The sequence below is a fragment of the Stieleria sp. JC731 genome, from assembly GCF_020966635.1.
Classification (GTDB): domain Bacteria; phylum Planctomycetota; class Planctomycetia; order Pirellulales; family Pirellulaceae; genus Stieleria.
Genome location: NZ_JAJKFQ010000005.1, coordinates 522481 through 580151 on the forward strand (window position 1 = coordinate 522481; position 57671 = coordinate 580151).

Here is a 57671-nt window from a genome sequence, read left to right on the forward strand (position 1 = left end):
TTATCACAGCTGTTCATTCAATCAAGAGTGGCTGCGATTGACGATTGTTTTTGGTCAGTTGTCGGTACGTTCGTGGGGGGCGCAATGACTCGATCTAAATCACCTGGTGGCGAAGCGACGCCCTCGGGTGGCGTAGGTATGGCGACTCGTTTTGGCCTTTTAAGTGTTTGCTGCGTGGTCTACTTGGCCGCATCGCTGGCTCCATTCGATTTGGTTAATAGCAAAGCCGAGTTGTTTGGGCGGTATCACGCCGCGCGTGAAAGAATGCAAGCCGGGACTCTATCTGGCAATGACTACGCGATGTTCACGAATGCCTTCAGGACTTTCTTCTTCACAGCTCCCGTAGGCGCTTTATTCGTCTACGTAAGCAATACATTTCGGCCAGTTCTCGTCGTCACTCTGATATCGTTGATTGCGCTGACGGTATTTACCGCCATCGGGGAGGGAATTCAAATCATCTCGAAATCACACTCTGTGGATGCGGTTGGTTTCCTAGCTAGACTTTCGGGAGGATGGTTCGGGGCAATCTGCTATTTGCGGTGGGCGAATGTCCATTGCAAGGTGTAGCGGGGAGCAAGATCGACGTGTAAGCTGGTCCCAGGAAGGGTCTTGTATGCCCCCGGCGTTTTGTCTATAATCCAGAATATGTTCTATCGCCTAGTTCTACTGATTCTCACCAGCTATCTCACCACCGGAATTGTTTCTGCTGGAGTGATGCATAGTGGTCATGTGGATGGGTGTGATTTGGAATCCGTCGCTGTTCTTCTCAGTGCAAGTGGCGACGATAGCGTGCCGGCAGTGCAAAACGTCCGTGACTGCGAGATGGCGCAGCACGATTTGCTCTCTGGTAGCTCGCTAAGTTTAGCCGCGACCATCGCATGCCGAATGGCCGGTCTGATCTCTCCTGAGATGTCTGGAACGCGCGGCCTTTTTAGCAGCGGTGCCGCGAGAGATCCTTGGTTAGTCACGGTCTTAAAGCCTTCATAGGCGGTAACTCAGCTTTCCGTTTTGAGTTACACATGTCTATGTTTTAAGGTTTTAAGAGTAATATGCTAAAGAAATTTATGTGCCTTGCTGTGTTGGCGCTGTCTGCTTCCACAGCTTCTGCGGGTGTTATGGGACACTCGATTCTCTCGCTCAGCAACATTCGTGTTATCGATACGAGTGACAATTCGGTGTTGACCGCGAGTTTTAATGGCGATTTGTCTGCGGACATCCAAGCGACGACCTCAACGACGTCTGCCACGAACCGCGCTTCGCTTTCAACCGCTGCCCCGTCGACCGTTACTACGAACGGAACAGCATTCGTCACTGGTGGCGGAATCATCATTCCTCCAATCCAGGCAGCAGATGCTGTGGCTGGAAGTTTGGCTGGCGACTATCTACGCTCGCAATCGCTCTACGGCGGATCGTTCGTTGATATCATCGATCCTGGTCCATACGCATTGATTCCAACCCCTGCTGGCGCGACCACGCAGGCTGATTTCAACGTCGATAACCTCGGTGCAATCGGTGGTGCGTCTTCGAACGTGACGAATACATCTTCGTTCAATTTCATCGCAACTTCGGACATCACTGCCCGCTTGGAGTTCGACGCTCTAGTCGACATGTTGCTCCAAGACTCGTTCGCTCCATTGAACTTCTATTCAAGTGCTCGGACCAGTTTTTCTGTGACACTGAGTGAATCTGGCGCGGCTGTTCCTGGTTTCGGTGGGGCTTCAGCAGAAGCGGATCTGAACCAATTCATTTCAATTCCGCCGTCGGGAAGCCCAGCAACGGTATTTATCTCGGGTAGCTACCAGTCGCTCGACTTCGATCTGACTGCTGGTTCTTTCTACACCTTGACAATCAACCAAACGGCCAGCGTTAGCGTTGGTACTGTTCCCGAGCCTTCGAGCTTTGCTGCTTTCGGCGTACTCGGTCTCATCACGACGGTTGTTCGTCGACGCAAACGCTAAAGAAGCTTGACTCGTCCATCGAGTCTGACTGAAAAATCGACGACGAGCCGCCTATTTTGTGGGTGGCTCGTTTTTTTGTCGATGGTTGTGTGTGTTTCTCGATCGTATTTGTGGTTGTCAGTCAGGAGCTAATCGCACAAAGTGCGGAACGGGTCTATGGATCACCGTTTGGCAACGATTGATGCTCGGTAACTTGGGTAGCCTTTCTCGCCGATAGCTTGCTTAAGCTGCATGTGGCAGTCGGTTGCGTTCGCTGCTTGACTTTTGCTTCGTTTGTCGAAGGAGATGTTGGTGATGCAGACGGCGGCGCGGGGGACTACGGGGGAGATTGTGATGGGAAGGTCGAAACCGTATTGGTTGGCGATCGGTTCCATTGTCTTTACTAGTGTTAGAGCGTCGTCGCCTCGGCAAGGGATTACTGGTGCGGTCCAGATCAGTCCCGCGTCGGTGACTTCCCCAGATTCGGGACGGTTCCGGTAGAACGCGCCTTCTAGGTGATTGGAATTGGGGACACCGCACAGCAAATCGTTCACATCGCTGATCGTGTGCACGAAGTTCTTGAAACGGTTCGCGATTCTCCAGTCAGGGGCTTTCTCGGCCGCTGTCTTTAATAGGTTGACCTGCCATTGCTTAAAGAAGCGTACCTTGCAGTACTTCCCAAGCGTTCGTTTGATCTCGTCACGCTTGGCGTCGACCAGATACCGTGGACCGTACAGGCCACCAAGCCCATTCCAGCGTTCGATCTTCAACTCCTTGCGAATATGCTGACGCTGCTCGGCAGTTAATGGTCCATCGCCGGATTGGATCGATTGCATGATCGGCTGCGATGATGCAACCCGTAGATCATTGGCAAGGTGAACAACACTGTCGATCACACCGGCTTGTCGCAGGCGACCGATGCAATCCACGATCTGGCTGAACGTTGCATCGTCATCGGTTTTGAATCCGAAGCCGTCGATCGCTTCCGGTCGAGGCATCAACCAGATCGTCATCCGCGTGACGATCCCGTTTTTGCTCTGAGGCATCATCCCCTGAACATTCGGCCCCAGCCCGTACGGATAGACGTGTCCGACAGGACTGGCGTCGATGTCGCCAAACCCGGTGTGCGTTACATCGCCATTGGGTAGCACGACCTGGTAATTGCACGATTGTGAGAAGCGATCACCATAAGGCGTGTGACCAAACCCTCGCTGTAGGATGTTGCCAACGATACTGGCGTCTGGGCCTGCGCCTGTCACATCGAGCATCAAGCGCGAGCCTCGCTTCAGGAGCTCGCCAGCTAGTTCCCCTTGCGAAACGCCGGGTTCGATCACCGCGTAGGCAAGTTCTTCGTTGATCTCAACAATGCGATTCATTCGCCCTAGGTCGATCAACACCTGTCCATCTGTGGCGGCACAACGGTCGCCGTAGCCCCAGTTTTTCCCGCGGCTGAAACAGTGCCACTGGACTCCAAACTCGCCCAGTTTCCGTACGATCTGTTGGACTTGCTCGGCAGACTTGGGGCGGACAATGGCTGCAGAGTAGGTTGACTTGGGAAGCGTCGACTTGCTGTACTCGTTGCGAGTTCCTGAATCGTCTAGAAAGTTCTCGTCGCCGACGATCGATTGCAGTGCCGATCGCAGCATCGGGCGAAGTCGATCAGAGGTGGGTGCAGGGGCGGACATGTAGACTCCTAGGTCAGGCTGCCCCGCTGTCGGATTTAACGATTCGGAAATGCTTGTCATCGCTTCAAGGTCGGTGGTGAAGGCATCTGCCATTACCAAAATGACGGCCGGGGGCACAACGCTGACATCGTCCCAATTGGGGCGTGGTGGCGTTTCGGCACCGCGGGGCGGTAGTGATGCAAAAGTTGCAAGCGTCGCGCCCAACTGCAGCCACTACTAGGTTTTAGGTCAAAAACAAGCGAGGAGAGGCTGTTTCAAGCTCGTTCGCGAATCAGTTCAAGTGCGACTTCTCACAATCGGTGGAATTGGCACCAGCTTGGATGGGAACCGTCAACGCCTTCAGGAAATGCAGGATTGGCGCGATTTGTATTGCCGAATGGCCTTTCGGAACGATTTGAAGCAATGGGTGAAGTGTGTCCGAATACAATCACTCCCGATCGGATTGGTTTTTGATAGGTCGGGACGCTATTTCAGCAGATTTGGTAGCTACGATGCTTGGTGATGGCAGTTGGAGTCGAATGTGAATTCTCAGATGGTGCCGTTGGTTCTTCATACCCGCGTGATCAGCGGTCAGGGAGGTGGTCCGGAGAAGACGATCTTGAATTCCCCTCGGTTTCTTGAGCCGTTGGGGTACCACGGGGTTTGTGTTTACTTGCGCGATCCAGGGGATCAAAAGTTTGACATCATCCGGAAGCGGGCCGTAGAGAAACGGGCGAAGCTTGTTGAGGTCGATGACTTTGGGATCAAGGACATTGGCGTTGTCAAACGCATGCGAGTGGCTGTTGAGCAGATCGTTCAGCAAGGTTCTTTTCAATCGTCGCCCTTGATCTGGCATGGGCATGACTACAAGTCAAATCTATTGGGACTTCTGCTGAAGAAGCACTTCCCCGGTATGCGGCTCGTCACCACGGTGCACGGTTGGGTTCAGAAGACGTGGAAAACGCCGCTGTATTATGCCATCGATAAGTGGTGTCTGGCTCGCTACGAACAGGTCATCTGCGTTTCGAGGGACTTGTTTGAGGACTGCCAAAAGCTTGGCGTCGAGAGTTCGCGACTGACGCTAATCGATAATGCGATCGCTTTGGATGACTATGAGTTTGAAATGGCGCAGTCGGAAGCGAAGACGCGATTGGGTTTTGCACCCGAGACAAAACTGGTGATCGCAGTCGGCCGCCTCTCTGATGAGAAAGGCTTTGACCTTTTGATCGATGCGGTCGCTCAATTGATCAAGGATGGCGAAAATGTTGCCTTGGCGATTGCCGGCGATGGTGCCTTTCGAAATGCGCTCCAAAACCAAATCGATGAGTTAGGCTTGTCCGAAGTGATTAAGTTGCTTGGGTTCGTCGCTGACCCGCGTGTGGTTTACCGCGCAGGCGATGTCTATGTTCTCAGCAGCTATCGCGAAGGATTGCCGAATGTGGTTTTGGAAGCGATGGCGATGAAAGTCCCGGTCATTTCGACTCGCATTGCCGGGATGCCGGATCTGATCAGTGATGGCAACAACGGTATGCTGATCGAAACCGGTAGTGCCGATGCGATTGGTCAAGCGTTGCGGCAGTTGGCGCAGTCACCGAATCAGCGTGATTCGCTTGCCAATGCAAGCCGGCGCACCGTCGAAGAGCGTTTCAGTTTCCAAAGCCGAATGGAATCCATTGCTAAAATCTACCGGCAGCTCTAGAGATCTGTCGATTCTCGGGCATGGTCGTTCGCGAAGTCGTCTTACGTTCTGCTGGTTCTCGGTGAAGGGCGCGAATTCTGTGCAGCCAAAAAGGTTTAGCAATCTTTCGATTTGGGGTTAGCTCTTTTGGGGAGTTTGGTAGCCTCCGTGTGTTTAAGGGTTGTTTCCTATCTGCCTTTCACGGAGTGTTCGAATGATTCGATGCTTTTTGTTCAGTCTTGCTGTGTTTGTTTCGGTGTCAGCCGTTTCGGCTCAGGCTACCTATTCAAGGTTGGTCGTCTTCGGGGACAGCTTGTGTGATACGGGCAACAGCTACGCAGCGACCGGGATTCCTCCGGGAGGAGCGGCTGGTTTTCCGTATTTTCAGGGCCGGTTTTGCAATGGGCCCAACTGGATTGACTACCTTCAAGTTGATCTAAGTTTGGCTGATCCACAGGTCCTGAATTTCGCAGTGGGAGGTTCGAGCACAGGTTTTGGATATCAGGCACCGCCGGATGGAATTTTTCAGGGGCCTCCAGGATTGTTGGTGCCAACGGTTGGCGTTCAGATTCAGACGTATCAGTTGTTGGCTATTCCTGATCCGGATCAGTTGACGGTGTTGTGGGCCGGCTCGAATGATCTGCTAACGATGAAGTCTCCTTCATCTGCGGTCAGCAATATTGAGCAACACATCCGTGATCTAGCGGCCATGGGGGCCGACGAGTTCTTGGTCCCATCGATGTCCGCTCTCGGCGAAGCGCCGGCGGTCGAAGGTTGGCTGGAGCGGTTGGTGATGAATTACCTTTCACTCCGGTTCAATTATCTATTGAACAAGCGACTTGATTCGCTTGAGTCAGAGTTGTCGATCGAAGTTCATCGCTTGAACACGTTTAACCTGACCATGTTAGGGCTCGCGATTCCGCAGTTGTTCGGTTTCACGAACACGACTGATGCGGCTCTCGATGATATTGCAGCTGGCGAGATAAGTCCCGCTGAAGGTGCGAGTTATTTTTACTGGGATGTGATTCACCCCACGACACTGGTGCATTCGGTGTTGGCGCAAGCGGCAAGCGATGAGCTTGATTGAGAGTTGTTGTCGTTGTTGTCATCAGCCGCGTCGCGCGAGCGTGCGGTTCGGTGGGGGGAACGGTTTGTGGTAGGAACCGTGAGCTAACGCTCAGCGGCTGATGTTGGGCATTGCGATGTGAGGGGATCGCTGGCTCTGCCAACCGTCGTTAGCGCGAACCGGCTCAGTGGTGAGGTAAATTGGGATGATTGCTCGCGCTGACACGACAACGCGTTTACGAAAAAAGCCGGCTGTGGATTCACAGCCGGCTTTATTGTTGGTCTTGTTGTGTTTGCCGCTTTAGGCGTAGTGGTCGGCGTCTACGACCACGGCAGCGGTTGGGCGAGCGGTCATGGTTCGCCAGTAGTCCGGCGCCCAGCGACGGTACTCGATAAACATCGCGATCACGGCGATCAGCAAAAACAGCATGCTCATGACAAGCATGACGGTATAGACGCTTGGCGGTTGCTTTGCGTTATCAGTCGATGGAAGTGTCGACACGGTCACCCTCCAGAATAAAACCTTCGCTGTAGTCTCTCATGATTTCGGCAACGGCCCGATCGGGTTCCGTTTTTACAACTCGCAGTCGTCCGATGTAGCGGTCGTTTCGCGTCACGTCCAACTGGTGGCCGGCGCGGATGCCGTCATCTTGTCCGATCGAAACTTCAACCAAGCCTTTGTTGCGAGTGACAACCAACACGTTTCCGTTGCGATCCGGTGGGGCTCCGTCCAGTGGAGCTTTGGGGTCGATTCCCATGTGGTCGGCAACTTCACGAAAGCGGGTCAACTCCGCAGCCAAGTTCTTGTTGCGTTGGTCAAGCTGGAGTCGCACGCCTTGCGATTCGCTCAACTTGTCTTGCAGTACCAAGGTTTGAGCGAACAAGTCATCGCGGTTCTTTTGCTCTTCGGTGACTTGCTCACGCAGGCGTTTGTTGGCGTCGGTCAGCTCCTGCAGCTGTTCCGCTTGGATCTTGTCAGTCTGGGTCAGCTTGTCGAGGTTTTCTTCGAGGTTCTGGACTCGAGCGATTCGCTGAGCCAGGTCATCGTTGAGCTGATCGAGTTGAGTTTGAAGTGCAGCAAGTGAAGTTCGCCGAGCAACCTGTTCGCGTGACAGGGCGGCTTGAGCTCGCTGCTGAGCATCTTGCAGTTGTTCGTTCTGCTGTGCGTAGGCTTCGATTTGTGCCTTGTAACCAGAGGGTCCGAGGACAACATCGCGCCAGTTTCTGTGGGATGCATTGACCGCCAGCGCCAACCCCATAAACGTTATGCTGAGTAGGAGAATAACGACGGTAAACGCTTTACCAAGTAACGTCATCTTAGAAGCTTTCCTGTTGCAGATGCATTCCGGGCCAATCTTTGGTCGGGCAAATGGTCGAACGGATAGTGAACGAATCTGGCGGCAGCGCGCCGGATTTTGAGTGGGACGAAAAGCCTTTGGTGCCCACGCCAAACTGTTGCAAAACGGGCGCCCGGAATCGGAACCCACGGTTTCGCACTGCCGGAAGTATAGTTACCGCAATTTTCAACTGTCAACGAAATCGGAACTAAAACCCCTAAAGCCACAGTTTCCCTAATTGGGTCAGGCGAAAATACCGGATTGCAATGAACTTGAGACGAGTTTACCGATCGTAGGGATATCCGACGGGTACTCCCCCAGGGTGGATCATGTTGGCTCGACCACGCCAGTTAAGGTAAGCAAGTTTGTTGGCTTCGCATCGATTCAAGTTAGCACGCCGTTTATCCGTTCCAGTTGAAGCTGGTCGCAAGCGAGATGCCTAATAGTCCTGTTGTCGCCGAATGAGCAGCACAGTATGTGGTGCGGTCGATGATGAACGTTTGCGGGTGGTGTGATGTCAACCACCAATGGTTTCGTCAGGTTTGCATGGCGTGCTTCGTCTCGTAAGTCCGCGATGTTGTTTCGCTAGCGGATCTGAGCTGCTGCGATGACGCCATGCAGCCGAAGCGTTCGGTCTGGGATGGATCTGTCGAGTCAATCGATAGCGACGGTTATGATGCGCTAGTGCGATCGTGAGTCCTGCGAACGCGATTCGCTTGGTGCAACTGCGTCTGCGTAAACCGGTCGGATTCGGATTCGTTTATTTCATCGTGACCGAATCACGATTCCAGATGTTATCCTGTGAGGCAGAAGCGACAACAATCGCCTTCGCACCTCATCCTCTTTTTTAGTCACCCCACGAACAAAGCATCTCGATATGGGCCAAGCTATCCAAGACTTTACCGATCTGCTGCTCCGAAACGGCGTCATCAGCTTGGACCAGCTCTCCGAAGCCGAGCAGGTTGCCAAGGACACATCTTCGGATGTCGGGGCCATTCTTGTTCAGATGGAATACGCGACGCCTGAAGAAGTGGCACAGGCGATGGCAAAGTTCCACAAGATTCCTTACGTCGATTTGCGTGAAACGCGAGTGGCCGACGAAGTGATCGAATTGGTTCCCGAGTCGGTAGCGCGGGAAAACATGGTACTGCCCTACGCCGAGGAAGACGGTGCCCTGCGAATCTTGATCGCAGATCCTTTCGACTTGGAAACGATCGAAAAGCTCCGTTTCATTCTGAACCGAAAGATCGAAACCGCTCTGGCTCCAAAAGAGTCGATCCAGGGGGCGATCAACCAGTATTACGGGCAGGTCGAAGGTGAATCGGCTGACTCGATGTTGCAGGAATTCACCGATACGGCGATCGACTTTACCGAGACCGATACGGGGGAAGTCAGTGAAACCAGCGACGATGGCGACGAGAGTAGCGCTCCGGTTATTCGCCTAGTTAACCTGATGATTCAAGAAGCCGTCCAGCTTCGGGCCAGCGATATCCACGTTGAACCCTTCGAGGAGCGGGTCCGAATCCGTTATCGAATTGACGGCGTTTGCGTTGAGCGAGAATCGGCCCCACGGCGGATGCTGTCGGCGCTAATCGCCCGGATCAAGATTCTGTCGAAGATCGATATTTCGGAAAAGCGACGACCAACGGACGGCCGGATCAAGATCACGGTGGGTGACAAGCAGCTCGATTTGCGGGTCAGTATCATCCCGACCAACCACGGTCAGTCATGCGTGATGCGACTGCTCGACAAAGACAACATCAAGGTTGGTGTACGTCAGTTGGGTCTGAGTCAACGTGACTACCGAACGTTCAACTCGCTCATTCGGCGCCCCAATGGAATCATCCTGGTCACGGGGCCAACGGGCTCTGGAAAGACCACGACGCTGTACGCGGCAATGAACGCGCTCAATCGTCCTGACCGCAAGATCATCACTGCCGAAGACCCTGTTGAGTACTACCTTCCGGGGATCAACCAAGTCGAGGTCCGGCACAGCATCGGGCTCGATTTCGCTCGCATCATTCGCTCGATGTTGCGACAGGCACCTAATATCATTCTCGTCGGTGAGATGCGGGATCACGAAACAGCATCCATGGGTATTCAGGCCTCATTAACTGGACACCTGGTTTTCAGTACCCTGCATACGAACGATGCGCCCAGTGCTATTAGTCGAATGGTGGACATCGGTGTTCCATCCTACATGGTGGCAAGTTCGGTCATCGCCGTCATGGCTCAGCGTCTGGTGCGGACACTGTGCCCGCGATGTAAGGTGCGTTATCAACCGACCGAGTCAGTCATCGCGGATAGCATGTTGCCACCAGAAATGATTGCTCAGGCTGAGTTCGCTCGAGGCAAGGGATGTCCGTACTGCGGTCGCAGTGGATATCGAGGCCGGATTGGTATCTATGAGTTGATGGTGATCAACGGAAAGTTGCGTGAAATGATGTTCAAAGGTGCAGACACCAAAAGCATCCGGATCGAAGCCATAAAGAATGGTATGTCAACACTTTACGCCGATGGGATGCTGAAGGTGACTCGCGGGATCACGACCTTCGAAGAGGTTTACCGGGTTGCTAAGCAGACCGAGCAGGAGCACTTGGCGCTCCACCACTTGGTGGAAGATCTCGACTCGCTATAGGTCGATTTTGGCGGTTATGCCGCCGCTGCTGAAGCGTCCGGCCGCAGTGTCTTGCGCCCCCATATACGGTTCGGTTTGGCCGCTTTCAGGCAGCCGTTTGCTAGCGGCGTGCTAGGCTGCCGATAGCGCTAATTCTTATTGACGCTCGTCAGGCCGAGTGCGGCGGCGAGGTGATCGCGTGATGACGCTCTGTTGGGGGGAGCCCCACAAAGTTTCGATGTTTCACGCCATCAATTTTTGAAGTTTCAGGGTATTGCGAACATAATACCGCCAGTTCGGGCAAAAGCTGTTCTACTCCTCGCCATCCAACACACCGCCTGAACGCTCGCCAAATCGGCGTCATCCAACGGACCGTTTGTCCACTGGTGGCACCTCAGGCTGAGACGAGCACCTGATCGATCACGCTCACGAAGGATCCAATCGATGGCAACCGTACTTATTGACAAGCTTCTCCAGGCCGCCGTGAAACAGGGCGTCAGCGACATTCACATTGTCGTTGGTCAGCCTCCTGTTTTTCGTTTGCATGGCCGGATGCGAAAGCTGGAGACAAAAACGCTGGAGGCGGAAGATTCGGTTGCGTTGATGAAGTCGATCACGCCGGAACGCTGCCAGCGAGAGTTGCAGGAAACCGGAAGTACTGACTTTGGTTTTGCGTTTGGCGAACTGGCGCGATTCCGGGTGTCGGTGTTTAAGCAGCGCGGGTTTATCTCGATGGTGCTGCGTCAGATTCCTAATGACAAGCTGACGCCCGAGCAATTGGGATTGCCAGAAGCTGTTGTCAAAATGGTGCACCGTCCCCGCGGTTTGTTCTTGGTGACGGGGCCAACCGGGTCTGGTAAGTCGACGACTTTGGCGAGCTTGATCAACTTGCTGAACGAAACCGTTGACCACCACATCATCACGATCGAAGACCCGATCGAGTTTTATCACGACCACAAAATGAGCACGATCAACCAGCGTGAAGTTGGTGTCGACGTGCCGAGCTTCTCCGAAGCGATTCGCCGAGCGTTGCGGCAAGACCCCGACGTGATTCTGGTCGGCGAGCTTCGTGACTTAGAAACCATCGAAGCGGCGATCAGTGCGGCGGAAACCGGGCACGTCGTCTTTGGCACCCTGCACACCAACAGTGCACAGGGCACGGTCAACCGAATCATCGACGCGTTTCCGGGTAACCTGCAGGATCAGATTCGAACGCAGTTGGCCAGTACCTTGATCGGCGTCGTCGCGCAGACCCTACTGCCCAAGATCGGCGGTGGACGCTGTGCTGCGTATGAGGTCCTGGTTGTCACCCCAGGTGTGTCAAACCTGATTCGCGAGAACAAAACGTTCCGGATCAGCAGTTCGATGCAAACCGGTGCGAAGTTCGGGATGCAATTGATGGACGATGCGTTGTTCCAGCACTGGAAGGCCGAACGAGTCAGCGTCGAAGACGTCCTGTCGAAAGCACACCGGCCGGATGACTTGGCAAAGCGGATCGTGCAAGCCCGTCGCGGATTGGACGATTCCCCGGTGCCGATCTCGGACGACGAGAGCGGAAAGGGTTGATGAAGCAGTGATCGCTTCTCACGCCCGTGACAGATTGAATGAGCATTTAGTAGCCCCTTAGTTATCAAAGCAAGAACGCTTCCATGGCCCCACGTCGAATCGGACAGATCCTCGTCGACCTTGGTTTCTTGACCGACGAGCAGCGAGATATCGTGCTCGAGGAACAGGAACAGCAGCCCGGTGCGCTGTTTGGAAAGGTTGCCGAAGACATGCAGCTGATCACCGAAGAGCAGCTGATCCAGGCGCTGGCCGAGCAGATGTCGATGCAGACCGTGTCGCTGGAAGAGATTCAGCTGGCGCCGGAACTGGTCGAGAAGCTAACCGAAACGATGGCGCAGCTCTATCGTGTCGTGCCGATTCGCTTCGAAGGCAATCGCCTTACCGTGGCGACTTGCGACCCGCAAAACTTGAGCGTCCAAGACGAACTTCGGACGTTCCTTGGCTATGACATCGACGTCGTCGTCGCGACCGAACGAGATATCAATACAACCATCGGGCGCTACTATGACAGCGAATCCGAAAGTGTTGAAAAGCTGGTCGCGGAACTGGCCGAAGACGAAGAGCTGAAAGCAGCCGTTTCGGCTTTGGATAGCGAGAAGTTCAACATCACCGATGCGGAAGCTTTGGCCGATTCGGCGCCGGTGCGAAAACTATTGAACATGGTTTTGCTGTTGGCGATTAAAGACCACGCCAGCGACATTCACCTAGAACCATTCGAAGACGAATTCCGAATCCGAATCAAGGCGGAAGGCGTCCTGTACGAAATGGTTCCCCCGCCACGTCACTTGGCGTTTGCGATTACGACGCGAATCAAGGTAATGGCGAACCTGGATATTGCCGAGCGTCGTATGCCGCAAGACGGTCGAATCGAATTGATGGTCGGTGGTCACCCGGTTGACCTTCGCGTCAGCGTTCTGCCAACGATCTTCGGTGAAAGCGTCGTCATGCGGGTGCTTGACCGTTCGGTTGTGAACCTGTCGCTGGAAAACGTCGGTATGGATGAAAAGACCATGGCGACATTCCGTGAAGCGATCGATCGGCCCAACGGCATTGTGTTGGTGACCGGTCCGACCGGGTCCGGAAAGACGACGACCTTGTATTCGTCGTTGTCGGAAATGAACGATATCAAAGACAAGCTGATCACGACCGAGGATCCGGTCGAGTACGACATCGATGGCATTATCCAAATTCCGATTGATCATGATGTCGGTGTGACATTCGCAAGCTGCCTGCGTGCGATCTTGCGGCAGGATCCGGATATCATTTTGGTCGGCGAGATCCGTGACTTGGAAACGGCCGAAATCGCCATCCAGGCGGCATTAACCGGTCACCTTGTATTTAGCACGCTCCACACCAACAGCGCGCCGGCGACGGTCACGCGTCTAAAGGACATGGGCATCCCAGCCTTTATGACTTGTGCGACGGTGGAGGCAATTCTGGCGCAGCGTTTGGTACGTCGGATCTGCACCAAGTGCCGCGAAGAAACCAAAGTCAACAAAGAATTGCTGTTCGAACTCGGGATGAAGCCTGAGGACGTTGCTGGCCGCAAGTTCTTTAAAGGAATCGGTTGCGATCAGTGCAACAACACTGGTTACAAAGGCCGGATCGCATTGTTCGAACTGATGGTAATGAACGACAAAATTCGTGAAATGGTCATGGCGAATGCCTCGACCGATGAGCTTCGTGACGAGGCCGAGCGAAACGGGATGACGACCTTGCGTGAAGCCGGATTGTCGATGGCGTTTGATGGCGTCACGACGCTGGACGAAGTCGTCCGAGAAACCGTGGCTGAATAATTCGGCCGAATAACATCAGCAGTGTGTTTGGTTCAATATCGTGTTTGGTGGGCAAACGCGACCGACTTGGGAAGAACCATGTCGGACGCGTTCGCTGAGTGTCAGATGCGAATTAACCAGCAACCTTATCAGCACATTTAACAAATCACTTTTTGAAGAAACCTACGCAGGTCGGATCGGCTGTTAATCGAGTCCAGCTGATCGTGTCGCGTGGGGTACCGCCGAGGGCTTAGCAAAATGCCTACCTTTCAGTTCGAAGCGATGGACGCGGCCGGTCAGGAGATCCGTGACGAGATCGACGCCGCCAGCGAAGAAGAGGCGCAAACCACTATTCGGCAGATGGGGTACTTCGTTACGAAGATCTCCGTCAAGAAACAGGCTGCCGCCAAAGCTGGTTCCAAGAAAGGCAAGCGTGGCTTTGCGATCGGCGGTGCAAAGACCAAACACATTTGTGCCTTCACTCGCCAGCTTTCGATTCTTCAAGACGCCGGTCTGCCGATTTTGCGATCGCTGAAGATTCTCGAAAACAACCAAAAGCCAGGCAAGCTGAAGTTTGCCCTGATGGATGTATGCGAGGAGATCGAGAGTGGTTCGACGTTGAGCGAGGCGATGAGTAAGTCGCCAAAGATCTTTAGCCGCCTTTACGTCAACATGATCAAGGCGGGTGAAGCGGGCGGTGCGTTGGAAACCATTCTGCAGCGTTTGGCGGAGTTCCTCGAGCGTGCCGAATCGTTGAAGCGAAAGGTTAAAGGTGCGTTGATCTATCCGATCGTCGTCGCGATGGTCGCGATCCTGATCGTGACCGGGATCATGATCTTTATCGTTCCGACCTTCGAGCAGATGTTCGACGAGTTTGAACTGAAGCTGCCCGCGCCAACCTTGTTGTTGATCGCGATGAGTAACTACCTGAAAAGCTATTGGTGGTTGTTGATCGTGATGCCGATCATGTTTTTGCTGTTCGTCAAATTGATGCGCAAATTCCGGCATGGGCGAATCGGATTTGACATGTTCATCATCAAGGTGCCTGTATTCGGCGGCTTGCTTGAAAAGAACATTTTAGCCCGGACAACGCGAACCTTGGGAACCTTGGTTAGCAGCGGTGTGCCGATTTTGGAATCGCTAAACATCACGCGTGAGACGGCCGGGAACGCGGTATTCGAAAAGCTGTTTATCAAAGTCAGCGAAGCGGTACGCGAAGGTGAGGTGATTAGTAAACCTCTGAAAGATCACAGTCAGTTGGGCTTTCACCCGATGGCGGTGTTCTTCTTCGCCATCTTCGGCGCGTTCCCCGGATTGGTCCTGTTGTCGATCGCGATTACCAGCCGCGGTACCAAGTTGGATGAAGACGGCATGGTCGAGACGCTGCTATTCATTGCGGCGTATGGGATCGGTCTTGGTGCTGTCGGTGCCGGGCTTTGGTATGCCATGAAGATCAAAGGCCGAGTTGTCAATGACTTGGTCGTCAACATGGTCGACGTCGGTGAAGAGACTGGTGAGTTAGACACCATGCTTTACAAGGTTGCCGACACCTACGACGAAGAAGTACGGACGATGACCGACGGTCTGACCGCTCTGATCGAGCCGATCATGATCGTGTTCCTTGGGGTGACGGTCGGATTTATCGTGATCAGTTTGTTTATGCCACTGATTGAGTTGATTACGAGTCTGTCGTCCTAAAAAACGTTCGGTGCAAAGCCATCGCTGACGCGTCCTTTCCTGTGGAGGAATCGTCCGGTGGCTGCTTGGATCGAAAAGTCGCGAATCGTTAATGCGATGATTGCGGCGGTGAAAGAATCAGATTGGAACTGGATGGGAAGGCCCTCGCATTTGTGTGAAGCCTTCGTGGGTAAGAAACTATTCGACAAGCGGAACGGAATGATGAGAGTGACAAAGACGAGCTTAACGACAACGCGTGGTCGACGCGCAATCGTTGCCGGCAGCGGCAATGATCGAAGCGGCTTTACGCTGGTGGAGTTGCTAGTTGTGATCGCCATCATCGGGGCCATCGCCGCGATCGCGATCCCTGCGATCGGCCGTGTCATCCGGGCTGCGGGAAAAGCTGCACAACAATCTGAATTGGCAAGCTTGGAATCGGGGATCGAGTCCTACTACACCAAGTACGGTGATTACCCACCAGACTTTTCGAACTGGGGAATCGTCAAGCGACATTACTTGAAGATCTTTCCGGACATCGCGCAAAGCGAACTGAATTTATTGTTCCGCCTCTGTGACCAGACCGCGGACAATGATGCTAGCCAGATGTCGGTCGCGATCATTGACGCCAACTTCGATCCTACCGCACTGGACCGTGCCGAAGCGGTTGTTTGGTCGTTGGGAGGTTTCAGTAGCGATCCTCAGTTTCCGTTTACCGGTGATGGCGGACCGCTAAAGATTTTGAATGCGAGTGGATCACGTCAGGATCCCGCCAACGTCGAATACAACACAAGCCGTACCGCTGCCGAGATCTCTTTGGAGCCAGGGAATCTGTCGGTTAAGACACCCACCGGCACCGGGTCGCGAACCTACACCGATCGTTTCGCAAGTGCGGATGACGATTCGGCACTTAACCCGAACGACGTCTTCCCGGTCTATCGTTTGAAGCCCGGTGCCAGCCCCGTGGTCTACTTCGATTCGCGGACCTACGCGATCGATGTCGTTGCCGGTTCCGGAAACCCGAGTGTTTACAACGGGTACGCACGAGCGTCGACGGACAGTGCGACCGGTTATGACGGCATCCGTCCCGTCTACAGCAATAACCCTGGTGCGACGCCGACCGGCGGCGCTACCTACGCCGCATCTGGAATCAACCCGTTGGCCGGTTGGCAGTTCGTCAATCCGAACACCTACCAGTTGATGGGCCCTGGCCTGGATGGTTTGTACGGCGAAGTCTTTGACACGACCCCGAACGATCCGCCAACCGCTGGCGATCCGCCGATCTACTTCAAGTTGGATGGTACCGCAGTTTGGCCCGTCGGCACGGCAACCGCGCCATCGGGATTGATCCGTCCAGACATCCAACGTTTTGACGTCACCGGATTGGTCTCGCGCTCACTGAACCCATTCCGGGACAACATGGGCAATGTGGTTGATGGGACTTTTGAAGACATCCTCGACTGATTTGTATCCATTTCAAAGCAACGTTGCACATTCACGCAGAACCCATGGTCTTAGCTAAAAAGACAAACCGAACTCATGACGCGATGAACCATCGTGGTTTCACATTGGTGGAACTGTTGGTTGTCATCTCCGTCATGGTCGTGCTCGGCGGAATGTTGACGTACGCGTTGGCTTCGGCGACGACGCAGGCTCGTGTCAAGCGAACGCAAGCCGATGTGCTTAGTCTTGGCCAGTTGCTTCAATCACGTGTCAACGAGGTTTCGTTAGCCCCGGTGAACTTGGTTTATGGGCGAAGCGGATTGCAGCAATTGCAACTCGGTCAGACTTCGCTTAATACGATTAGTGGCCCTGGAACGGGCGGCATGTCAACGAACGCTCAGCGTATCTCGTTCATGGCACAGGAACGGGCACGGCTAACACTTTTGGCTCGCCGCGACATGATTCGGATGGTACTTCCGGAGTGCCAAGCGGACTTGATCTATCCGCCGACGAGTTTGCAGTTCCGTACTTACCACGTTACGGGCGTGGGTGCCGGTTGGTTGCCCAACGTCGCACAGATTAAACCTCCCGAACAATGGAGCCGGATGCGAACGTTGGCCAACTTGTTGTCCGCTGCGGACATCGATGCGATCTACACAGCCAACGGTGGCAGCAGCGCGGCGACAGACCCAGAGGTCGATGCCATTACGGAGTCGTCCAACGCGCTTTACGAAGCGATTCTCAAACATGACGCGAGAGTGTTGCCATTTGATTCGTCGACACCAACGCCGATCGGTTGGACTCGCCAACACGAGTCCGCTGAGTGTCTGTATCTGATTTTGGCAACGACCGAACTGTTCGGCCAAACGGCAATCGACAAGATTCCCGACACGCAGATCGCTGACACCGATGGCGATGGCATTCCCGAAATCCTTGATGCCTGGGGACAGCCTTACGAGTTCATCCGCAACCCGATCGGTTTTCGCTCGCCCACGATTAAGAACTTTGATCCCACCGGCAGTACAGCGGCGGACCAATACCCCTTTGATCCTGATTCGTTTGACTTCCTTGCGGCGGATATGCGATTCAACGAGTCAGCGCACCCCTCGCCGACCACGCTTCCGGCGACCGCATTCTTTCCTGTCTTCTTGCCACCGATGGTTGTCAGCGCGGGATTGGATGGTGAATTCGGAATGCGTTTGTCTTACGTCAATACGGACACCAGCACGGTCGAGCCGGAAATTGGTGTGAATCAAGGTTACAGCGCATCGTCGGTTCGATACCCGGCGGGGACGTATGGCCCGACCTATCCCTCGATGGGAATCGTGCGATACCCAGATCCGTTTAATGATGTTTCCGCGGTCACGGCAAACGCACCTGCGGATTACTTCTTCACGATTTCGGCGACCGGTTCCATCGTGACGGCAAAGCAGGGTGGCGGATTGGGCGCGATCTTGGATAGCGAAGTCGCCGCCGACAATATCACTTCACTTGATGCGGGAATCTAATGGCCAACACAGTCAAATCAAATCGATTGACTGCTCGGCAGTCCGAATCGGAAAAGCGAAATGCATTCGGTTTTACATTGGTGGAACTGTTGGTGGCGATCACAATCGCATCGGTACTGACAGCGATCGCTTTGCCGACGCTGAAAGAAAGCATGCGGCAGAACTCGCTTGGCCGAGCAGCGTCGTTGGTCAAGGGCGCCTTTATCAATGCACGTGCACAGGCCATTCGTACCGGTCGACCATTTGGGATCGTGATCGAGCGTCGACGCCATGCGATCGGCGACGGGACCGCCGATACCTTGAACTTCTTTAATGCGAACTACTCCACTCGCATGTATTACGTTCAGTCACCGCTGGAATACCGCGGCGACTATCCCGATGCGGTGGCGTATCCGATCTTCGAAGCGGTCGGTGGTAGCTCGCTAGCACCTCGATTTTTCATTCCGCGTGAAGCTGCCGGGTTGTTGTATGCGGCCGCGACGCCCTACACCTTCGGTAACGCTACGGCCGCAACGAATTTGGTCGGGACACGGACAAAGTTCGAAGTCGGCAATACCGACTATGTCTTTGAAATCACGTCGCTAGAAAAAGTGACGCTTGACCGATCGAATCCGACAACGACTATCGGAACTGGTCGAGTTGCCGTTCATCCACAGGTTGAACAAGTTGTTCCCGCAACACCTGCGAACCGGTACATCGACGGGATTCTAATCAGTTTCAACTACATCGACTTCTCACCACGCAACGCACAGGTTGCCGGGCGGTACCAGACCATTGGCGCGCCGGGAGCAGTCGTAGCCGCATCTGCATCGGTTTTTCCAGCGGGGCTCGCATCGTTTCAGCCGATGCCGTTCAAGTTCCGCAGCAATCCGATCAAAGCGCCTTTGGCACCAGTCACGATGATCGGCAAAACGGTCATCGACCTGTCGATCTCCGGTTCGGTTCTGGCGCCTGCAGCGTTCAATTCACAAGTCGTCGTTGATCCCGCACCTGCTGCAGCGATCCCATCACTGGCCGCCGATCAGCGTTTGAATGATGTGATTGTCATGTTTGCCGCCGACGGTCAATTGGATGGGATTTACTACGACCAACGTGTTGTCGCCGGAACGCCGTCTCAAATTGTCGGATTCCAATATCAACGGTTCGATCCGGCGACCACCATTTCGTTCAACGTCGGGTTTGTCGACGGCGTGGTCAACAATGTCGATGACGTTGCACGCTTTCCCGATTCAGTTCCTGGGACGGACTATCAAATCAACGCCAACGATCCACCGTTGGATAACCCTGGGCCGACAGCGCCTTTGGAGATGAAGAAGAAGCCGAACTTTGCAAACACCGATTGTGCTTGGATTCATATCCAGCCGCTCAGTGGCAACATCTCGCTTCAAACGGTCGCCTCGCAACCGATTCTTTCAGATCTGTCGGCTTACTACGGCTACAACCCGGCTCCCGGCAGCCAATTTGCTCGAGCGGTTGCTTCGGACCGCATTCGGCAATCTCGTCGGTTGGCAACTGGAGGTGCTGTGCAATGATTCAGATGAACAGCTTTTGCATAAACGTTCGACAAGCGTCACGTCGCGGCCTTTCCATCATGGAAGTGTTGTTCGCGATTGGTGTTCTGACGATCGGTTTGCTTGGTGTCGCATCGATCCTGCCGGTCGCGACCAACAACGCGTCGATGGCATTGAAAACGGACCGAGCTGTCGAAGAAATCAATAACCGCGTCGCGACCGAAATTGCGGAGATCGCCGGTAAGTTTGACGAAGTCGTCATCGCGAATAATTCCGCATCATCGCTAGCCGCAACAGGCTTACGATTCAACGAAGTTTCCACGGACAGCTTTGGCGCGACGATCTCGGTCTATGACAAGTACACCGGGGCTTCGACAGTCACGCAGCCCAATCTTCCCGATGCCTTTGTAATCGATCCTTGGTTTTTAACTGCCGCCGGAACACCGCGTGCGGACAGTACAACGCCGGGGACCATTCGAAACGGCTACGACCGCACCATGTATCCGTGTTATGACCCGCGGATGCACCCATACAACGTTTCGCCAACGGATCCGATCGGATCATCGTTGGGAGCCGGACCGACCTATCCCAAGCTGGTTGATTTGCCACGCTTCGTTCGTGTCGGACTTTCGTTCAACGGAACATCGTTGTTGTCGGCGATGAACGCCGAAGTCAACGCTCGACGTAGCGACGACTTTTCAATTTTGGTTCCCGATGATCGGACAAAGCCGCCAGGGTTGTTCGTCCAGCGTTCTGCCAACTCGTCCGCTTCGCTAAAGAAGAACACCGTCAGTTCACGGTTTTCGTCGATCGTCGCGATGTCCCGTAGCGACATCGGCAGCAACGTTTTCAATGCGGCCGTGATCACGATGCAAGATCGCAAGGTTGTCACCGTTCCCGGTGGATACTTTGACGGATCGATTGTCCGTCCGGCATCGGGGAATTTGCCTGCACACGATTTACGTCCTTACACCGCATGGCTTCCCGACGATCCAGCGGCGCCCGCGTCGTTCGCTCGCGAAGAAAGCATGATCTTTCCGGGCGAGATGGTTGGTTATGTCTCCGCAGCACAACGACCAATCAGTGGTGGGGGCGGAGCCGAATTCATTTTCCGTACCAGTCGATACGTCAAGCCGCCGGTCCGAAATGGCAGCTGGGTGATGCTGATGCGTCGCGAGTATGTTCGTGACCCCTCGGTCTTCCCAGGTATTTCGATTGTTCCCGGACCATTGAAATTTGCTTGGTACCGGGTGAGCGACGTCGTCAAAGAACCCGCGGTAGTTACACGTGGTGGCGTCGACATGTACGAAACCCAGATCACCGTTGATGGTGCTGACTGGGTCTTTCATCCGATTCAAACGGCCTTATTCGCCACGTCTACTCCGCCTTATTACGCGCAGCCTTATTTTCCAGTTTCATCGAGTGATCCTCGCCCTTCATGGGGAACGCCACCTGCGTTTGTGCTCGATGATATGCCTGCCAATGGAACCGATCCCCCTGGATACAATCACTTCGATTATGGAACCACGATCGTGATTGCACCCGACGTCGTCAGCGTTAGGCAATTCCAGGTTCGTCTATAAAAGTTTCGGTCCTATGGCCGGATAGCGGGGACGCAGGTAACGCGGACCTCAAACCACAGCATCGATGCTGAACAGTGTGATTCTTGTTTAAGTCTCGCGCCTACCCAACTCATCTACCATGCGAAGATTTACAACTAACTCCCCAAGTCAGAACCGTCGCAACACTGCGTCGCGATTCTCGATGGTTGGCCATCAGCAACCTTGCCGACGTTGTCGCGGTGTCGTGTTGCTGATCGTTTTGGGAATGCTTTCGCTGTTCACGGTACTGGTGGTCAGTTTCGTGGTCTTCAGTAGTCAAGTCGCGGAGTCTTCGGCTGCGAGCCAGGAACGCCGCTTGACGGAGATTTTGCCCGACCCGCCGATTGAAAACGCAGTCAATCAGCTAATCCTTGGCACGAATGATTCCAAGAGTGCGGCGTTCGGCGCCAGCCTGATGGAAGATTTCTACGGTAGCGACGGACGCTTGATGCGTGTTGCCCACCGTCGTGCTAATGGCAGCGGTATTCCCGCGCCTTATGGAGCTAAAGTGATGCCCCGCGAGGCTGCCGGGCAATACAAGGTTGCTCGCGGTCAATTGTTGTTGCCGCTCGATGCGGCTTCTGAACCACAAACGACACTGTTCAAGTTCCCAACGAACTTGGCTTACTGGCACTACGATGGGGCAACCCCGCCAACGAATTTGCCAGCACCCTGGACGGGAACAGCTTTCCAAGAACACGCAAACTTATTTCCACACCTCGATGATTCGCTTTCCGGGCGTGTTCTGACCTTTGACGAAGGACCGCTAAAGAATCGCTCCTTCCGCGTCATTCGTTCGTTTGGTCGTGAAAATGGTTCCAACGATAGTGGAAGCTCCTACGCCAACGTGACGAACTCGGCTGAGTTTTCGCTCGCCGGAAACGTGGTGATCGATCTGGCCGAGTTTGGTGGTGAAGAGGTCGATGTCTACGGAGTCACCGAACGGCTTTATGATGTCGCTGCAACTCGCCCGAACACCTTGCTGTATTCACCCGGTGATGATGACGAACCCGGTGTTGCCGGTGTCGACGATGATGGTGTCAACGGTGTCGATGACGACGGTGAACTTGGATATCCATTTTCAGATGATGTTGGGTATCCCTTCGTTTTAAACGGCGGGGTGTTCAATGGGCGTGGATTGAATCCTGAAGGCGTGACCGGTGTGCAGCGCAACGGTGCACCTCTGGATGCGAATGCCGAAATCGAATTCACGCTCAACAGTCGATTGACCGGTTTTTCATACCAAGCGGGAACCAATGCTCCCGAGATGGACGAGGCCTGGGACGCACCTGACTGGGAGAACTTGTTTTTGGCATGGCAGCCTAGCGATCACCGACGCCCGATTCGCAATGCCGGAAACAATATCTACAGCAGCCTTGATGGTGATCGCCTGAATCGCCAGCTGGGACAACATATCATTCCATCGTTTCACCGTCCGGCGGTCATCAATTATCTGATGAATGCGCCGATTCGCTTGCCAAGCGACACGCGTGATCCGATGGATGCGGCTTACGTCAACGTACGGTTTGCAGATATCAAAGACCGTGCGATTTCAGGGACGTTGCAGCCTTCGGATGCGGTGCGTCTGGTTTATCTAATCAACCGGATTCGTCGGGCAACCATTCGCCCGTTGAATTTCTCCCACGAGTACGCGGGTAGCTCTCTCGGTCCTGTCCAAGGCGTTGACTTGAACGGTGACGGAGTGCCATTTGATGGTACTCCAGGATTCAGCGGATCGAGCTCCGTTCCGATCTTGAACCAAACGATCGATGTCAGCCAAGTCTCATCGAACACGTTGCAAGTTGTCAATGATGTCGAAGCGCTGGCTACATGGTTGGTCAACGGCCCGTGGGACATTGACAACGACGGTGACGGTTTGCCAGACAGTGTTTGGGTTGACTTTAATTTACCTGCGATCACAGGTCCCGATGGTCGACTTCTGAAACCTATGACTGCGATGCTGGTGGAAGACCTCGACGGAAAGATCAACGTTAACTACGCGGGCAGTTACAACCAACTTTACCAAGATCGCTTCTACACTCCATCGACTGCGACCTACGGGATCTACGCCGATGCGACGGAGTATGGCGACGTCAAACTTGCCCTCGACGAATTTGGCCACGGTGGTGGCGTTGGACCAGCGGAAATCGACTTTACCCACCTATTCGCCAATGATGCCGAACAGAACACGTTATTTTTAGGGCCGCTAGCGACAACGCAAACAACTAACATTGTTTACCCATCGAGCGGACCGTCAGCGACGCTGACCTTGGACAACCTTTTATTCACGCGTTACGGAAACCTGCTTAACACCCGTTATGGCGGATCGATTTTCGACTACGCACGGTCGTACCCGTATCCAGGGGTGTTGTATCCGTTGCCATCGGGCAGTCCCGCTGGTTACCCACAATCGATTTACCCCTACACGATCATCAGCGAATCGGATCGTCGCTATTCGCCGACGCCCGCCCAACCGGCGCGAGCCGAACAAGCTCGATTCTTGAAGTACCCCGGTGCTGGCAATCGGTACTATCCGTCTGAGGAAGCGGACAAGCTTGCGAGGATCCCTTTCCCATCGCGGCTTTACGATCATGCCGCGACTGCAGTCGCTGGACGACCGGTTGACCTTTCGGGAACCGAGATCGTTTACAAAGAACCCAACGGATCGCACCGATTCAATCGGCCTTATAGCGGCGCTGATGTCGCGAACCATCCCTATGAGTTTGGTGCGACCGAGGTTCGTGGTGATGACGTGCCGTTCTCGCCGGCAGAGTATGTGGACTTTTTGAAAGGCGGTCCCTTGGGAGGACGCCTATCGCAGCTGTTGTCGGATGCTGCCGAACGCAACGAGGCACTTCCTCGCTTGTTGACGACCGAAAGTCGCAGTGTCGATTCGCCGGAAGTTCCCGGGATGCCTAGCTTGTTGCACTTGATCGCCGAAAGGTTCGAGCGACATTCAACAGCGACCGGCGGAACCGAGCCTGATGATCGTGTGCAGTCTGTGTTGCTGAACCGCATGTTGGCGGTCGAGCTTCGCAAAGGAAGCAAGCTGAATCTGAATCGACAACTCGGCAACAACCGGACCGATACGGTCACAACGAACCATGTCCCGAATATTGTTGTCGCGGGCTTGTACGACGAGTCTGCGGAAACGGCCTCGCAGTTGCAAACGAATGGTGCCGGTGGCTGGGAAAACAAGACGGCCAACAACCGCAATGCACCAGAAGCGGCATTTCCCCAGCTTGGCGTCGACTCCAACTTGAACCTAACTGGATCGACTATTTCGGTTGGTAGCCAAGGCAACCTTGGAACGCAGGCATCGGTTTCGGCTCACTACGGCCCAACGAATCTGAATCCGGTTACGAACAACACGAACGCCGCCGTTCCGCTTTTAAACCAGGCTCCCTACACCAACACGGGCCTACGAACTTACGACAACATCGCGGACTTCGACGGCGTCGATTTGAACGGCGATGGTTTCATGACACCATGGAACCCCAGAAACTCACCTTGGGATCCGACGGCGGCTCCGACCGGCAACCCTGCGCCCGATCCAGGACTTTCGCCAAATACCGCCGAAGGCACCGATGTTAATGGTGACGGTGAAGCCGACGCGATCGCCAACGGATCCGAGCTACTTGCCCGTCACTTGTACTGTTTGATGTACGCCTTGTTGGCCGCCGACATTCAGGCTAGTGGTGAATTGGTTCCCAACTATCCCTACCCAGGGCAATTGTCGGGAGCTCCGGTCGACGTCAAGAACCGATATGTTGCTCGTCAGCTAGCACAGTGGGCGGTTAATGCGGTTGACTATCGCGACATCGACACCAAGTTCACCCGCCTTCGCTATGACTGGAATCCTTTCGATCAAAATGGGTTCAACTTGGCGATCGCCGCGAACAACGAAGTTTGGGGTGTCGAGCGTCCCGAAGCTCACTTGTCCGAAGCATTCGCGATGCACGACAAACGGCTGAAGCGAAACCTTCCTGAGTTGCTTGACACGACTACCGCGCCGCCGACCAGCGAAGACGGCGACGGCAATCCGGCGAACAACGAATTGCCAAGTGACGATGAATCGACCGACAGTTCGCAGTACGCAGCCGACAAGGACATGGACCAATTCCGCATGCCTCAAGGTAGTGCGTTTGTCGAAATCCAAGCCTTGGCACCTCCCGTCTCAGGAACCGGCGGAGCTCAGCCCAGTTTGCCCGGTGAACTTTATTCCAGCAATCGACTTGATCTTGGTCGTGTCGTCGGAACCGGTGTCAACCAAAGTCCCGTTTGGCGGATCGCGGTTGGTGAAAACCACGGCGGCGAACGATTCAAAAGCTCGCGTTGGATGTTTGATGCCGATCGTTTGGAAGCTTTGCAAACCTCAGGTGAAGGTAATGCGGCATACCTGGGTACTGGGCTGGACTGGAACAATGGAGCCGATGTCACCGCCGCGCGTGATGAATGGCAAGGTTCCGTCTGGGGGACTCCTCCGACCGTGCCAACCTGGTATTCAGCCGACGTTCGCAATAGCCGACGAGTCACCTCGGACTCGTTGCGAACGGAATACGTGACGCTCGGCGATACGGATTTCAATCCGACAAATGACGGTACGAATCCGACGCGACTGCAGCTGACACGATTCGTTTGGTTTGCTCCGCTATCTCCCGGATCAAACCCGAACCTGCGACTTCTGAATGATGCTCGCAGCGGTATGCGTCACAACAACGTCTTTTTCCAGCGTCGCCAACCGATTCACAACCCGGTCGGAAGTGCGACCGGTGATCCGGAAAATTCAGGTTTGTTACTGGCCCCTGGCCAATATGCCTTAGTCGCGCCACGTGCCAGAACTTACTTTGGCCAACGGAAGAAGCCTGCGAACAACGACGCCGACCCGCAGCCTGCTTCGACAGACTTTGCTTATGATCCGTCGTACCAAAAAATCGAATTGGGACAGGTCGGCGCTTCGGCCAACTTTGGTGTCGAATACTACAACAGTACCGATAACACGACTTTGCTAACGCCGACCTACTCCGACGGGTCGAATACCTTTGACGTTGGCAATGTCTTGCCGATCATCTGTGAATCGTTGTATCCCGACGAGCTTCCAGCCAGTTACTTCACCGCGGCAACAACACCGGTGCGTACCGGCTGGACTGACTACCAAACGAACATCCGCAGCACCGATCCCGACCTGCGGGTCGATATGGGATTCAATATTAGTGCTCCCTTGCCGGGTGGGAATTTCTACCGTGCACCGACGCATCAGGTCAGTACCGACGCGGCACCCAGCGGTGAAGTTTATCCATACGACTCCTACAGCGACGCCTATCACAATCCTCCACCGGCTCCGCCAGCGAGCTTCTTCCCCGACACTCCCTTTGACCACGTCACCGGTCGTCCTCTGGAAGACAATTCGTACACATTGGATTTGCCAACTGGTGAAGTCAACGTCCAGTGGAACGCGATCGGAACTCACCAAGAAGCGGCAACGATCTTCTTGCAGCGCTTGGCTGATCCGACGACTCCTTGGCACCCGGTCAACAACCCGTACATCACCGTCGACTTCATGCCGATGGATTTGACCACCTTCAATGGTGAGCAAGATGTCCGTGAAAATGTCGATCGCAAGATTGGTCTCGATGGAATGGGTAACCCAGATACCCGCATTGAGTTGATCGACAATCGCTCGGTTTGGGACCGTACCACTTACATCGGAAGTCCCAATAAGAGCAACGGTTTTGTGCCGGAGCTTCAGTTGGATACACGCCGCAAGATTCCAAACTTGGAAATGGATCGCGGCATGTCACAGATCGTCAATGTTGACACCGTTGGAAACACCACGAACAGTCGCGAAGTCATCGCGCATCGCACGAAGCTGTCGATGACGACGAGCGATTTGCGTCCGACCACTCCGACCCGGAACATTCCTCCGGCTGGGACTGCGGAAGACTACATGGCGTTTAACTTGGGTTCGATGTGGACGACTGGCAGCGAGAATGCGGGCCTGCCAGATACGAGGTATCGCGATCGCACGGCAACGCCGCTTGCATTTGACACCGACGCGCTGACGTTCAGCCAGTCGCTCGGGTTTATCAATCGCGAATACGGATCTCCCGTTCAATCGGATTACAACCGTGCGGGTGTCTTCGAAGCCGACTTTGTGTACTTCAACACCATTCCTTGGATGAATCGCGAGTACCGCTCGTCGATGGACTTGTTGAACGTGCCGGCGGTTTCACACAGTCGGCTGATGGCGACGTTCAATCCAATGACGGTGCTGCAAGACAGTGCTAAACGAGAATTGACCATTGATTCGGTTGAAGCGATCGAAGCGATCAGCGGATCGCCAACAATTCGTACTTCGCACCTGTTGGGTTTCGCCACAGGAAATGCCTCGATTCGTACGGACGATGGCCAAACGACAGCTTTCGGTGCGGCACAAGCCCGTCCCGAAGTTGGTCTAGCCATTGACGACGATGCGGACTTCAGCGATCTGACCGGTGGCCGTGCAGGCTTCGAACAGATCTTTGATTATGTCGATGTCGGGCCGGTTTGGTTCGACAGCCAGCGTTGGTTGGATCCAGCTTCGGTGTCGTTCCGAGCGGACCGAAACATGGCGGCAGCGTCGACGGTGCAGGGGCAATTCGAGCGGATGTTCAACCGCACTGTGGAAACGTTGCAACCGCCGAACAACTTCATCGGTCTGCATCGCACGCCAGGCAAGATCAACCTCAATACGATGCCAGACTATGTCCGCAAAGGACCTAACTTTGCGACAGCAGCACCCGCAGCGGTGCGGTCAGGGCAATTCCTGGATGGTGTGGATGATCCGGCTGACATGACTGCTAATCCACAGCAAATACTTGAAGACCCGACCAATCCTCAGGTATTGGCCAGTCAACAGCAAGACATGAACTGGAACCCTGCCAACAATGCGGTTCGGGGTGATGGACTGTCATCGCAGTACGTCGGTTCCGATCTGTACGGGAACGGTTCGGTTTATCGTTCCTTGGCGTGGGGACATTCGACGTTTTATGAGTTGGACGGTACTCGCGGGTCCCCATCGGTATTGGGGCAAAACAATCGTTATTTCGAAGGTGCAGACACATCATTCGGCCGCGGTTTTAAAGGCTTCGTCGAATCACGTCGGGGCTATAGCACCACGCGAGCTTACCCAGCGGGTGTGCCGAGACCGACGATGGCGATTCCAAACCCGGAATTGGACTATGCCTATCCAACTCGATTTGCTGGGCTGTTTGCACCTGCCCAAGCAAGTGTGACTCCCTCGGTTCAACGTTTCATGCGACAGATGAGTCATGATACGACCAACACCGCTGGCTTCCCACGTCGGACACATGACATGGGACTGCTGCGTCCACACCCTGACTTTGACTTGCGGACACTGACCGCCGATCAGCTTACCGATCTGCAGACCGTGACGGATACTCGCTTCTCTCTGTTGGTAGAACAAGACTCGACAGTGAATACGCTAAACAGTTCCGCTGGGAATAGCTTGTTGCCGGTCATCACCAATGGGACCGAAACTGAAACTCGACCGGCGGGTGTATCCAACTATCCGCCGGAACTTGATCCGGTGGTGCGATTGCGAATGCCATTGGTGAACACCGGGCTGTTCGAGCGTCCGCAGGCGGAACTTCACATGAACCGCCGTGCAAAAGATCGTGACGTTTACTTCCGCTATCAACAGGCGGCTCGGATGGCGGGCATGACGACGCATCATAGTAACGTCTTCCTGGTGCGGATGACTGTTGGTTACTTCGTCGTCGATCCTCAAACCGGATCGGTCACACAAGAGTATGTAACCGACACCGGCGAACCCAAACGTTCCAAAGCAACGTTCGTCATCGACCGGACCGTTCCGATCGGCTTCTTGCGTGGCAAGAACATGAACGTTGAAAAGACGATCCTCTACTCGGAAATCGAAGAGTAGGAGTGACCATGAACCAGAATCGATTAAATATGAATTCGTTTCCCAGTCACCGTCGGATAGCCAAGGACGGTTTTACGATCTTGGAAGTCTTGATCGCTTTGACCGCATCACTATTGCTGATGTTGGGACTGGCGCGTGCATACAAGCTGCTTGGTGATAAGATCACCGAACGGCAATCCGAAATGGATCTTAGCGTTCGGCTGCGTGACGTTTCGATCCGACTGCGTGACGAACTTCGACGTGCGACTTGCGAGATGACTCCTCCGGCCAAGGTTTCGGCCGGTGAAGGGTACTTGGTTTATCACGAAGGGCCGTTTACCGATTCGACGACGATCCTGGGAAGTGTGCCTCATCCGACACCGGCGAATACGACGTACTTTCCGGACAGCCGTGTCGGCGATATGGACGATTTCCTGGCGTTCACCTCTCGCGCCAAAGAAGGCGCACCGTTCATGGGCTTCATCCCGCAAGGTGTGTTAGATGCCGTTCGGTTCATCAAAGGTCAGATGACAGCCGCCGAGCAAAGTGCCTATACCAACGTGTCGGGAACCCAGCTGACACCGTTTTATTCCGAAGTCGCCGAGATCGCCTATTGGGTATCTCCCGAATGGGTTCGTAACGCAGACGGATCGCTGTATTACGAAAACCAAGTTGCCGATACCAACGGTGATTACACCTATCACCCGGTTTACCTAGACCGTAACGGGGACCTGCTACCGGATCGGTTGAATCTGCACCGCCGAGTCCTCTTGGTGCGGCCCGATCTGAACTTCACGCCTGCGGAAATGAGTATCGTCAACGGAACCGGTGTTCCGGCAACCATCCCCGCCACCTGGAGCGTACCGACAATTCCATTCTTGGTTCGAACCGCTTCCGGGTTGCGAGTCTTGCCAATTTCCGATGTGAGTGCGACCAATCAAGCGATCTTTCCGAACGCGGTGTCGATCAACGCGCCTGGGCTTTGGCAGAACACCGGAACGCCTGCGGCACAGTTGTTGGCCTCGCCACATTGGTTGACTGGCTTGGCACGCATTCAACAGGTGATGGATTTGTCGATCAGTCGCGTCACTGACTACTGGAGCACCCCAGCGACGGCCGCTGGAACCTACGCGACCTACGGAATGCCTACCGCAATCCTGAAGGCAAACTCGCTTGCAGAATTGACACGTCCGGAAAACCGTTTCGCCCACGTGCGGATTCCTCATCAGGTGATCAGTGCTTCCCCAGGTTCGTCGATGCCGCAATTGGCACTTTGTCCTCCGCATCCGTACTTGGTTGCCAGGGAATTTTCGCCAGCTGATTTGCTCGATACGACCGATCCTTTGACAACGGTTAACGGTGCACCAACGACGTTTCCCCATCAAGCTGATGCCACGGTTGGAACCGCACCCGGAAACGCCAAGTACTTGGATCGCTATGGTCGATTCACACTAAAAACATTCCTACGCCCCGAGTTCAACTTGGCTGATCAAGTCAGCGACGTTGGCGCTGGTGGAACCTCGCTGGCTCGTGTTCGTCGAGGTGGCAGCGATATCATTGCCACGGACGTCGTAGGCTTTAACATCCAGATCTATGATCCCTCCGCACCGCGATTCGTTTGGATGGGACCTGATGGGCAGCCCGGTGTCGCCGGCGTCGACGATGACGTTGACGGCAGCGTTACTGACGAGGCTGACGAACTCGGCTGGCCCGGCAGCGATGACGAGGTCGTTACCGTTAACGATCCTCGCATTGATGAAGTCTTTGTTGGTAACGGAAACCGAACTCCGACGAACTGGAACGCGACGCCCAACCGGTTGTTTAGCCGAGTCGACGGTGGAGACTTCGTCGATTTGGGTTACATGCGTCTCGCTGGTGGCCCGATGCGTGGGTTGTTCCAGTTTGATCAGACCGGCAGTGATATTTCGCCGGTGATTTTGCCGACAACACCTGCGGCTTCTACAACGAATCACGTTGAAGAATTTGTCAGCCCATTCAGCGGGTTCAGTGCGGATCGAATCACGATTGATGCGCCCACTCCTTTCGGATCACAACAATCCACGTTTCCAGTTTCTTGGGAAAACAGTGGCCGAATGGTCGTCCGGACAGCTGCCGCGACAACACACGTCTCGTCCTTTTATCAGCCAGTCTACGACACATGGACGGACTCCTATGCGTCTGACCCTTTCGATCAAGAAGGTGTTGCGATTGGAACAACCGTGACGGGGTTCAACTATGCCGTCGAAGTCGGCGGGTTCAACGCAACCGCTTATACCGAGCGCAGAAGAACACAGGCTAATCCGTCCAATGGATCTCCAGCTGACAACGTTACACCTCGCTATGTTGTCCAGCGTCGTTGGTCTTCGTTGGACGGAGCCTACGCCAACCCAGGTCAGTTCTTCGCGCAAGACGCCGGAAAGAATCAGACGATCAACCAGCGTTCGGCGGATCCGATCGGAATCACTGCACCGGTTCCGCAACCTCTGCGTGCTTTGAAGGTTTCGATTCGGTTGAACGATCTGTCGGCCGAAACGATTCGGCAGCAGACGGTGATTCAGGAATTCTAGGGTTAGGTTTTTGTAGGACTGAAGGTCGATGAAACTGGGATGGAGCCTCGCTGTCGGATTGTTACTGGTGTCGATTGCCGCCGGTTCATTCGTCCGTGCCCGCCAGATTCAAAATTCCGTCGCGTCTTTTACTCCGCGACGATTCGCACCTGATCCCATCGAAGATGTGTTCGCGTCGAAGCAAGCGAGGCCGTATTGTTTCGATTCGAAAGCAGCGGTGTTGTTGACATCAGGTGAAGATGGGTTTCCCGGACGCGCGTTTGAGGATGATGACCTGGACGGTGAGATCGACGACCGATCGGAGATGGGAGCCGTCCCGAGTGATGATCGGTGTTTATCGCCAGCGGATGTTGGTTACGCCGAAGCGTCGCAGCGCCCCGAAACCATGGTCGTTTCACGAGGTGCATATGTCGAATGTGATGCCGAGCAAGATGGGGAAGCCGACCGGGTTTTAAGGCCCGATGGTTGGTATGTCGGCGGTAAGTCGCAGTAGTCGTGATCGACAGTATAGGTGCGTGACGTCGAGAAACCGTTGGTAACGGGATGCGGTTAACGCGTGATGTTTACGTTTTCATCAGCCGCCACGCGCGAGCGTGCGGTTCTGTGTTCGGGATTGGTCTGGGGCAGGAACCGCGGGCTGGCGCCCTGCGGCTGATGGGCGATTTGTATCAGCCGCTACGCGCGAGCGTGCGGTTCTGTGTGCTGTGCACGGTTCGGTGATTCATCTAACCGTCGCTAGCGCGATTCGGCTCATGGGTATTTTCAACCGTCGCTAGCGCGATTCGGCTCAGGGTTGGTGTTCTTGCATTCCTTCACCCAAAAAGAAACTTGTGTGGGGAGGCTTGTTGTAAACAACGTTTTGCCATGCGATTGCAAGCCGATACTGATGATCTTGCATCAGGGTGACGATTCGATGGTCACTTGGAATCGTTGTTGTGAAAACTCGCAAACTCTTTCGATCCGGCGATGTCATGATCAACTCTTCACGCCAGTCGCCGAGGATGTCTCCGACTAAGTTTGGGCCTCGGGGGGCACCACGGCTTTGGGTATTGAACAGCGTCTCTTCGCGTTCATTTTCCCAGTTCCATTTCTGGACGCGTGAGTACCCGACCAACTCGCGAAGCAAATCGCCATCCCACCAAATCGCCCAACTGCTGGTTCGTGGTGCGCGACCGACCACTTGGCCTTTTGCTGTGCGCAATCCGCCGGGACCTCCCCAAGCCTCGCAGCCCGGATGTCGCGGGTCGATGTCTGCGGCAAGTCCGCTGCCGATATCCACACCCGGACTATGACTCCAGAGAATCTCACCGGTGCGGGCATCACGCATGGCTGCACCGGGAGTTCCGAATCGACGCGTGGCTTCTTCGTTTTCTTGGACCGAAAAGATCTCTAAGCCCGGACGTTCGGGATCCAGGTCACTTAGGTGCATCGCGTCTCCGTGACGTAAACCTGATGAGTACAACCCCGTGCCGTCATCGTCGACCACCATGGCTTGATAAACGATTTCGTCTTTCCCATCCTCGTCAACATCGGCAACGGATAACGAATGGCCGCCCATGCCGGAAAACGCGGAGGCGTCTCGGTAGGGGCGACGACCGATACCGGAATCAAAACTCCAACGCTGCGTCAGTTCCCCCTCGCGCCAGTCCCATGCGGCCATTGCGATGCGTCCATACACGCCACGGCACATGACAACGCTGGGCCGTTTTCCATCAAGGTACGCGATGCAGGCAAGGAAACGATCACAGCGATTTCCGTAGTCATCGTTTCCACCATTGCCGCCGATTCCTCCCCAGCCATTGATGGGGTCACGTCCTGGAATGTAGTCAACCGTGCAGAGGGCTTTACCGTCGGTGCCTGAAAAGACGGTGAAGAATTCCGGTCCCGATAAGACTCGTCCGAAAGACTTCGAACGTTCTTCCAGAACTCGCCAATCGGCTGTCGCATCTCCGATCACATTGCCTTTTCCGTCTGTGGTTCCGTCTGCCGTTTTGCAAGCGACTTCGGCGCATCCGTCACCGTCGAGGTCGTAAACCATGAACTGTGTGTAGTGTTCTCCTTCGCGAATGTTTTTGCCTAGGTTGATTCGCCACAACAGCGTCCCGTCGAACTCATAGGCATCTAAAATGGGTTCACCGGTGATTCCAGAATGTGAATTGTCACGTGCTTTGGAAATCTGATGGAGCACGATTTCGTAGTCGCCGTCACCATCCAGATCTGCGATGGAGGTGTCGCCAGGACGGTAGCCATCGATCGATTGGATAGGGATTTCGTGGTACCCGTTCTTCCACAGTTTCACCGTTTTCGAATTGCCGCCTTCGATACCGTCGATCACTGGTCGAATAAAAAATTCGGCATCATTATTTGCAAGCGAATCGGCGACAAAGTTTGTCCCTCCGGAAAGAGGGCTATCGTTCAGGCGTTTGCCCTGGGATTCCGGAGAGGTCTCGTACACATTGAACTGAACATTCGGCGGATCATCGCTGAGCAATCGCCAACTTAAGAACACACGCTCGCCATCGGCGACGGCGACCAGCCCACGATCGATTTTTTCTCTCTGACGCTGATCGTGTGGAGGCTGGCCCCGTGATTGAATACAGGACAGCGCCACGCTTCCGATCGCAATGGTGAAGTGAAGAAGGTTCATTTGTCGCATGGAGGTGGGCATCGCGAATCGAATTGAGGAGGGATGGGAAAGCAGTATAGTTGTATGTGGAAGGGAGTCTTTTGCCTTGGCCAAGTCCGTCAAACCCTTTCTCTTTAAGACATTTATTAACGAAACAGGGACGATGGGATGCAGTTTCTAAAAAAGCTCTTTGGTTCTTCGGGTCCCAAGAACGTGACCATCGAAATCGACTCAGTTTGGCAAACCGACCAAGCGAAGCGGCAAGGTATTGGCAAAGAGATCCAACGGGCTGACCAAAGTGACGCCGTCGCGATTCTGGTTATCGCGCATTTTGCAGACTCCTTGCGCTGGGTACAGGAAGTTACGGAATCGATCTCGTGTCAAACACCGGTCATGGCGGTGCTTGCAGATCAACTTTCTGCCAGTATCGCATCGGGGTTGGATGTCACCCATTCAGATATCATCGAACTGATCATTGCCGAGCGTCATCCCTTGCCTCGTGTTGACGGTAAAGTTCTTAATGACTTTGCCGCCGTGTTGCCTTGCCGCTGCAGGGTGACATATCACCATTCGCTGGAAGAGCCATTGATGCGGCAATTTGCTGGCGACAACCTCTCGCGAATGTTGGAGATGTTGGGCATGCAGCCGGATGAGAAGATCGAGAGCAGCATGGTGACTCGTGCGATCCGCAATGCACAAAAGCGTCTTGCGTCTGCCTTGTCATCCAACTCTCATAGCGGCTTGAAAGCGGATTCGATGGAGGAGTGGTTCCAGAAAAACGTTTCTAAGAAATGAGCTCTGCCTCTTTTGGCTGGGCACGTTGGGGTAAGAAGTGGCGTGCGAGCCAATCCGATATTTACGTCATGGTAGCGTTCCTCTGATCACGCAAAACGGACCAATCGTGTACCATGATGAGGTCTTGTCACCCCATCGTGGAGCTATACATGAAATTGAAGAGACAAATCGCCGGGGCATGTCTCGGTTTGGTATTTGCAGTCTTGTCAGTCGGGATGTCTCCCGCTGCCGCACAGGAAAAACTTTCGCCCAGCTACATTCCGCAGGATGCGATTGCGGCCGCGTTTGCGTTTCCCGCCGAAACGTTGACCGACAAATCAATGGAAATGATGCCGGTAGAAGTCGCGCAAGCATTTCTGCTGACCGAAGTCGGAATCGATCCCTTCAAAGTCCGGTCCGTCAAGATTGTTTCCGGCATGCCATCACCCGCAGGGCCTGTTGCTGGCGCGGTGATCGAGTTCACCGAATCGTTCAGTCTGGATCAATTGGTTCCCAAGATCCGCGAGCGTTTTGAAGAGTCGACGTTAGATGGCAAGCAGATTCTAGAGTCGATGGGACGAGGGCCAACCATTCAGATTTTCCAGCCGGATTCGACAACCGTGTTGGTGGGTGTCGGCGGCTACCTATCGAACATGCTCAATGCATCGGCGTCGGGTTCGTCAGGGCAATTGGCTGCGTTGACCGGACGAATGTCTAAACGTCCCGGAGTCTTAATCGCTACCGTCTTTGGCCAAATCCGAAATATGGTCACACCGATGCTGAAGCAGCAGCAGGGAAACTTGCCGCCTCAGCTGCATGGTCTGACAGACTTGTTCGAGCAATGCGACGCTTTGTTGGTGAACGTCAATCCGAACGTCATGCAGACCAAGATGCAAATCACCTTGATCGGGAAGGACGAGTCGTCGGCTCAAACGGTCGGCAAGACGCTCAATGACAGCATCGATTTCGCACGGCAAATGATTGTCGCTCAGATGGCGTCCAGTATGCAAGGGAATGATCCGGTCGAACAAGCGACTGTGAAGTACTTCATTCGTATTTCCGAATTGCTAGGCAATCGATTCCGGCCTGTTGTAAACGGCAAGTTGGTTCAGATTTCAGATGACGGCGGTTTCTTTTCGGTTGGCGTTGCGATTGGTCTTCTATTGCCCGCAGTCCAAGCTGCACGCACCGCGGCGCGGACCATGTCGTCATCGAATAACTTGAAGCATATCGGTTTGGCCATGCACAACTATCATTCCGCATACAACACGCTTCCGATCAACGCGATCACGGATGACGCAGGAAAGCCGCTACTTAGCTGGCGTGTTGCGATTCTTCCGTTTATCGAAGAACAAGAGTTGTATTCAAGGTTTCACTTGGATGAACCGTGGGACAGTGATCACAACAAGCAACTGATTTATGAGATGCCGAAGGTGTATGAGCATCCGAACCTAACGCTTGCCGTTGGTGAGACCATTTACCAAGTTCCTTTTGGTGAAGGTCTAATCATGGAGAAGGACAAGCCACGGCGTTTTAGAGATGTCATCGACGGTTTGTCAAATACGATCATGGCCTACGAATCGGCTGAGACGTCCGCAATTGAATGGACCAATCCGAACGACCCGGTCATCAACATGGCCGATCCCTTGGCAATGATGGGAGATTCGCCTCCGGGTAGTTTTCAAGTTTTGATGGGCGATGGCGCCGTCAATAGAATTGTGCGAAATGTCGATCTGGATCTGTTTCGTTCGTTGTTGACGTTTGCTGGTGGCGAACGGATTAACGGGTTTTAGGTCGGCTGTCGCGACTGCTGAAGCCAAGCTGAAATCAGAAAGCCACTCTCGTGTCGGGAGTGGCTTTTTGCATGGCGGTAGTGGACGAAGCGATGAGTCCATTCAGCAGGCGTTCTGGCCGATGGGATTGGCTGAGTGGTGTGGAATGGACTGCTGCAGTAACCGCGGGCTAACGCCCGGCGTCTGATATTGCACAGCAACGTATTTAACCGTCGCTAGCGCGATTCGGCTCATGGGGGGATTTTTATCAGCCGCTACGTGCCAGCGTGCGGTTACCCGGTCGGGATCCCAAACCGGCAGGAACCGCGGGCTGGCGCCCTGCGGCTGATGAGCGAGCAGACCAGATTGTGGAGGCACAATCAGCCGCTACGCGCCAGCGTGCGGTTATGTGTTCGGGATCGGTCTGGGGTATAAACCGCGGGCTCATGCCCGGCGGCTGATACCTCTTGGTCGAATCCCCCTGACCGAGGTGCGGTGAACCGTTGAAGCCGCACGCTTCAGATCAAAACCACCCTCGAAATCGAGGAAAAGTTCGCCAGTTGACTGTTTTTGCTTCGTTGAGGGGAAACATTCGCCGATATCGGAAAAGGATGTCAGCTTTTAACGGTTATGCGGGCTGTACCTGCAAAACCGCGGTTGATGTTCTAGCAATCGAAATCGCTCCCGCGGATCAATCCCTCAAGGCGAATGCGAACGTTTTGGCTTATCACGACCGCGAGTTCGTTTCTGGCAATGCTACCGGCAACGCCAATCACGGAGCCTCATGCGGTCGCCGAAGAACGTCTGGTTTTGCCGGGCGCAGACGCAAAGGAAACCGAGGTCCGGCATGCCGATTCGGTTGAACAGATTCTTTTGGTGAAGCCCTCGCACCACATTCACTCGGTGGATCCGATCGCCACGTCATCAACCGACCCGACGATTCCGCAGGACCTTTCGCCATTCGTGGTCGACGACACGTTGGTTCGCCAAGCGTTGGCAAACGACATCGCAATTGAACGGTCAGCCATTCCAACGGCGGTGTGGCTCTCACCAAAGACCACGACACAATCTGGCATAGGCTCGAACATTCAAAGTGTCGTTCGCCAAGTTGGATTCAATACCGTTTCCGATCAAATGAAGCCAGCAACGGAAACCAGTTCTCAAGCGGCTACCAACGTTGTCGTGGCCGAACTTCCGGCTCCGCTTTTGCATCGGAAACCGTCGTCCAGACGCATCACTCGTCCCGCCCGTTCGGTGATTCAAACTGCTGGGGAAGAGCTTTCCGGGAAAGCCTCTGGCGTGGTGACTGAACTGCAGCCGTTGACGATCCCGGTACGAGAGCCGACCAACGCTCCTCGCGCGAGCTTGAACAAGGTTGACGATTTGGTGACGCTGGTAGCGACCGATGCGGACTTGCTATCAGTGCTGCAGATGATTGCCGAACATCACGAACTGAACCTCGTCGTTGGGCCGGAAGTCATCGGCGCGGTCACGGTGAATATTCGTGGAGCTCGACTTGATGAAGTGCTAAACGCCATTGTTGGCGTCGCGGGATTTCATTGGCATATGAAAGACCATTTGCTGTACGTTACCGCGCCACAAGTCGATGTCATGGACCCGATGATTCAAGGACGCCGATTGCAGGTGTACCCGCTGAACTACGTCGCCGCAAAGGATGTCGAACCGATCGTTGCGGGGCTGCTTTCGCCGATCGGAAAGTCGTTTGTGACTCAGTCGAGTGATACCGAAAAGTTGCAAACGCAAGAGTTGCTGATCGTCGAAGACGGCGAGACCGGGCATTCACGCATTTCACAATACATTGCTCAAGTCGATGTCCCACCGGCACAAGTATTGGTCGAAGCGCATGTTTTGCAGATCGATCTGGATGATGAGCAGCGTCAAGGAGTCGACCTGACAGGGCTGGCTCGAGTCGCCGGAGCACGACTGACTCTCGAAGGCAACGGGTTTGCCGATAGCGAACCCGATGGGCCGTCACTGGCATTCCGAATTGATGGTAACGACGTTGACGGTTTGATTGAGGCCATCCATTCGAACACTTCATCTCGGACGTTGGCATCGCCCAAGGTCAGCGTTGTGAATCGCCAAATGGCGAAAGTCCAGATTGGGCAGCGTCTACCCTATGCGGTTGCAACAACGACACAAACCGCAACGATTCAAAATGTGCAGTTTTTGGACGTCGGGATCGTGTTGGAAGTGACGCCGGTGATCACCGAAGATCGCTATATCCTGATGACGGTCTTGCCAAAGATCTCTGGCGGACGAATTACGGAATCCGGGTTTCCTGAAGAAGACACGACGCAGGTTTCGACGACGGTGTTGATGCCCGACGGAAGTGGTTTGGTGATCGGCGGACTGATTCGTGAAGTTGATCAGAGCAACGAAGCGGTCGTGCCTGGACTCGGGAAACTGCCGGTGATCAAGCGGTTGTTCAATCGCAGCACCAGTCAATCGCGTCGCAATGAGCTGGTCGTGGCGTTGGTGACGCACATCATGGACGGACCACGGCCGATTCGTGAACGCGAGTGTTTAGATTTGCAACAGGCGTTGCCACCATACGCGGCGAAAGAGTTGACCGTCAGGTAATAGCCGACGGACGTTTAAAGCGAGTTGATATGGTGTCGGTTTCCTGAGCCGCGATGGCGCTAGCCGCGGTTGGGTGTTGTTAACCGTCGCTAACGCGATGCGGCTGATGGGGGCAGGGGGGATAATCTCGCTATAATCAGCCGCTACGCGCGAGCGTGCGGTTCTGTGTGCACGATCGGTTCCCACCGGAAACCGCGGGTTGGCACCAGAGTGCGGTTATGTGTTTGAGTCCTGAACTGTTAACCGTCGCTAGCGCGATGCGGCTCATGGGGGCAGGGGGGATCATCACGCTATAATCAGCCGCTACGCGCCAGCGTGCGGTTAAGTGTGCAGGACCCCAAACTGGAAACCGCGGGCTGACGCCCAGCGGCTGATGGGGGCAGGCGGGTGTCCAGGTTTGTGGACTACTGATGGTCCAAATGGACCTTCTCGGCTGTTACCTGTTTGACTTTGATTCCTGGAACGATTTCGTCACCCGAAGCCACAATGCGATCACCGATCAAGGCACTCTGTTTGACTCCACCAAATGACCCATACACCGCGTGAATCTTAATCTTCGGTGATGGATCTTGAAGCGCTTCTGATTTCGGTTCGACTGGGGAGGCTTCTGCAGCCTGAGGCTTCGGTGGAGCGAATGCGAACAGATCTGTCTTATCCAGAACGTCGAGATCGATGCCGCTCAGCGGTGGCAATTGATAGTCGAACTCTTCATTGGATGCGTCTGTATCTGCGGAGCCTCCTGCACGCTGTGCAGTTGATTGGTACGAGACCAACTTCAATGTCGGCGTCTCAGATTCAGGCGTTGGTGTCGATGATGTCGCCAAGACTGCAACCAGAATGCAACTGAGGATCGCGATCGCGATAACTTGATTCTTGATGGTTCGGGGCCTGTTATTGCTCATGGTCTAGCTCCGTCAATTGCTCCAACTCTACAAAAAGTTGCTGTGCGGCAGTTTCGGATGAAGCCATCGGCAACCGAATGGACAGCGTGGCAACACAGTCGGAATCGATCGCATTGGGCAATCGATTCGATTTGCCAGAGCGGACAAAACTGACTTCGCAGCACCAGAATGGTCGTTCGAAGTTGAGCGTGCTTCGGATGAATTTTGTCAGGTCGGGGAAGCTGCCATGCAATTCGAGTTTGGCATTCCAAACACCGACACGACTGGTTTGTTCCAAACGCCCCCGTTCAAAACGGAACAGTTCGACGTCGTGTTCTCGTGCGACCCGTCGGATTTGGCTTTCAACTTCTTGCCAATCGATGCGTCTAGGAAGCCAGCGATCGATTTCTTTGATTTGCTTTACCGTCTCCTGATGATCTGCCTTGGATTGTTCATATTGCGTTCGAATAAGCGTTCCGCTGGAGATCAACTGGATGGCTTGATCAATTTCTGTCTCGTTGTGTTCCAAGGGGCGCAGGACCCAATCAGGTTTCGCCCAGCATAAAACACAAACCGTGAACATCGAAAACATGGCAAGCGAGCCAGCCAAATGACATCGCGTCGGGGTTCTCAGGGTTCGTTGTAGTAACGAGGCGTCAAGTGTTTCTTCGCCGTAACCCAGGGTGTGTTTCATCGATGGGCTCATGGAATCACCCTTGCGGCTAGGGGAGACGCATCGATCTGAATGACCGACTTTGAAAGTCCGATTGACGGTGTGGTCATTCGGACATTTGAAATCCGAGGGCTCTGAAGCAACTCTTCTTTCCAGTTCGAAAGTTTGTCCCTGGAGTGAATGTTGGCAACAAATGTGAGCTCCGATTTCTCCGCCTGGTCAAGACGCTTGGCTCCGCCGCTCGCGCGAAGTTGCTTTTCCAGAGGCAGCTTGATCGCCAATGAAAGTGCTTCGATTGAATGTGGCGAGTTTTGCGGTATGGAGTTGTCGGTGGCCAATGCGATCGAGGCGATCACCTGCGAAAGGCTGTCGTCAGGCTTTGCCGAATTGACCAGATTGATTTGCTCTTTCAATCGCTTGTTTTTTTCGACAAGCAACTCGGTATCTTGTTTCATCAAACCGATTGGCTTGGCGACAGCAAGGATCCTTTCATTTCGGAGTGTGGTGCGTTGACGCCGGACCCACATCGACAGTAACGATCCGGTCGTCAGTAGTGCCGCGACAACGAGCGCGATGCTCCATTTCAATCGAAGCACCTTTGCATCTCGCATCAAGCGGTATTCGCTCGGCAACAGTTCGAAATCTTGCCAGCCATCGAGCGAATCAACACAGATCGATTCGATCTCGACCGGAGCGACGGTGCTGTGGTCAAGCGAATGATCTGAGACGACATTTTGCGATCGGCTGCGTTTCATTTTCCGTACCCCTGTTTCGTGGCATCGCTTGCTAAACAGGCTAGCGACAGCGCGGTGGCAAATCTGACGTCATCGCATCGGCTGTCATTGGAAGACACTTTATTGGTTGGCCCAGTCGCTCGAGTGGTTGGAACGGGGCGACGCCGTCCCGCGAATGTCCATGTCGCCACTGGCACATTGCAGATTGTGGCTAGGATCTCGTCGACTCCTTCGATCGCCGCTAGGGGACCGGCTAATAGGATCGGTTTGTCAGCGGAATCTTTGTGACGCGATGCCGCATTGTGTGAACCGACATTTTCGGCCCGCGCGGCGTATTTCGCTGTCCGTTCGAACTCGGCAGCAATATCTGATAGATACGGACGCAGTGTGTAGGCATCCAGTGGACGTTGTCCTTGGCGGCCTTTGCTGACGGCTAGGTCTGCGAGACGTGCTGGGAGCGTGGAAAGTGATCTGGAAAGTCCGACGCCGGTCGAATGACGGACGGAAATCAAGGAGGCTTGGTGATCGAGCCACAACACACACTGGGCATCGACGCTGGTCAAGCGAAGCGACGCGTGCGTCAATGCCACCGCATGTGGCAATACCGAGTGAACTTGGTAGCCGAGTGAACTGGCGATGTCGACAAGGTGGCAAGTCGCTCGACGAGCCGTCGCTGCGATGACGTATTGATCGTCTGCACCTGGATGGCCGCAATGGATACCGGCGATGGGCCAATGGCAAATGTGTGCTTGGCTTTCGAATACCGATTCGCTGAACAGTTGAGTGCTTCGCCTGCGGACGTTTTCCAATTCATGGCCCAGCACCGTTTGATACTGCGTCCAGGAAAGCGGCAATGCGATGGCGCATTCGCATCGGTCACCTTCGATCGGACGTGGCAGGCGAAGATGGATGGTGTGCATCACTTCGTGAAGCCATTGCAGCGTCGGTTCACCGCCGGGCATCACGGGCAATTCGAAACGATATAGGTGTGACCAATCGAAGCTTTGTTCGCGGTTGCGCTTCAAACAGGCCACGCGGACTTCGGACTCCGAGATTTCGATACCGACAAACGAGGTTGTGCGTTGTTTCGAAGATCGAAACCAGCGCTGTTTGCCTGGAGCATTGCTTGTTGGGTCGACGGCGAAGGAGTCAATGGTTGCTGTGGTCGTCATCTGTTGGCCCTAATAGCTTTGTACCGTCGAAACTTCCAACAGCGGAAGCATGACGCTCATCACGACACCCGCAACAACAATCCCCATGGCCAAAATAATGGTCGGCTCTAGGGCGATTACCAAACGTTTCGTTTTTCGGCCGCCTTCGGTTTCGTAAAACTGGCCAATGTCTTCGAGTACCTCGGCAACACGACCGGTGCGTTCACCAGTGGCCATCATCTGTGCGGCTTCTGGAGGCAAGAAGTCAGCACGGAAGAGAGCTTCGCTTGCGCTGAGTCCATCGATAAGGTTAGACTCCATCTGAGAAAGCAGATCTTTCCAGGCCGGAAGTACGACCGTGTTTCGTGTCAGACGAACCGCTTGCAAAAGAGGCACGCCACCGCCGACCATCGCCGCGATCGTTCGAAAGACGCGACCGGCCGACAGTGGCCGATAGGCGTCGCGAATAAATGGGGCGTAGAGCAACAGATATCCGAAAGCTTTGCGAACGAGCAGATGACGGCGCATAGCGGTAATCGCAACAGTCGCACCGGCAAAGCCTCCAAAGCCGAGCATCCAGTGTTGGCGTCCCAGCTTGCCGAGATCCAACAAAACTTGAGTTGACGGAGGGACCGGTTTGCCAAGCGAGTCGAAGACTTTACCGAATTGCGGTAAGACACCTAAAACTAGCGCCGCCATCACGACCATGGCGGCGGCGATGAGGATCAGCGGATAAATCAATGCGCCTAGGATGCTGGCTCGAATTTCAAGTTCGCCACGCATCCGTTCACAAATGCCCGAAAGTGCCTGCGGTACTTCGCCGGTCGATTCGGCAGCTGCCAAGACCGCTGGAAGTGCTTTGGGAAAATATATTCCGTGGGTCGCCACTGCGGCTGAAAAGGTACTGCCGCTATGGACCGACTCATAAATCGCGTTCAGCGATGTACCCAGCCGATCATCTTTGCAGTTTCGCGAAACGTGCTGCACCGCTTCGGCGATTTCGATACCGTTTTGCGTCATCACAGCGAGTTGGTTCAGTGACATCAAGACGCTGGATGAGGAAACTTTGGTCAGGTGGATTTGTGCATGACCACGTTCGCCTTGTTGTAATGCCGCAGCGACATGAGCCCCAGCACGATTGTGCCCTGCACGGTTGAGGCCCGCACGAGTAGTACCGCGCGAGTGAACGCCGGAACGGTGACCAAATGGGGCCGCATTCGATTTTTCGATTGGTGTCGGTAGTCGCCGCGAGGTTTGACCGAAAGCTGACTTGTCATCGTATGGCTCCACATCGCCGGTCCGAACAAGGTTCGAACCGTCCGCAGGCGAGTGGTCGCTAGGATGGGCAAAAACTTTCATGGTCTTGATGTCGTGATAGTTGGCAGGGATGTCACCAAAACGTGACTAGTCCACAAGGGCGACTCGTCCGACCTCTTCCAGGCTAGTGGTATGCTGTTCTGCCAGTCTCAATCCTTCCGATAGCAGACTTGAACCGGTCCGTGTACTTCGCAACGATTCCAAGTCGGCACCGTTGTTGATGATCGATCGGATAGTGGGAGTGATCTCAAACATTTCGTAGACACCGGTTCGGCCTCGGTAACCGGATTCAAAACATTCTGCACAGCCGCGGCTGCGGGCGAATCCATGACGCGTGTCGCCTTCGTAATGCAATTGGTTCAGTAGCGCGCTTGATGGGTAATAGTTCTCGCGGCAGTTGGGGCAGAGGTTTCGCATCAATCGCTGCGCGACAACACCAACCAAGCTGGCCGCGATCTTGAATTCCTCAACGCCCATATCGATAAGCCGAGTGATCGCGCTGGCGCTATCGTTGGTATGCAAAGTGCTCAGCACAAGGTGCCCGGTCAGGGCCGCTTGGATCGCGGTTTCGGCAGTTTCCCTATCCCGGATTTCCCCGACCATGATGATGTCGGGGTCTTGTCGCAGGATGCTTCGCAATGCCTTGGCAAAGGTCATTCCGGAATCTTTGGCGACCTGAACCTGGTTGATCAATTCAAGTTGGTATTCGACAGGGTCCTCGACTGTAACGACGTTGCGTTCGATCCCTTTGATTAGCTCAATTGCCGAGTACAACGTGGTGGTTTTGCCGCTGCCGGTGGGACCGGTGACGAGCACCAGCCCGTGTGGACGGGCAAGCATACGGCGAAGGCAGACGAGTGAATCGTGTGGGATTCCCAATCGGTTCAGATCAAACGTAACACGCCCTCGATCGAGCACCCGCATGACGACTTTTTCGCCAAGAACTGTGGGTAGCGTACTGACGCGAAGGTCGACATCGCGGCGACTGATGCGGACATGCAACCGACCGTCTTGGGGCTGACGGTGTTCCGCGATATCCAACCGCGCCATGACTTTGATGCGCGAAACGATTGCCGCGTGCATCTCTTTGCGAGGCTTCATGACCTCACGCAATGCACCATCAATTCGGAAGCGAATGCTGGTGAACTTTTGACCGGCTTCGACGTGGATGTCGCTCGCACCTTGGCGAACCGCTTGGATGATCGCGTAGTTGACCAGATTGATCACCGGACTTCCTTCGGCGAGCTGCTGCGTGCCGAGCAAATCCAAGTCGATCGCTTCGGATTCCAGCTCCAACTGCTCGACATCCAAGTCGGCCGTTACCGAATCGACCGCGAAGTCTTCTTCGTAGCATCGCGGAAGCAGACGTTCGATACCGCTTGCAAGCGTCAGCACTGGGCGGATGCGACATCCGCTAACGTCGGTCAACGCATCGATCGCGGATAGGTCTTGTGGATCCGCCATCGCGACAGTCAATTCGTCATGGACCCGCATCAGTGGCAGGACATGAAATCGATCGGCATAGTCACGCGGGATCAGCTGAATTGCAGCGGGATCGATCAGGCCTTCTCGTAGCTTGACGCCTTCGACACCAAGCTGATTTCCCATCACCGGGATCAAGTCGGCTTCGTCGACCAAGCCAAGTTCGGCGACGACTTCACCAAGTCGTTTAAACCGAGTGCGTTTGACTCGGCCAGGTGAGGCAGAATGATCCTGTGCCGCGATCGCTTTGAGGCGTTCTTCTTCACTCGCTTGGTGCGCAAGTGCGGTTTCAAGTTGATCTTCGCGCAGCAAGCCGGCTTCGATCAGGCGTTGCCCAAGTGGCTTATTGTCTTTGATGCTCGTCCAACCTTGTCGCGGCTGGGCGATGCGCACGCCGACGGGATCTGTTGATTTCAGAGGTTCAGCGACGGGATCGTATTGTTGTGAACTGATCATCGTGACATCGTCGGTTAGGCGAAGCTTCCCAAGGCGCTTGTCAGGTCGGGGAACGATTCGATTCGTGAGCCGACACCGGTGATGCGTAACACGTCGGCACACAACTCGCTGACGCCACTAAGTCGCAAGCATCCGCCACGATGGCAGCACCGTTCGCTCAGTTCGACCAGCCATTCCAAGCCAGATCCGTCGATCAACGCGGCTTCGCTAAGGTCAACAACGACCGCCGGTGTGTGGCCCACCATCGTTCCGCTGAACAGTTCATCCAGCGAAATGGTTGTTTCGCCGCGAAGGGGGCCTTCGCTGCGAACGACATAGACCGTTCCATGTTTCTCGATTTTGGACATCGGTTCGGTTCCCATGGCTAGATTCCGCTGCGAGATTGTCCGCCGATGGGCAAACGCATCGTGAACATCGACCCTTCACCGATAGTGCTTTGCAGCTCGATATCGCCACCATGCATTCGGACCACTTCACGGGTGAATGCCAAACCCAGCCCGTTGCCTCGCATGTGGCTATTTTCTGCGTTGGTTCCTCGATAGAACTTTTCGAAGACCTTTTCCTGCTCGTCCGGTTCGATTCCCAGTCCGTTGTCTTGGACATCGATGCGGATACATCCGTCTTGGACTTCGGCGCGGACGTGGATCTCGCCGTTCTCGGGTGTGTATTTGACGGCGTTTCCGATCAAATTCACCAGTGCGGCTTGCAGTTTGTCACGGTCGCCGAGGACGGTTGGCAGCTTGGGTGAAAGTTCGCAAAGTAGGCGTTGCCGTTTTTGTTCCGCCTGGGCACGCATTTGATCCGTCGCGTATTCCACCATCGGTAGTATTTCAAGCTCATGTCGATTGGAAACCATCGACCCGGCTTCCATCTGGCCAACGGTCAGCAGTTGATCAACGAGTCTGCCCAGTCGATGAGACTCCGACACGATGACGTTGCAGAACTCTTTTTGTCGCTCGATTTCCAGTTGCTCTTCGGCCGCGAGTGCTTCGGCGTAGGCTTGCAGGTTGTTCAGTGGGGTGCGCAGCTCATGTGTCGCTGTCATCAGGAACTGGTCGCGAGATTTCGTCGCCAGTTCTTGCTGAGTCACGTCGGATAGAATCCACGCCAAGCCTTCGCCGTCGCCGACACGTCCGTCGAGCCGGCTGCGTGAGATACGCAAGTGAACGCGTTCGCCACCAAGGATGACTTGATGTCGTTCGTGAATCATGCGGATGTTGCTAAGCAGTCGATTCCGTTTGGTATGGACCGAATCATCGCCCGCACGAAGATTCAAAAGATCGAGCAAGTCTCGGCCGCCGTGGTTGGCTTGATCGGACAAGCCGAAAAGGCCACAAGCCGGTGCACTGATAAAGAGCATCCGGCCATCCAAGTCGGTGATAACCCAAGCGGTCGGCAAGCCTCGCATCGCCCTTGCCAACGTGATCGCTTCCTGATCAAGCGTCGCGAGTGTGCGAGTTTCCGAGGGTTCGTGCGAGACTGTTGCTTCACGCAGTAGCTCGTTCCAAGCTTCGGTGATCGGGTCTTCGCCAATCAACGGACGCACCTGTCGCCATGTTTGAGGACGTCCGCCACTACGGCGCAATTCTGATTCGATGGTTCGAAGTGTTCGCACCGACCGAATCGAAAACAATCCACACAGTGAGCATACGGCAACGGTGGCGATCCACATGACCGATGAAAACGAGCGGTCGTCGGGGAATGTTCCCGAAGCGGCGCCACAAGCAAGCGCGCAGCACGCGGCGACAAAAAACAGGATGCCAATCCGTGTCGTGATCAGCGGCTGGGTACGGAACGACGTTGCTGCTGATACCGCTGCCGAAACCGCATTCGGATCCGATGAAGCTTCGAATCCGGTTGATGTGCGAATGGTGCTGACGTCTTGGTGGACTTCACCCATGGATGCTACCGGAGGGTGGAGGAGTCGAGCCGAAATAGCTGCTTGGAAAAGTCATCGACGTAGGGGAGTTCGATGACGAGGGTTGGATGGTCACGCCACGCGATTCGAGACTTCGGACGATCAATTCGCTCAGCTGCCTTGGACTGAATGGCTTGTGCAAAACGGCAACCAAATCAAACTCTTTGCGTAGCTGTTCGCTATCGATTTCAAAGCCTTTGGCCGTACAAAGGACCGCCGGCAAATCGCATAGCTCGGGCATCTTGCGGATCGCACGAAGCAGTTCGATGCCCTCGAGTCGAGGGACCTGATAGTCGGTGACCAGAAAACTGATATCGCCTTGGATCAATCGATCAAGTCCCGTTTGACCATCGGCAACCGCTTCAACCGCAAGCCCCGTTTTTGAAACGGTAAAGCTGAGCACTCGTCGAAAAACAGGATCGTCTTCGATGATTAAAACTATCGGTGGTTGCGTTGATGTGGTCATAGATCAGCCGGTGCAAAGTCGAAGCAGTGGGACAAGAGCTTTGCCTTTGGAGTCAATTGCACGATGGTGTTGAACCTCGTCAGCAACATGAACCCGAAAGCAACATTGCCATGACGCGAATCCTGCGGCGACAGGTATCGCCGCAGGGGCGATCGCGATTACCAGTCGCGTCCGATGTCGCTGCCGCCCGGATCAAGATTCAATTTCAAGCTTCCGTTGTGTGGCTTGTATGCCCAACCGTTCGTCGCATCGGGTGACGGAGCGACCGGTACGGCTGTCGTTGTTGTGTCGTAGTACACACCACTGAGTCCATTCACCGGGCCAACGGATGGGGACGGAAAAGGACCGTTCAACATCGTCGCCAACTCAGTGTCGAGTTCACCGTTGGCTGGATAAGCACCGTTTTGAGCGCGATACATTTCGATCGCGTTACGCAGAACGGCAAGCTGTTGGCGGGTGGTGTTGATTTCGGCTTGTTCGGCCGTTGTGAACATACGCGGAGCGGCGACCGCTGCGATGATTCCCAAGATCAAAATGACGATCACCATTTCGATCAATGTGAACGCGTTTCGTTTAAGTCGATTCATCAATCTGATGCCCTGAATGATTGACTGCTGTGGGGAAGGCTTGTTGCACGTTGAAAAGCCAGTTGCCGATCGAGCGGCGTTTTGTGATGCACCAAAAGCTAGGACGGAAAATTTCTTCGCAAGTTGTCCTTTGCGGAAATCAAGTTTTTTCGCCCACTCTGTAGTGGGTCATGACGGTTTGCGATCATGAGAACCGTTGCGACCGGTTCAGAATGGCGACTGGTCGACAGCCGTTGGAGAATCGAAACAGTCGCTGTTGCGTCTTTTCAACAGCCATGATGGGGGCGTTAACCTGCTTCAGTTTTTGTAGACGCGAGTTTTCGAACCGATGGGAGTCGCGTTTGAGTCCGTTAATTGCGAGGCGAAGCTGGTTCGAAACCGACCAACCGTTCCATCGAAGTGCGGGTCGTTGAGGCAGACCAGGAGAGAAGCGGTATCACTTTTGCGTAACTGAGAAGCGTTCACTGATCGTTTCCAACTACGCCGAGACCTTCCACCTTGAACCAGCAGACCCGCCCAATTTGGATCATCGTGTTTGCCATTTTGATGGCCTGCGTCGCCATTCGTGTCAAAGGCAGCGAGGTCATTGGCAGCGAAGTTGATGGTCGCAATGTTGTTGCCCAACGGATTGACCAGGTTGAATCGTCAGCCGAGGGACCAAGCATCTTGCCTGCACCAGACACGGCTGCGCTAGCAGAGCAAATGTCAAAGCCTGCTGATATGCGGAGGCACCAAGTTGCCGGCCGACTACAGATTGGCGACCGTGTTTACGAACTTCCCAGAGCACCTTCCGCAAGAACAGCTCCACGGAAAAGCGTAAAGGTTCGCGCAGCTTCGTTTCATGCAAACTTGGTCAATTGGGATGCTGATGCGGAGACTGATGGATGGATCGTTGAAGTTGCCTTGCTAGATGAGCAAGGCGACACAGTGCTTATGGGGAAGCAACATCCCGTTGAAATGCCTGGCGATATTACTGCGCGGTTTTCGCTGATGCCGGTACGGCCCGCGCTCGACTTTGACGGCTATGTTGATGCGGCCGATCAACCCTTCGTGTGGACTCGAACTCTACGGTTCAGCTCACCAGGGATCGCGCGAGTTCGGCTACCTTTGGAAGCCGTAGAACTGCAGGAGCTTGCCGGGTCAACGGTGGAACGGCGATTGGTCGCTAGGGGCGGGAAAATACGGGGCGGCGCTATCCTGGGCGGCAGTACATTACCTGCTGTTGGGCGGCTTACCATGCGAGTCATTGTCCCTTCGCAGGGTGCCTTCGATTCGGTCGCACAGGTGGACTTGAGGACTCCGTTCTTGGTTGACACTTCATGGCCATATCAGTAAGTTGAACTTTCACAGCACTGGTACACGCAGATGCCCGGTCCTGCCAAAAGGTCCGGGTTTCTTTTTTGTCACAAAGGATCAGATTTCCCAAGTCGCCGGTCGGTTGCACATGAGGTGCAGCTGATGCGCGAGCCCACGGAGGGCGGACGAGCGTTGCCGTGATCTGATTCCAATTTTCGCTCATCTCGTCATTCGTTGGTCAGGAACGTCAATAGAACTATGAACCCACAAGACATCCTGCGTTACGTCGACTCGCTGCACCGCGAGAAGAATATTGACACCGAACATGTCTTCGCAGCGATCGAAGCGGCGCTGCAAACGGCTGCTAAGCGGCAGTACGGCGAGGATGCCGATATCGTTGTTCGTCTCGACCGAGAAAATGGTCGCATCAACGCAAGCTTGGACGGCGAAGCGCTTGGCGACGACCAGATCGGTCGAATCGGGGCTCAGACCGCTAAGCAGGTCATCATTCAAAAGGTTCGTGAAGCCGAGCGCGATTCGCTGATGTCGGAATATCGCGAACAGATCGGCGAAATGGTTGCTGGGATCATCGGTCGTGCCGACGGTGGAGTCGCTACCGTTAACTTGGGCAATGTCGAAGCGATTTTGCCTCGTAGTGAACAGATCCCTCATGAAACATTGCATGCTGGTGAGCGTGTTCGCGCGGTTGTCTTCGAAGTCAAGTCGGCCGGAAACCGTGTCCGTGTCGTATTAAGCCGGACTCGGCCGCAGCTCGTTCAGCGTCTCTTTGAACAAGAAATTCCAGAGCTAAGTGAAGGCGTGATCGCGGTCAATTCAATCAGTCGTGAGCCGGGCTATCGAAGCAAGGTCGCCGTCAGCAGCGAAGATTCCCAAGTTGACCCGATCGCTGTCTGCGTCGGCTACCGCGGAAGCCGCATTAAAGCGGTGCGTGAAGAACTTGCCGGTGAACACATCGATGTGGTTCGCTACAGCACCGACCCTGAAGTCTTGATTCCGAACGCATTGCAACCGGCCGAAGTCGAGCAGGTTTTGTTGTGCGATATGATCGGCCGGGCAATCGTTTTGGTCCAAGAAGATCAACTGTCTTTGGCGATCGGTCGTCGCGGCCAAAATGTTCGCTTGGCCAGTAAGCTGTGCGGCTGGGACATCGAAATCATGACTGCCGGTGAGCTTGAAGAGCAAATCGAGCGAGCCGTTGCAGCGTTTAGTCAGCTCGATGGGATGACGGCGGAGATTTCACAGTCGCTCGTCGAACAGGGTTATTTGTCTTATGACGATCTCTCCGTGATCGAACCCGATCAATTCATGGAAATGAGTGGCCTCACCGAGGAGCAGGTGGAGCTGATTGTTGATATGGCCGAGCAAAAGGCTGAAGAAGCCGAAGTGGCCGCAGCCGAAGAACGGCAGGCTCGCCGGGACCAAGAGCGTGGCGGAAGTCAGCCAGCTCCGAAGTCCAGTGAGGATGTCGAAGCTTCCGAGGAACCAGCCGTCGAGGCTCAGGTCGACGCGGCTTTACAGGAAGCTCAGTTGGAAGATGGTGAAGCCGTTGCGGCCGATCACATTCCCGCTGAGGAGTCTGTGGAAGGGACCGAGCCTGCTGAAGAGCAAGAGGTGGGTGGCGCTGATGTCGAAAGCACCGAAGTTGAGCCGGCTATCGCAGAAGCGGTTGCCGACGAGACCGAAGATGCTGAGGCAGCCAAGCCACAACAGGAAAGTTAGTGGTCGATCTGGGGTGATCCTGAAACAGGTTCAGCTGGGTGGATGGGGTGCGTTCCCCGCATCATGGCTGATAGGGCGTTCAGGATCCGGCGATTTTAACAGCAAAAGTTCATCGAATTGCGTTTTTCGACGCAGAGATTGAAAAAGTCAGTTGAAATCGTGAAATGCCCCTAGGTCGGACCTCTTGCCGAACGCCGTTTTTCGCTATCCTTTGCGAATCTGGCGGGCCACGACGATTTGGATCGGCGTGGCTCGACTACTAAATCAAGAGACGACAAACCTTCCGGGCCTCATCCGGGACTGATCCAACGATCGGGACTCGATCGCGAACCGACGCCGCAACTTATTGCGGCCACTGGGATTCGCAATGCCGGCCGATGGAGGAGAGTTTTATGTGACTTAAAGAATACTAGGAACGCGAAATCGCTAGGCGAAAGATTGAAGGCGATCGGTTCCACCCAAATTTGACAGGATTTTCACCCCGTGGCAGCACGCATTTACGCGCTCGCAAAAGAATTAAATCTCGATAGTAAAGATCTGGTAGATCTCGTCAAAAAAGTTGGAATCACCGGCAAGGGCTCAGCATTGGCTAGTCTTACCGATGACGAGGTCCAACGCGTGCGCGAGCATTTAAGTGGGGCGAAGGCGTCCCCGAAGCCGGCAGCTCCTGTTGTGGCAGAAGAGCCGCAGCGAGCACCAGTCGCCGTTCGCCAGTCTGTTCGACCAGAACGCCGCCCAATGAATATCGATGGTGGGGGCGCTCGTCCCGGTGCACCATCTGGTAAATCGGTTGAGCCGGCGCGGCCTGAACGTACCGAATCGAAGTCTCGCCCAGAACCGAAACTGCGTGCTCCGGCACCACTTCCGCCGGTCGATGAGACGCCCAAGGCGTCCGAACCGGAACCCGCGCAGACGCCAGATGTGCGTTTGCCAGCTGGAAGCGTTCGGCCACAACGCAGTAGTGGAAGTGGTCTTGCCGGCCGGGTTTCGCGTACCAAACCCGGTTCGCCAAAGCGTGCCGCTGATCCACCGCCGAAGCAGGCACAAAGACCTCCTCGTGCTGACAAGCCAGCCCCAGAGCGTCAGGCTGGTGCACCGCAGCGTGGTCCAGCTCCATCGCAGCCACCGGCAAACAAGCCCGCTCAACCAGCGGCCCAGCAGCCATCGCCCCCGCGTCCGGCGGAGCGTGCGAAGATGCCGCTGGCAGTTCGCGGTGGCAAGCTAGGCGGCGGTGGTCGAGTCCGTTCTTTGGATCAACGTCCTGCCGCTGCAGGTGGTGGCGAAGAGCAAAAGGGCGGTGATAACAAGCCCAAACGCCGTGAGCCACGGATCGCGATCAATATGGCGTCGCTGCCAGACGCTCCAAAAGACGTCGCGCCAAAAACGAATGACAAGCTTAAGGCTCAAAAGCCTGACATCAAGCTGAGTCCTGATTTGATCGCCGGCCATAAGCAAGGCGTCAAAGCTCCATTGGACAAGCTCGCTGCCGAGTCTGCCGAAACCTCCAAGCGTGGTGGTGGAACTGCTGGCAATGCTGCCGGTGCGAAACGTGGTGGTCTTTCCGGTTTCACCGAGAAAGGCAAGCGTGGCCGTGGTGGCGCAGAAGAAGATGACGATAAACGTCGCAAGGGTTTGGCCGGAATGGCCAGGGCCCGCGCCGACCGTGGCGGTCGCCGAGGCGGACGTGGTTCTGAACTGTCACGCTACTCGCGCGAAGACGGCCGGTCACAGCGTCGGACATTGCAGCACCGCGGGACAAACACCGCAGCGCCTCGTAAAGAGCCAGTTCAGATCGAATTGCCTTGTACCGTTCGTAGCTTCTCCGAAGCGGCCAGTGTTCCTGTGGCCAAGGTCCTAAAGTCAATGATGACGATGGGGATCATGGCCAACATCAACGCCGAATTGGAATTCGAAACGGCTGAGGTCATCGCTGCCGAACTCGACCTCGAACTGCAGCTCAAGGAATCGGAAACGCTCGAAGACGAGTTGATTGCCGAGATCGAAAGCCAAGTCGATAGCCCCGATTCGTTGGTGGCACGTCCACCGATCGTGACGTTCTTGGGACACGTCGATCACGGTAAAACCAGCTTGCTGGACTACCTGATCGGCATCAATGTCGTCAGTGGTGAAGCCGGCGGGATTACCCAGCACATTCGTGCGTACACGGTCGAAAAAGACGGTCGTGGTGTAACCTTTGTCGATACGCCTGGTCACGAAGCATTTACCGAAATGCGTGCTCGTGGTGCCAACGTGACTGACATTGCGGTCTTGGTTGTCGCTGCAGACGACGGAATCATGCCGCAGACGGAAGAAGCGATTAGCCACGCCAAGGCGGCCGGGGTTCCTATCGTCGTTGCACTTAACAAGTGTGACTTGGAAGGCGTCGACCCGAACCGTGTTCTGACTCAATTGACCGAGCACGAACTGACACCTAGTGAATGGGGCGGCGATGTCGAAGTCGTTCGCACCAGTGCCATCACCGGTGAAGGGATGGATGAACTTCTCGAAGTTCTCCTGACCGTCGCCGAAATGAACGAGTACTCGGCCAACCCAGATCGTGACGCCCTTGGTGTCTGCTTGGAAGCAGAACAGCAAGGTGATCGCGGGGTCGTCGCAAAGATGGTCGTTCAGAACGGTACGATGCGTGTCGGTGACATTATCGTTTGCGGACCGACTTATGGTCGCGTTCGAGCGATGAACGATACGCTAACCGGACAGTCGATCAATGAGGCTGGACCGAGCACGCCGATCAGCGTGATGGGCTTGGAGTCGCCTCCAGGTGCAGGTGACCGTTTCCATGTGCTCGACGATATCGCCGACGCTCGTGAAATCGCCGCCACCCGTGCGGAAGCGTCCAGCCGTCAGTCGCTGTCAGGTTCGACGACCAAGGTTTCGTTTGAAAATTTCCAATCGATGCTTCAAGAAGGTCGTTTGGGACAGAACGAAGAAAAGGTCAAGTTGAACGTGATCATCCGAGCGGACGTGAAGGGTTCGTTGGAAGCGATCGACAAAGAACTGACCAAGTTCGAACACCCCGAAGTCGAAATCAAAGTGCTGCAGCGCAGCGTCGGTGGTATTACGCTTGCTGACGTCACGCTGGCGGATGCTTCCGATGCCGTCGTCCTCGGATTCAACGTGATTCCAGACGACCAAGCACGTAGCTTGGCTGACGAACGTAAAGTCGAAATTCGTCGGTACGAAGTCATCTATAAGTTGACCGACGATATCAAGGCGATGATCGAAGGCCGATTGAAGCCTGAAGAGAGAGTCGTCGACTTGGGACAAGCAGTCGTCAAGCAGGTCTTTTCGATCAGCCGAGTGGGAACCGTTGCGGGTTGCTACGTCACCGCCGGTGCGATCCACCGTGGCTGCCGAATTCGTGTTTACCGCGATAGCCGTCTGATCGGTGACTACGGTCTGGATTCACTTCGCCGGATCAAAGAAGACATCAAGGAAGTGCCACGTGGAATGGAGTGTGGTATCCGTCTTCAAGGTTTCAACGACATCAAACAGGACGATGTTCTGGAAGCCTACCGAATTGAAGAAGTCGCGCGGACGCTCGACTGATATTTGCCAAGGCCGGTGATTAATACATTCCGTCGTGATCGGTTCGGTCACGGCGGAGTGCTCGTTTAAGCCGACTCGCCTTTTCCCGTCCCTCCATTCATTTCCATCATTCTCCCCAGGCTGATAGTGACCAGTCGTCGACTGTTAAAAGCTGCCGAAGCGATCCGCGAAGTCGTCGCGTCGGCAATTCTTACTGAATTGCGTGATCCCCGAGTCAAAGACGTGACCGTGATCGGTGTGGAGGTCGCGCCCGACATGCGCGAGGCCACCGTTTCGGTCAGCGTCATGGGCGACGAAGCACAGAAGCAAAAATCGCTTTTGGGTCTGCAGAACTCCGCAGGCTTTTTGCAATCTAAAGTTGCACGTCGGATCGATACACGATTCACCCCGCGTTTGCAGTTCGAACTGAACCGCGGCATGGAAAACGCCATGGTGGTCGGCGAGTTGCTTGGCAAGATTCGCCGCGAACGTGAAGAAGCCGACGGTCATGACAATGATGACTTCGATGAAACGGATTCTGAAATCGATCCCTCGTCCGATTCGCACAGCACGGAATCGCCCTAGTCGATTCCGGACCGCAACATACATCAAGATTTTCAACACGACCAAGATTGCGGCGACCAACTGACGCCAAATCTAATTAAACACGCTACGACCCAAAACAATGGCCGCAAGTAACCGCGCGAAGCTGATTTCGAAGCTGCATAGCGAGCTGAAAAAACGCTATTCAGTGCCACCGTCGCAACCATCGCGACCCCTGCTGGAACACATCCTCTACGCAGCTTTGTTGCAAGACGCGCCGTACGAATTGGCGGACGAAGGGCTGGCCAAGTGCGAGCAAGAGTTCTTTGATTGGAACGAAGTCCGTGTCACGACGGTAACTGAACTGACACAAGTCTTGTCTGGAATGCCAGACCCACCGAAGACCGCGCGACGTCTGAAAGATGTCCTGCAAGCGGTCTTTGAAGAGTTCTACGCGTTCGATCTCGACCACCTCAAGAAAGAGAACTTGGGAAAGGCGGTTGCGAAGTTCGAGGCCATGACAGCGATGACTCCGTTCATCCTGAGCTATACCGTCCAGCATGGCCTCGGCGGTCACTCGATCCCAATCGACTATGCCGCGATGGTCATCATGCTGGCCACCGGTATCGCAAGCCAAGGGGAAGCATCCGCTGGCAAAGTTCCCGGCTTGGAACGAGCAGTTCCCAAAAGCAAAGCTGTTGAGTTCTCGGCGCTATTGCATGAAGCGGGCGTCGCGTTGATGTCGGATCCGAGCGACAAAACCGCCCGGGCGCTGTTGGACGCTGTGGAAAAGGGTTCGGCTGAACGATACGACGAATGGGAAGCGAGCAAGAAGGCTGCCATTCGACGTGTCAAACGACGCCGCAAAGCCGAGAAAGACGCTGAAGAATCCGCGGATGCCGAAGAGGCGAAACCCGCAAAAAAGTCCTCAAAGTCGGCTCCTGAATCGTCTACAAAGGCGAAGAAAGAGTCGGCTAAGAAAAAGGTCAGCGAAGCAGACGAAGACTCGGCTGAGAAGTCTTCCACCAAGAAGGCTACACCTAAGAAAGCGACGAAGAAGAAGGCCGCAGCAGCGACGGCTGATGATGAGCCAGAGTCCGACGAGGCGAAGTCAGCTAAGAAAAAGACCACGAAAAAAACTACCAAGAAGGCATCGAACCGCAAGCTTTCCAAGCGAAAGCCGCGATAGTTCAGACCACAGCTTTCTCGGTCCCCCTTCACATCATCTTGTTTGGTTA

38 protein-coding genes are annotated in these 57671 nt (G+C 54.7%); 24 read left to right on the plus strand and 14 right to left on the minus strand.

Annotated features, from left to right (window positions below; all coding sequences use genetic code 11):
- The 3 genes from LOC67_RS13025 to LOC67_RS13035 form a co-directional block, all read left to right on the plus strand.
- Window positions 1-567 (plus strand): hypothetical protein (locus LOC67_RS13025; protein ID WP_230263043.1); only part of this gene is annotated, 567 nt, incomplete at its 5' end.
- Between the two features lie 78 nt (window positions 568-645).
- Window positions 646-987 carry a hypothetical protein gene (locus LOC67_RS13030; RefSeq protein ID WP_230263044.1) on the plus strand — a complete coding sequence of 114 codons (342 nt, stop codon included), beginning with the start codon at window positions 646-648 and terminating at the stop codon, window positions 985-987.
- 62 nt (window positions 988-1049) lie between these two features.
- Complete coding sequence (locus LOC67_RS13035; RefSeq protein ID WP_230263045.1) at window positions 1050-1958, plus strand: PEP-CTERM sorting domain-containing protein; 909 nt, start codon at window positions 1050-1052, stop codon at window positions 1956-1958.
- Window positions 1959-2119: 161 nt separating this feature from the next.
- Here LOC67_RS13035 and LOC67_RS13040 read toward each other — a convergent pair whose 3' ends face one another.
- On the minus strand, window positions 2120-3682 hold the full coding sequence (locus LOC67_RS13040; RefSeq protein WP_230263046.1) for an FAD-dependent oxidoreductase: 1563 nt from the start codon (window positions 3680-3682) through the stop codon (window positions 2120-2122).
- A gap of 460 nt (window positions 3683-4142) precedes the next feature.
- On the opposite strand from LOC67_RS13040, the gene LOC67_RS13045 reads away from it, so the two are divergent.
- On the plus strand, window positions 4143-5300 hold the full coding sequence (locus LOC67_RS13045) for a glycosyltransferase (protein WP_230263047.1): 1158 nt from the start codon (window positions 4143-4145) through the stop codon (window positions 5298-5300).
- 193 nt (window positions 5301-5493) lie between these two features.
- Window positions 5494-6366, plus strand: a complete 873-nt coding sequence (locus LOC67_RS13050; RefSeq protein ID WP_230263048.1) for an SGNH/GDSL hydrolase family protein — start codon at window positions 5494-5496, stop codon at window positions 6364-6366.
- 279 nt (window positions 6367-6645) lie between these two features.
- On the opposite strand, the gene LOC67_RS13055 is transcribed toward LOC67_RS13050, so the two are convergent.
- Both LOC67_RS13055 and LOC67_RS13060 read right to left on the minus strand, forming a co-directional pair.
- The gene (locus tag LOC67_RS13055; protein ID WP_230263049.1) at window positions 6646-6846 is read right to left on the minus strand and encodes a hypothetical protein; all 201 of its coding nucleotides are present in this window, start codon (window positions 6844-6846) and stop codon (window positions 6646-6648) included.
- On the minus strand, window positions 6824-7660 hold the full coding sequence (locus LOC67_RS13060) for a hypothetical protein (protein WP_230263050.1): 837 nt from the start codon (window positions 7658-7660) through the stop codon (window positions 6824-6826). The genes LOC67_RS13055 and LOC67_RS13060 overlap by 23 nt, the downstream gene beginning before the upstream one ends.
- 898 nt (window positions 7661-8558) lie before the next feature.
- Between LOC67_RS13060 and LOC67_RS13065 the strand changes: the two genes are divergently transcribed.
- The 11 genes from LOC67_RS13065 (at window position 8559) to LOC67_RS13115 (ending at window position 32360) form a co-directional block, all read left to right on the plus strand.
- Window positions 8559-10319: a GspE/PulE family protein gene (locus tag LOC67_RS13065; RefSeq protein WP_230263051.1), complete on the plus strand. Its 1761-nt coding sequence runs from the start codon at window positions 8559-8561 to the stop codon at window positions 10317-10319.
- Window positions 10320-10742: 423 nt separating this feature from the next.
- On the plus strand, window positions 10743-11864 hold the full coding sequence (locus LOC67_RS13070) for a type IV pilus twitching motility protein PilT (protein WP_230263052.1): 1122 nt from the start codon (window positions 10743-10745) through the stop codon (window positions 11862-11864).
- An 83-nt stretch (window positions 11865-11947) separates the two neighbouring features.
- A complete protein-coding gene (locus LOC67_RS13075; RefSeq protein ID WP_230263053.1) occupies window positions 11948-13660 on the plus strand; it encodes a GspE/PulE family protein in 1713 nt (570 codons plus the stop codon).
- Between the two features lie 237 nt (window positions 13661-13897).
- Window positions 13898-15337 carry a type II secretion system F family protein gene (locus LOC67_RS13080; protein WP_230263054.1) on the plus strand — a complete coding sequence of 480 codons (1440 nt, stop codon included), beginning with the start codon at window positions 13898-13900 and terminating at the stop codon, window positions 15335-15337.
- 57 nt (window positions 15338-15394) lie between these two features.
- A complete protein-coding gene (locus LOC67_RS13085) occupies window positions 15395-16777 on the plus strand; it encodes a type II secretion system protein (protein WP_230263055.1) in 1383 nt (460 codons plus the stop codon).
- Window positions 16778-16860: 83 nt separating this feature from the next.
- On the plus strand, window positions 16861-18264 hold the full coding sequence (locus LOC67_RS13090; RefSeq protein WP_230263056.1) for a type II secretion system protein: 1404 nt from the start codon (window positions 16861-16863) through the stop codon (window positions 18262-18264).
- Window positions 18264-19796 (plus strand): Tfp pilus assembly protein FimT/FimU, encoded by a 1533-nt coding sequence (locus LOC67_RS13095; RefSeq protein WP_230263057.1) that lies wholly within the window; start codon window positions 18264-18266, stop codon window positions 19794-19796. Before LOC67_RS13090 ends, LOC67_RS13095 begins: the two co-directional genes overlap by 1 nt.
- Window positions 19797-19801: 5 nt before the next feature.
- Window positions 19802-21358, plus strand: a complete 1557-nt coding sequence (locus tag LOC67_RS13100) for a hypothetical protein (protein ID WP_230263058.1) — start codon at window positions 19802-19804, stop codon at window positions 21356-21358.
- Between the two features lie 118 nt (window positions 21359-21476).
- Window positions 21477-29321 (plus strand): hypothetical protein, encoded by a 7845-nt coding sequence (locus LOC67_RS13105; RefSeq protein ID WP_230263059.1) that lies wholly within the window; start codon window positions 21477-21479, stop codon window positions 29319-29321.
- Between the two features lie 8 nt (window positions 29322-29329).
- Entirely contained in the window at window positions 29330-31867 is a 2538-nt protein-coding gene (locus tag LOC67_RS13110; RefSeq protein WP_230263060.1) for a type II secretion system protein J, read from the plus strand.
- Between the two features lie 28 nt (window positions 31868-31895).
- Entirely contained in the window at window positions 31896-32360 is a 465-nt protein-coding gene (locus LOC67_RS13115; RefSeq protein ID WP_230263061.1) for a hypothetical protein, read from the plus strand.
- Window positions 32361-32654: 294 nt separating this feature from the next.
- On the opposite strand, the gene LOC67_RS13120 is transcribed toward LOC67_RS13115, so the two are convergent.
- On the minus strand, window positions 32655-34514 hold the full coding sequence (locus LOC67_RS13120; RefSeq protein ID WP_230263062.1) for a rhamnogalacturonan lyase: 1860 nt from the start codon (window positions 34512-34514) through the stop codon (window positions 32655-32657).
- 147 nt (window positions 34515-34661) lie between these two features.
- On the opposite strand from LOC67_RS13120, the gene LOC67_RS13125 reads away from it, so the two are divergent.
- The 3 genes from LOC67_RS13125 to LOC67_RS13135 all read left to right on the plus strand — a co-directional run bounded on the left by LOC67_RS13125 (window position 34662) and on the right by LOC67_RS13135 (window position 39643).
- Window positions 34662-35288: a hypothetical protein gene (locus LOC67_RS13125; protein ID WP_230263063.1), complete on the plus strand. Its 627-nt coding sequence runs from the start codon at window positions 34662-34664 to the stop codon at window positions 35286-35288.
- 149 nt (window positions 35289-35437) lie between these two features.
- Window positions 35438-37060, plus strand: coding sequence for a DUF1559 domain-containing protein (locus LOC67_RS13130; RefSeq protein ID WP_230263064.1), 1623 nt, complete (start codon window positions 35438-35440; stop codon window positions 37058-37060).
- Window positions 37061-37747: 687 nt separating this feature from the next.
- Window positions 37748-39643, plus strand: a complete 1896-nt coding sequence (locus LOC67_RS13135) for a type II secretion system protein GspD (RefSeq protein ID WP_230263065.1) — start codon at window positions 37748-37750, stop codon at window positions 39641-39643.
- A 404-nt stretch (window positions 39644-40047) separates the two neighbouring features.
- Here the strand turns inward: LOC67_RS13135 and LOC67_RS13140 are convergent, their stop codons facing one another.
- The 10 genes from LOC67_RS13140 to LOC67_RS13185 form a co-directional block, all read right to left on the minus strand.
- Window positions 40048-40545, minus strand: coding sequence for a hypothetical protein (locus tag LOC67_RS13140; protein ID WP_230263066.1), 498 nt, complete (start codon window positions 40543-40545; stop codon window positions 40048-40050).
- Entirely contained in the window at window positions 40535-41218 is a 684-nt protein-coding gene (locus tag LOC67_RS13145) for a hypothetical protein (RefSeq protein WP_230263067.1), read from the minus strand. The genes LOC67_RS13140 and LOC67_RS13145 overlap by 11 nt, the downstream gene beginning before the upstream one ends.
- Window positions 41219-41226: 8 nt before the next feature.
- Complete coding sequence (locus LOC67_RS13150; protein WP_230263068.1) at window positions 41227-41952, minus strand: hypothetical protein; 726 nt, start codon at window positions 41950-41952, stop codon at window positions 41227-41229.
- Complete coding sequence (locus LOC67_RS13155; RefSeq protein WP_230263069.1) at window positions 41949-43103, minus strand: hypothetical protein; 1155 nt, start codon at window positions 43101-43103, stop codon at window positions 41949-41951. The genes LOC67_RS13150 and LOC67_RS13155 overlap by 4 nt, the downstream gene beginning before the upstream one ends.
- A 9-nt stretch (window positions 43104-43112) precedes the next feature.
- Window positions 43113-44441: a type II secretion system F family protein gene (locus tag LOC67_RS13160; protein WP_230263070.1), complete on the minus strand. Its 1329-nt coding sequence runs from the start codon at window positions 44439-44441 to the stop codon at window positions 43113-43115.
- A 45-nt stretch (window positions 44442-44486) separates the two neighbouring features.
- Window positions 44487-46337 (minus strand): GspE/PulE family protein, encoded by a 1851-nt coding sequence (locus LOC67_RS13165; protein ID WP_230263071.1) that lies wholly within the window; start codon window positions 46335-46337, stop codon window positions 44487-44489.
- A 14-nt stretch (window positions 46338-46351) separates the two neighbouring features.
- Window positions 46352-46684 carry an STAS domain-containing protein gene (locus tag LOC67_RS13170; protein ID WP_230263072.1) on the minus strand — a complete coding sequence of 111 codons (333 nt, stop codon included), beginning with the start codon at window positions 46682-46684 and terminating at the stop codon, window positions 46352-46354.
- Window positions 46685-46701: 17 nt separating this feature from the next.
- Window positions 46702-48237 (minus strand): PAS domain-containing sensor histidine kinase, encoded by a 1536-nt coding sequence (locus LOC67_RS13175; protein ID WP_230263073.1) that lies wholly within the window; start codon window positions 48235-48237, stop codon window positions 46702-46704.
- Window positions 48230-48721, minus strand: a complete 492-nt coding sequence (locus tag LOC67_RS13180) for a response regulator (RefSeq protein ID WP_230263074.1) — start codon at window positions 48719-48721, stop codon at window positions 48230-48232. Before LOC67_RS13180 ends, LOC67_RS13175 begins: the two co-directional genes overlap by 8 nt.
- A gap of 158 nt (window positions 48722-48879) precedes the next feature.
- Window positions 48880-49308 (minus strand): prepilin-type N-terminal cleavage/methylation domain-containing protein, encoded by a 429-nt coding sequence (locus LOC67_RS13185; protein WP_230263075.1) that lies wholly within the window; start codon window positions 49306-49308, stop codon window positions 48880-48882.
- A gap of 498 nt (window positions 49309-49806) precedes the next feature.
- On the opposite strand from LOC67_RS13185, the gene LOC67_RS13190 reads away from it, so the two are divergent.
- The 5 genes from LOC67_RS13190 to LOC67_RS13210 all read left to right on the plus strand — a co-directional run bounded on the left by LOC67_RS13190 (window position 49807) and on the right by LOC67_RS13210 (window position 57622).
- The gene (locus LOC67_RS13190; RefSeq protein WP_230263076.1) at window positions 49807-50643 is read left to right on the plus strand and encodes a hypothetical protein; all 837 of its coding nucleotides are present in this window, start codon (window positions 49807-49809) and stop codon (window positions 50641-50643) included.
- A 219-nt stretch (window positions 50644-50862) separates the two neighbouring features.
- Window positions 50863-52344 carry a transcription termination factor NusA gene (gene nusA / locus LOC67_RS13195; RefSeq protein WP_230263077.1) on the plus strand — a complete coding sequence of 494 codons (1482 nt, stop codon included), beginning with the start codon at window positions 50863-50865 and terminating at the stop codon, window positions 52342-52344.
- Between the two features lie 483 nt (window positions 52345-52827).
- On the plus strand, window positions 52828-55911 hold the full coding sequence (infB, locus tag LOC67_RS13200; RefSeq protein WP_230263078.1) for a translation initiation factor IF-2: 3084 nt from the start codon (window positions 52828-52830) through the stop codon (window positions 55909-55911).
- A 126-nt stretch (window positions 55912-56037) separates the two neighbouring features.
- Window positions 56038-56475 carry a 30S ribosome-binding factor RbfA gene (rbfA, locus tag LOC67_RS13205; RefSeq protein ID WP_230263079.1) on the plus strand — a complete coding sequence of 146 codons (438 nt, stop codon included), beginning with the start codon at window positions 56038-56040 and terminating at the stop codon, window positions 56473-56475.
- Window positions 56476-56575: 100 nt separating this feature from the next.
- Window positions 56576-57622, plus strand: a complete 1047-nt coding sequence (locus tag LOC67_RS13210) for a hypothetical protein (protein WP_230263080.1) — start codon at window positions 56576-56578, stop codon at window positions 57620-57622.
- The last annotated feature ends 49 nt before the right edge of the window (window positions 57623-57671 follow it).

What these genes read in the sequence shown, in the direction of transcription:
- LOC67_RS13030 (WP_230263044.1), top strand. Translation starts at nt 646, where the DNA reads ATGTTCTATCGCCTAGTTCTACTGATTCTCACCAGCTATCTCACCACC.
- LOC67_RS13035 (WP_230263045.1), top strand. Translation starts at nt 1,050, where the DNA reads ATGCTAAAGAAATTTATGTGCCTTGCTGTGTTGGCGCTGTCTGCTTCC.
- LOC67_RS13040 (WP_230263046.1), bottom strand. Translation starts at nt 3,682, where the DNA reads ATGACAAGCATTTCCGAATCGTTAAATCCGACAGCGGGGCAGCCTGAC.
- LOC67_RS13050 (WP_230263048.1), top strand. Translation starts at nt 5,494, where the DNA reads ATGATTCGATGCTTTTTGTTCAGTCTTGCTGTGTTTGTTTCGGTGTCA.
- LOC67_RS13060 (WP_230263050.1), bottom strand. Translation starts at nt 7,660, where the DNA reads ATGACGTTACTTGGTAAAGCGTTTACCGTCGTTATTCTCCTACTCAGC.
- LOC67_RS13065 (WP_230263051.1), top strand. Translation starts at nt 8,559, where the DNA reads ATGGGCCAAGCTATCCAAGACTTTACCGATCTGCTGCTCCGAAACGGC.
- LOC67_RS13070 (WP_230263052.1), top strand. Translation starts at nt 10,743, where the DNA reads ATGGCAACCGTACTTATTGACAAGCTTCTCCAGGCCGCCGTGAAACAG.
- LOC67_RS13075 (WP_230263053.1), top strand. Translation starts at nt 11,948, where the DNA reads ATGGCCCCACGTCGAATCGGACAGATCCTCGTCGACCTTGGTTTCTTG.
- LOC67_RS13080 (WP_230263054.1), top strand. Translation starts at nt 13,898, where the DNA reads ATGCCTACCTTTCAGTTCGAAGCGATGGACGCGGCCGGTCAGGAGATC.
- LOC67_RS13090 (WP_230263056.1), top strand. Translation starts at nt 16,861, where the DNA reads ATGAACCATCGTGGTTTCACATTGGTGGAACTGTTGGTTGTCATCTCC.
- LOC67_RS13095 (WP_230263057.1), top strand. Translation starts at nt 18,264, where the DNA reads ATGGCCAACACAGTCAAATCAAATCGATTGACTGCTCGGCAGTCCGAA.
- LOC67_RS13100 (WP_230263058.1), top strand. Translation starts at nt 19,802, where the DNA reads ATGAACAGCTTTTGCATAAACGTTCGACAAGCGTCACGTCGCGGCCTT.
- LOC67_RS13105 (WP_230263059.1), top strand. Translation starts at nt 21,477, where the DNA reads ATGCGAAGATTTACAACTAACTCCCCAAGTCAGAACCGTCGCAACACT.
- LOC67_RS13110 (WP_230263060.1), top strand. Translation starts at nt 29,330, where the DNA reads ATGAACCAGAATCGATTAAATATGAATTCGTTTCCCAGTCACCGTCGG.
- LOC67_RS13115 (WP_230263061.1), top strand. Translation starts at nt 31,896, where the DNA reads ATGAAACTGGGATGGAGCCTCGCTGTCGGATTGTTACTGGTGTCGATT.
- LOC67_RS13120 (WP_230263062.1), bottom strand. Translation starts at nt 34,514, where the DNA reads ATGAACCTTCTTCACTTCACCATTGCGATCGGAAGCGTGGCGCTGTCC.
- LOC67_RS13125 (WP_230263063.1), top strand. Translation starts at nt 34,662, where the DNA reads ATGCAGTTTCTAAAAAAGCTCTTTGGTTCTTCGGGTCCCAAGAACGTG.
- LOC67_RS13130 (WP_230263064.1), top strand. Translation starts at nt 35,438, where the DNA reads ATGAAATTGAAGAGACAAATCGCCGGGGCATGTCTCGGTTTGGTATTT.
- LOC67_RS13135 (WP_230263065.1), top strand. Translation starts at nt 37,748, where the DNA reads ATGCGAACGTTTTGGCTTATCACGACCGCGAGTTCGTTTCTGGCAATG.
- LOC67_RS13140 (WP_230263066.1), bottom strand. Translation starts at nt 40,545, where the DNA reads ATGAGCAATAACAGGCCCCGAACCATCAAGAATCAAGTTATCGCGATC.
- LOC67_RS13145 (WP_230263067.1), bottom strand. Translation starts at nt 41,218, where the DNA reads ATGAAACACACCCTGGGTTACGGCGAAGAAACACTTGACGCCTCGTTA.
- LOC67_RS13150 (WP_230263068.1), bottom strand. Translation starts at nt 41,952, where the DNA reads ATGAAACGCAGCCGATCGCAAAATGTCGTCTCAGATCATTCGCTTGAC.
- LOC67_RS13155 (WP_230263069.1), bottom strand. Translation starts at nt 43,103, where the DNA reads ATGACGACCACAGCAACCATTGACTCCTTCGCCGTCGACCCAACAAGC.
- LOC67_RS13160 (WP_230263070.1), bottom strand. Translation starts at nt 44,441, where the DNA reads ATGAAAGTTTTTGCCCATCCTAGCGACCACTCGCCTGCGGACGGTTCG.
- LOC67_RS13165 (WP_230263071.1), bottom strand. Translation starts at nt 46,337, where the DNA reads ATGATCAGTTCACAACAATACGATCCCGTCGCTGAACCTCTGAAATCA.
- LOC67_RS13170 (WP_230263072.1), bottom strand. Translation starts at nt 46,684, where the DNA reads ATGTCCAAAATCGAGAAACATGGAACGGTCTATGTCGTTCGCAGCGAA.
- LOC67_RS13175 (WP_230263073.1), bottom strand. Translation starts at nt 48,237, where the DNA reads ATGGGTGAAGTCCACCAAGACGTCAGCACCATTCGCACATCAACCGGA.
- LOC67_RS13180 (WP_230263074.1), bottom strand. Translation starts at nt 48,721, where the DNA reads ATGACCACATCAACGCAACCACCGATAGTTTTAATCATCGAAGACGAT.
- LOC67_RS13185 (WP_230263075.1), bottom strand. Translation starts at nt 49,308, where the DNA reads ATGAATCGACTTAAACGAAACGCGTTCACATTGATCGAAATGGTGATC.
- nusA (WP_230263077.1), top strand. Translation starts at nt 50,863, where the DNA reads ATGAACCCACAAGACATCCTGCGTTACGTCGACTCGCTGCACCGCGAG.
- LOC67_RS13210 (WP_230263080.1), top strand. Translation starts at nt 56,576, where the DNA reads ATGGCCGCAAGTAACCGCGCGAAGCTGATTTCGAAGCTGCATAGCGAG.